Raw genomic sequence first — 54,434 nt, 5'->3', positions numbered from 1 at the left:
CCCTCATCACAATCGCAAAACGCAAAACGCGGCGCTCGATGCTAAAACATCGGCGCCGCGTTCCCATTACCGCGGGGTGGAGCAGCCCGGTAGCTCGTCAGGCTCATAACCTGAAGGTCGTCAGTTCAAATCTGGCCCCCGCAACCAAATCAAATATCAAACCCCGTCTCACATAAGAGGCGGGGTTTTCTGCGTTCTGCGCTCAATCTCGCGCCACAGCGCCGCAAAGCACCGGTGAACTGCGGCGCTAAACGGCGGCTGAGGAGTCAGCATCGTGGCTGTATCGTCGGTCGCACTCGCTTTAACGCGCTGCGGCGAGCCCTGACATGGTCTCGCGAAACCAGCGATGCGCCGGGTCGTGGTCATAGGATCGATGCCAGATCATGGCGACGTCTGATCGTTGGTGGTGTGGAGGCGGCGCCGCTTGTGGTGATTAGAGCCTTCAGTGAGAAGGCCCGCGGCACGCAGATGCAGGCGGTGCCCGTCGAGCAGCTCGAGAATGGTGAAACGGTCAATCGCGCGAACCTGAATGCGCACTCTGGGCGCGATTGACGCCAGCAGTGCCATCAGCCGCGGCAGGAGCGGCACTTCAACACTGTCGGGCATCCCCAGCAGAAAGACGCGCTCGGGCTGAAGCGGATCGAAACTCTCTCCCTGAAGCAGCGTCCCCTGGATCATCGACAGCGCTTCGCGGATCGGCCCGGCAAGCCGCAGGGCGCCTGGGGCCGGCCTGATCCCAACGGGAGCGCGGATGAACAGATCGTCCCTGAACAGCCTGCGCAATCGGTTGAGCACATGGCTCATGGAAGGTCGGCCTATGCCAATGCACTTGGCCGCGCGCGTGACACTGCCTTCAGACAGAAGCGCATCAAAAGCGGGCAGCAGATTGAGGTCGAGTCTGCTCAGATTGATGTGATCTATTGCATTGGTTGACCCTAGAGCTCTATCGCTGAAAGGCGATCGCAACCCTTGGGCACGCCACCGGCCCGCCACGCGGGACGGCTTCCCAATTTCTGGAAGGGGACAGGAAATGTCGATCGAACAGGGCATCAAGCAGCGTGGGCTGCAGCTGCCCGCCGTGAAGACCCGGGCGGCGACCTATGTGCGCGGGGGGCGAGGTCCCGACCGGAAAGGTCGGCGCAGGCGTCTCGACTGAACAGGCCGCGGAGCATGCGCGCCTCGTCGGCCTGCAGCAGCGTGCGATCCTTCTGGAAGAGCTCGGTTCGCTCGATCGGATCCGACGCGTCGTGAAGATTCTCGGCATGGTGAATGCGGTGCGTGAATTCACTGAGCATTCGAAGGTCATCAATGGCTACTCGGACCTCTTCGTCGAGATTTTTGGCGAGCGGCATGCCCGCTCCGCAATCGGCGTCGGCAGCCTCCCGTTCGGAATCACCGTCGAGATCGAAGCCATCGTCGAGGTGACATAGGTTGCCCTGATCTACGCCAAGCTCGCGTTCAGCGCGGCTCCCCGGCGGGAACCGCACTCCGATTGCCCTCTCCCGTGAGCCCAGGCCGCTCCGACCTCACCAGCGGGTCCTGGCCTCAAGCGAAAAGCGGTGGCTTGTCGCGCCGCGACGGAACTCGCCGTCATAGGAGCCTGTCACATCGACCTTGGGCGCGATCGCCCCCGAGAGGCTTGCTCCAATCACGGCTCCGTCACGTGAGGCCCGAGGGGTGCGGACTGCAAACGCGGTGCCCAGAAGGCCCGCTCGCTGGATCGCGACGTTGTCCGCCAGCTCATGAGACCAATAGGCCTTGAGGTCAAAACGCAGCCGCTCATCGGAGGTAAGGGGAGTCGCCAGCCGGCCGCCGACCAATGTGCGGGTCGAGGTCTGGCTTTCGCCGCGCAGTGTCAGCGCGAACGCGCCGGCCTGGCTTTCCGTCAGCCCGCCCTGGCGGAAATGATTCAGGCTGAGCCCGGCCTCGGGCGAGAGTTCAAGACCGGAGATGGAAGCAAGGCCATATCCGGCGATCAGATGCCCGAAGACGCCGTAGCCATCCGTCTCGCCATGGGCGACGCGCTGGACGTGACTGAGCTGGATCGTCCGGCGGTTCTCGGTCTTGCCATAGGTCCCGCCCAGCGCGCCGCGCAGGGTCAGATCGCCGAGGCGCGTGCGGCCATAGGCCGAGATGCTGTAGCTGTCGACGGTCACCCGGCCCGCGGCATCGGTCTTGGGATCGCCGTTCGAGCGCGCGTATCCGACGGCACCGCCGATCAGGCTCGTACTGAACACGGAACGTTCGACGCCGAGCAGGGCTCCGGCCACGCCGAAATCCGTGCCGGGCCCGGACCTGTCGCTGCCAGTGCGCCCGAAGCCATAGAGAGCCTGTCCCCAAACCACGCCGTCTCGTCCGGGCTGGAGCGCGGCTGCCTGTTGCCTCGGACGCGCGGCCGCGGATTTGCCCAGGCTCGCATACCCAGCCTCGCCCGGGTTCGGGGCCTGGCCGGGGAGGGCAGAGCTCCCGGCAGTCAGACGCTGGTCGAGGGCCGAATCGACCATGCGTTGCGCCGTGATCATAGCCATCCTGGCGTCGGCGTAGCTCTGTCCCGATAACGAGCCCAGCGCTGGCGCGAGCGCGCCCGGCGCGGTGGTATAGAGCGCGTCGAACACCTCCTGCCGGCCGGCATCGGGGCGTATTCCGGCAGCGGGACGCGTGCTGTCGAGGGCCTGGGCGACGGCCCAGGCGTTGCCGCCGAGACCTGAGAGAGCTGCGTAGGAGCCGGGCGTCACGATCAATGAGAGGCCGTCGGCGCGGTAGAGGGCATCGAAGCGGGCATTGCCGGGCAAGCCGCTTGCCGGCTGGTCAAGCCCGGTGAAGCTGCCGCTCAATCCGCCCGCTGCAGCGAGAATGCCGAAGGAGGAACCGACCGCAGGCGTGAACTGATTGGACGCGTTGCCGGAGATGCCGCGCAGGACCGGCACAAGACGTCCATTGGCGGCGACGCTACCGGCCGAGCTCGTCGTCACCAACCGTGAATAGTTGCCAGTGCCGTTGCCGGTTCCGGAGCCGTCGATATCAAGCACGAACCGACTGGTGCTGCCGAAGGCGACCGGCCCCTTGACGAAGAGCGTTCCCGGCGAATTGCCAGGCATGACGGTGCCGGCACTGAACAGGCCGGCCTCGATGAGGCCCGTGCCACGCAGGGTTCCACCCTGGCCGACCGATACGGCCGAGGTCACGGATCCGTTCAGGGCGAGCGTGCCGCCGATCACCGAGGTGCCGCCGGCATAGCTGTTGCGACCCGACAGTTCGAGGCGGCCATCGCCGCGTTTCACCAGCCCGCCGGCGCCGGAAATGTCATTGGCGAAGGAGCCGGAATAGCCCTTCGTGTCGACATCGAAGGTCTGCAGGAATTGCCCGGGGCCGCGAACCGCCTTGCCGGCATTGAGGAGACCCCAGCCATAGATCTCGGGGGAGCCGAGATCTGTCGCGGTGGTCAGGATCGACTGGACCACCTGCGGCGCGGTCATGAACGGAAAGGCTTCGCGGACCAGTGCTGCGGTGCCCGCGACATGCGGCGCGGCCATCGAGGTGCCGCTCGACAGATTATAGGGTTGCGTCGGACTCAGACCCTTGTCAGCCGGGACTGTCGAAAGGATGTTGACGCCGGGCGCCGCGAGGCACCAGGCTGCTGCAATCCCGCAATAGTTGCTGAAGGAGGCGATCTTGCGATCACGGTCCACGGCGACGACGGCAATCGTGTAGGGCTGGAGATCGGAATAATCGAGCTTGCTCGCATCGACCTGGTCCCCGGCATTGTCGAGGACGACATAGAGGTTCTTATTGTCGTTCCCTGGCCGGATCGCCGGATAGAATGCCGCGCCGGTGGGGTTGCGCGCGATGACCGGCTGATCCTCCCGCTCGTTGCCGGCGGCGAAGACCATGACCATGTCGGAGGCGCCGGCCTGCCGGATGGCCGCAACTTCCGCCGCCGTGCCGACCTGCTGGTAGGGCTGGATCGGGAACAGCTGATAGTCCGGGTTGGGACTGCCGTCGGGAAGCGTGGGTGAGGGATAGGACGGACCATAGCTGCCGTTGAGGACCTTCGCGCCGACTTCGCTCGCATAGCGGATCGCGGCTGGAATATCCCCTCCCGGCCCTCGCACGACGGCGCGCAGGGCAAGAATCTCGGCATTATAGGCAACACCCTGCATTCCGACCCCGTCCCTGGCCGCGGCGATGGTTCCGGCGACATGGGTGCCATGGGCGGTCGGGTCGCGGTCGACGATATCCGCGGGGTCGGGGCGGTCGAGCCCGAAGTTCCGCGACAGCGGCGAAATCCGCCCCGCAAACTCCGGATGAGTCGGATCGATGCCGCTGTCGACAACCGCGACCAGCACGCCCTTGCCGGTGAGCCCCAGCGCATAGGCGTCGGCAGCACCGATCTGGGCCAGCCCATAACTGGCATTGTACTCCGGCGTGACAAAGCTTGCGGCGGGCGGCAGCAGCGCCAGGGCGCGCGGCAGCATGCGGGCGGGCCGGCCGGCGAACGCATCTGGCAAGGCCGCGATCTCTTGCGCGGAGATCACCGTTGGCGCGAGCGCGAGGAGGAAGCCCGAAGCAGTCGTGGCGAGGAGGGAGGAGCGAAGACGGGTGGATCGCGTTGCGGCAAACGGCATGGGCAGGTCTCGAGGCAGGCATCCGCTCAGGCGGATCGATCACAGGTCCGTAACATGAGGCTGGAATGGTCGAGAGAGGTCGAAGCCGGCATGGCGTCCCAATCAACCGCGTTGCCGTGCCAAAGCCATGAACCAGGTCGAAGGCGGCTGAAATCAGTCTCTTGACGATCGGTCACTCGTTCGGTGTTTAGGAGGCATTGCATGGGGCGTGTCGTGCCACAGCCGGCCGCAGGCGCCGCGCAGCAGCGTCGAGAAAACGGGGCGTAGGGGTGAGCGAGCAGGACTGCGATTCCCAGCGGATGTTCGGCCGGTGGCGCGAGGAAATCGCACCGGTTTTCGACGTCCAGCCTCTCTCCGGCGACTGGCGCTCCACCTTCCGGGGAGACATCCGCCGCCATCATCTCGGTGTCGCCCTTGTCGGAGAGGTGATGACAAGCGCCCAGCGCTACGAGCGCTCGGAGGGGCTGATCGGCGCCGTTGGCGTCGACCACCTGCTGATCCAGCTCTACCAGTCCGGCCATACGACGCTGGATATCGACGGCAAGGAGATGCGAGCCGGCCCGTCCGACGTCCTGATCCTCGACCTGTCGCGTCCCATGCGGTCGCATGCCAGCGACATGCGGGCAATCAACCTTGTTCTCCCCCGCGCCTTGCTCGGGCTCGACGCCGACGCAATCGACAGAGCCCATGGCACGGTGCTGTCGGGCCGGGAGGCGCTGGGCAGGCTCGCGGGAGACCATCTGCAGGCCCTGCTGAGGGCAGCGCAGGAGCTCGGCCCTCGCGAGGCACCCGGCCTTCTCAAGGCCAGCGCGAATCTCCTCGCAGCCTGCCTTGCGCCTTCGTTGATGCGCGACCAGGACGCTCCATCCACGCTGACGGCCACGCTGGCGACGATGTGCCGCTTCATCGACCGCCATATCGCTGACCCGGCGCTCGATGCGGCCATGCTTTGCTGCGCCTTCGGGCTGTCACGCTCGGCGCTGTACCGCCTGTTCGCGCCACTGGGCGGGGTTTCGGACTATATCCGCCGGCGCAGGCTGGAGCGCGCGCGTCTCGCGCTGAACGGAGCGTCGCTCGAACGAGGCGGCATCGGCAAACTCGCGCGCAGGTTCGGCTTTTCCAGCGACGATGCTTTTTCGCGCGCCTTCAAGGCCCGGTTCGGGGTCGCGCCCCGCGAGGCCGCCCAGATCCGTGTCCTCGCACCGGCCGAGCCCGGCGACGACAGTCTGGAGGCCTGGCTACGACGCCTGGACTGGTAGTCACTGACGGTATTTGCGGCCCCGCCAGTGGTCGGTGCGAACGAGCTGATCTGCATCCGGAAGTCCTGAGCCGTCGCGAGGCGTGAGACCTTCGCAGGCGAGGTTGAGCCGCATTCGCCGGCTGAGCCACGAAACGATCTAGGGTCGCTCGCCCTCGACAATCCACAAAGCGGCCCGAAGGCCAATTGCCTGCCCTGAGCCCAAAGAAAATCTATCAGCTCGGCAGAGATTTGACCGTTTGTGAAGCGTCAGACGACGGCAGATGAAGAGGCGGTGAACCCTGAGATTTCGCAACCGATGAGGACACGATGCGCCGATCGCTCAATCTTGCCGCGACGCTGCTTGCGGCATTCACCATAGCCGGATCCGGGGCTCTAGGCGGCGAAATCAGGGAAGATCGGCGCATCTCCCAGCCATCGCCGGCGCAGTTGGCCGCGGTCGAGTCCCTCGTCAAAATGCCAATTGATCTATTCCAGCCGAGCGTCTTCGCCGCTCCCAACGGGCATAGCATTCCCTATCGTCTGCTTTCGCCGGCCGCTCAAAGCCAAGCGAAATTGCCGCTTGTCATCGCGCTGCATGCATCGGGCGGGGTGGGCACCGACAATGTCAGCCAGGTCGGGCCCTTCATCCGGAGCTGGGCCGCTCCCGCGATTGCCCGTGAATTTCCGGCATATGTCGTCGTGCCGCAATTTCCGACGCTCAGCGCGAACTATGCTGGCGACGGCAGTAATCGGGTTGCAAAACCGAGCGATCAGCTTGCTGACGTTCTGGCGTTGGTCGAGGATTTGAAACGGCGCCTGCCGGTTGATCCGCAGCGGGTCTACCTGGTCGGGTTCTCGATGGGGGCGTCGGCGGCGATCATTGCCGCGGCAACGAAGCCCAAGACGTTCGCGGGCGTTGTCGCATTCTCGGGAGTTCCGCCGCAGCGCAGCCTGGCGCAACAAGCGGCGAAGGTCCCGTTCCTGATCGTCCATGGAACGGCCGACCGCGAGAATCCGTATGCCGCATCGAGATCATGGGCCGATGCGTTGGCCAGGGCCGGCGGTTCGCCCATGTTCGTGACCTATGACGGGATGGACCATAAAGTCAGCCCGGACCAGTTCTTGGCGCCGGAATGGCGCACTTGGCTCTTCAGCCAGCGCGCGCCACGATAGCGTCGCGCCGCAAGTTGCTCCGGTGGAGCCTAGGGCAACTATGGGGCGGCATCCGGAAAGCCGACAGGGCCCGGCTTTATCCGTTGGCCTGCAGATAGCGCTCGACGAGACGGGCCCACAGCGCGGCGCCGACGGTCAGGCTGTCATCGGCAAAATCATACTGCGCACTGTGGAGGATCGGTGAGTTGAGGCCATTGCCGAGGCGCAGGAAACTTCCTGGCCTGTGCTCGAGGAAATAGGCGAAGTCCTCGCTGCCTGGGATGAGATGGCAGGTCGCTACCTTGTCGGCGCCGACCAGCTCCTCGGCGACCATGCGCGCGAAGGCCGTCTCGGCTTCGGCGTTGACCACGACAGGATAGCCGCGCTCGTAGTCGATCTCGATCGACGCGCCGTGGCCTTCCGCGACCGAGCGGGCGAGCCTGACGACGCGCTCCTCCAGCAGGTCGCGGATCTTCGGCTCGAAGGAGCGTACGCTGAGCGCCAGCCTGGCCTCTTCAGGGATGACGTTGACGGCCTGGCCCGCATGGATAGTGCCGACCGTGACGACAGCCGTCTGTGTCGGGTCGATATTGCGTGAGACGACAGTCTGCAGCGCGACCACGAGATGGCAGGCGACCACGACCGGGTCGATGGTCAGATGCGGGCGCGAGGCATGGCCGCCCTTGCCCCTGATCGTGATGGTGACCGTGTCGGCGGCGGCCATCATCGGGCCGGATCGCAGCAGGATCGTGCCCTCCGGCGCGCCGGGATGATTGTGCAATCCGAAGATCGCATCGAAGGGGAAGCGCTCGAACAGCCCGTCGGCAATCATCGCCTGGGCGCCGCTGATCTTGCCTGCCTCCTCGGCCGGCTGGAAGATCAGCGTCACCGTGCCGTCGAAGCGGCGCGTGCGGGCAAGGTATTCGGCCGTGCCGAGCAGGACGGCGGTGTGCCCGTCATGGCCGCAGGCATGCATCTTGCCGGGCTGGAGGCTGGCATAGGGAAGGCCGGTCTCTTCGGTGATCGGCAGCGCGTCCATGTCGGCGCGGATCGCGATGCTGCCCGCCCCGGTGCCGCTGCTGAGGCGCGCCACGACACCATGGCCGCCGACGTTGCGGGTCACCTCGTAACCCCAGGCCGTGAGCTTGTCGGCGACATAGCGCGCGGTTTCGGCCTCCTCGTGGGAGAGTTCCGGGTTGGCGTGAAGGTAACGGCGGGTCGCCCTGAGATCGGCCTCCATGGCCTCGAAATCGGAGACGCGGGCGAAGCTGTTGTCGAGCGCGGACATGATCTATCTCGGTCTTTGCGGATGCGACCCGGCACTGGCCGGACTACTGCGGCTACTGCACCGGCCCGAACAGTGGATCGGCGTCTTCGGGAATGCCGATGCGAGCACGGAAGGTCAGAGGAAGCGCGACAGGAAGGCCTGGGTGCGCGGATGGCGCGGATTGTCCATCACCTCCTCCGGCCGGCCCATTTCGACGATCTTGCCGCCATCCATGAACACGACCCGGTCGGCGGCCTCGCGCGCGAAGCCGATTTCGTGGGTCACCACGATCATGGTGAGGCCCTGCCGGGCGAGATCGCGCATCGTCGTCAGGACTTCGCCCACCAGTTCGGGGTCGAGCGCCGATGTCGGCTCGTCGAACAGCATCAATTTTGGCTTGATCGCCAGGGCGCGGGCGATGGCGACGCGCTGCTGCTGGCCGCCGGAGAGCTGGCGCGGATAGCTTGCCGCCTTGTCGGAGAGGCCGACCCGATCAAGCAGGTCGAGCGCCCCCGTCGTCGCGTCCCTGCGGTTCATGCCATGGACGCCGATCGGCGCCTCGATGACATTCTCCAGCGCCGTCATATGCGGGTAGAGATTGAACTGCTGGAAGACCATGCCGATCTTGCGGCGCTGGCGCGCGATGCCGTTGCCCGTGAGCTTCTGCAGCCGGCCGTTGCGCATCCGGTAGCCGATCTGCTCGCCATCCACCTCGATGAAGCCCCGGTTGATGGCTTCGAGATGGTTGATGCAGCGCAGGAAGGTCGACTTGCCCGAACCCGAAGGCCCGAGGATGACGACGACCTCGCCCGGCATCACGTCGAGGTCGATGCCTTTGAGCACCTCGAGATGGTCGAAGGACTTGTGGATGTCGCGCGCCCTGACGAGCGGCGTGGTCGCTGCAGCGGCGGTCAATGGCTTGCCTCCTGCACGGCTGGCAGCGGAGCAGCCGCGCCGTCGCGGCGTTCGCCGCGGCTGTAATAGGCCTCGATATAGCTCTGGCCGACATTGAGGATCGAGGTGATCAGCAGGTACCAGAGGACCGCAACCAGCAGCATCGGGATGATCTCGAAGGTGCGGTTGTAGATCGACTGAACCGAGTAGAGCAGATCGGCCATGGCGATGACGCTGACGAGCGAGGTCGCCTTGATCATGCTGATGAGCTGGTTTCCGGTCGGCGGTACGATCGAGCGCATGGCTTGGGGAATGATGATCCGCCGCAATGCCCGGCCCTTGGTCATGCCGAAGGCCTCGGCGGTCTCGGCCTGGCCGCGATCGACCGAAAGCAGGCCGCCACGGATGATCTCCGCCATATAGGCCGCTTCGTTCAGCGCGAGGCCGACGATGGCGGCGGTGACCGGGGTGATGACCGAGTTGGTTTCCCAACTCGCCAGGTTCGGCCCGAACGGGATTGCGAGCGAGATCTGGGGGAACAGCGTCGAGAGATTGTACCAGAAGATCAACTGCACGAGCAGCGGCGTGCCACGGAAGAACCAGATGAACAGCGACGCGGAGGAGCTCGCGAGAGTGTCCTTCGACAACCGCGCGATTGCGAGCACGAGCCCGAGCGCGGTGCCGATTACCATAGCGACGACCGTCAATCCGAGGCTGACCGAGAGGCCATTGAGCACGGTGCGGTCGAAGAAATAGGCGGCGACGACCGGCCAGCCGAAATTTTCGTTCCTCGCGACGATCAGGCCGAAATCGACGACGATTATGGCCGTGACCGCCCAGAGGATCAGGCGTGCGATCGGGAAGGGGGCGTGCGCATTGACCACGTCCCTCGGGTCGGCGCCGCCCGAGGGTGGCGCTGTCATCGCGGGCTCGCCGCTCATTTCGGCAGGGCCCCGCCCAGATTGAGGCCGGGCTCCTTGAGCATGTTATTCTCGAGCCCCCATTTCTTCATGATCGCGGCATAGGTGCCGTTATCGATCAGGATCTTGACGGCATCGCGCAGAACCGGGCCGAGCGGCGAGCCCTTGGGGACCACAGCGCCCTGATAGAGATCCTCAAACCCGTTGCGTGCACCGACGCCGGTGAGTTCAAGCTGGCCGTTGGCCTGCGCGACGAAATAGGTGAGGGGCGCCTGCGACGAGAAGAAGGCATCGGCGCGCTTGGAGCGGACCGACAGGATAGAGCTCGGCTGATCGGAATAGGACTGCACCTCGATGGGGCTCTTGCCGTCCGCCTTGCACTTCTCTGCCTGGACCTGGATGACGCGCTCGGCCGAGCCGCCGGCCATGACGGCGATGCGGTTGCCGCAGGCGGTGTCGAGCGAGGTGATGCCCTTGGGATTGCCCTTCTGCACCGCGAAGACGACGAATTCCTGGACCCAGTCGACGAAGTCGTTGGCTTCCTGCCGGCTCTTGAAATCACCGACCGGGCCAAAGGCGAACTGGTAGCGCCCGGCATTCACGCCGGCGAGCAGGGCAGGCAGGCCTCCCACCGTCGCATGCTCGATCGTGACGCCCAGGACCTGACCGATGGCATCGGTGAGGTCGGAGCTGGCGCCGCTCATCTCGGTGCCGGTGACGATCTCGTAGGGCGGGAAGGAGCCGTTATTGACCGAAATCATCTTGCCCTTGCTGCGCAGCGTCTCAGGCAGGCGCGCCCGCAGCTCCTCGTTGACCGTCTGCTTCGCGATCGTGCCCTGCTGGGCCAGCGCGGATCCGGCCAGCGTCAATCCGGCGAAGGCGACGGAGGCAATCAATCTGAAATACATGGTGCTACTCCCCATTCTTGTCTGAACTTGCAGGCCGGGCGGTGGCGCCGGCCTGTCGCAACGCTTCTCGGGCGTGTCAGCGGGTGCGCGCTTGCCGCGGGAAAAGCTCGGCCGGTGTCAGCAGGCGCGGCAGGATCTTCTGCTCATGGAGCTCGGTCGCGAAATCGGCGATCATGACTTCGTTCTCGGCGAAACCGCTCGCGCTCCACGAAGAGGGCAGATCGCGGGCGCAACGGCGCAGCTCGTCGAACATCCAGGGTGTCGTATCGGCATATTTCTCGCGCTTCTCGAGCCAGAGCCGCTGCGACTCGTCGATCAACGCACTGAGCTCGTCCATGATCCAGGGGTGGTCGCGGACGAATTCGGCTTTGAAGCCGATCAGGTGCATGCCCGGGATGTAGCCGACCTCGTGGAAATAGGTGGTCTCCGCCGCCCGGAAATCCTCGAGCACCTGACGGAACGGCGAGGCCGGATCGAAGAAGCCCTTGGGCATGAAGGGAGTGAAGACGGCATCGAGCCCGCCATCCCGCAGGAGATCCACCATCGGGCGCTCACCCGGAGCAGCCTCGATCCGACCGGGACGACCGAAGCCGTCGAGGCGGTCGGTGATCGGGTGAGCCTCGGTCAGGCGCCCGGCATACCACATAGCGTCCTCGACGCCGACGCCTTCGCGGCGCACGGCGGCGCGGGTCCAGGTGTTGCCGGAATCGCGCCAGCCTGTGACGCCGATCTTCTTGCCGGCAAGGTCGGCGAGCGTGCGGATCGAGCTGTCCTTGGTCGTCACGATGCAGCGATGACGAAAGCCGCGCATGATGAAGTTCGGCATGCCGACGATCGTGTCGTTGCCGTCATGGCGCAGCTGGGCATAGCGGCTGAATGACAGCTCTGCGGCATCGTAAGCTTCGTCGGTGGCCAGATCGCCGACCAGTGTGCCGACGCGATCGACCTGGATCTTCAGCCGGGGCGAGGAGACGTCGCCAAGAACGAGCGGGGTCATATAGTCCCAATCGCGGAGTGCAAGGCGCAGCGTCACAGCCATGTTGGCAACTCTGAAAAGCTCTCGACAGGCCAAGTGCTAAATGTTCAAAAATAACTGCGCAAATGTTATTATGTTATTGAACATTAAATGGCCGGCAGATGAACAGCTCGATCAGCGCCGACTGGCTCGCAAGAACGATCGTTGATCGCAGCATCCGGGGCATCGCCCTGGAGACCAGCGCGCTGATCAGGGCGGGGGCGCTGCCTGTCGGGGCGCGGCTGCCGGCGATCCGCGACATCGCCTACGAAATGAAGGTCAGTCCGGCGACGATCTCCGAGGCCTGGAGCGAATTGCGCCGCCAGAAGATCATTCGCGGCCGGGGGCGCAACGGCACCTGGGTCAGTGGGGACCGCTTCATCGCCCAGCCGGAACGGCTGGCGAGCTCCGGCGACTACGGTGCCGGCGTGCTGAACCTGTCGCTGGCAATTCCCGACACAGCCCTGCTGCCACCGCTCGCAGAGGCGCTGGCCCATGGCGCAACGGTCGACAAGCTCAACAGCTATGAACGGAGCCGGGTCGTACCGGAACTGCGCGAGGCGGCCGAAGCGCGCTGGCCCTATCGGCCGGAAGCATTCCTCGCCACCAATGGCGGCTACAATGCCGTCTACAATACCCTGCGGGCCCTTGTGGCGCCGGGCTCGGCCGTCGCGATCGAGCATCCGACGGCCATGCGGCTGCTCGACATCCTCGAGGATCTTGGCGTCAGGATCGTGCCTGTGGCCTGCGACGAGCACGGCCCCCTGCCGGCCTCGCTCCGCGCCGCGGCGCAGGAGCGGCTTGCTGCATTCGTGTTCCAGCCAAGACTGCACTCGGTTACGGGGCAGACGGTCAGTGCTGAACGGCTCGCGCTGATCGGCGACATCCTTGCTGAGAGCGATGCGCTGATCATCGAGGATGACGGCGTGGCCGACATCTCGGAGGCACCGCCCGCGTCACTCGGCGTGCGCTTTCCGGAGCGCACCATCCATATCGTCTCTTATTCGAAGACCCTCGGGCCCGATCTGCGGCTCGCGGTGCTGTCGAGTTCGGCTGCGATCGTCGAACAGGTCCAGTCCTATCGGGCCTTCAGCGCGGGCTGGACGAGCCGCCTGCTCCAGGGCGCAACCTCCTGGCTGCTGCGTGACGAGGCGAGTCGGGATATCGTGGCGAAGGCTCGCATCATCTACAAGCAGCGGCGCGACAGGCTCGCTGAAGCGCTAGCCGCGCGCGGCATCCACACCGCGCCCGGAAGCGGCCTTTGCCTGTGGGTTCCGATCATCTCGGAGCCCTTCGCCATGGTGACGCTCGCCGCGCGCAACATCGCGGTCAATCCCGGCAGCAAGTTCTCGGTCCTCCCCAGCGCCCATATCCGCGTCGCGACCGCGACCCTGACCGAGCGCTACGAGGAAGTGGCCGACGCGATCGCTCTCGCCCGGTCCCCCTGATCGCGGGAACGGGGCTGCGCGCCGGTACTGGCGGATGCCGGGGTTTGCGCTATAGCCGGAAGCATCGTCAGCCAGCCGGATTGCCGCCCATGCCTGCCCGCGCCCGTTCCCTTGGTTTGATCTGCGGCTCGCTGCCGCCCGGCCCGCTCAATGCGATTACCGATGTTGCCGGCGTCCGTGTCGGCCACAGGACCATTCGCGACGGGGATATCCAGACCGGGTTCACGGCCATCCTGCCCCATGGCGACGATCTGTTCCGCGAGAAGCTGCGCGCCGGTGTCGATGTCATCAACGGCTTTGGCAAGAGTGCCGGGCTGGTGCAGGTCTCCGAACTCGGCCAGATCGAAACCCCGCTTCTGCTGGGAAACACATTGTCGGTCGGAACTGGCTTCAATGCCCTCGTCACGCGCGCGCTCGCGGCCAATCCCGACATTGGCCGGACGACCGGAACGGTCAATCCGGTCGTGCTCGAGTGCAATGACGGTTTTCTCTCAGACATTCGGGCGCGCGTTCTGAGCGAGAGCGACGCCTTCGCGGCACTTGATGCTGCTATGGCAGGCCCGGTCGAGGAGGGCGCCGTCGGCGGCGGGACCGGCATGAGCGCCTTTGGTTTCAAGGGCGGCATCGGCACGGCCTCGCGCCTGCTCAGGCTGGACGGCAGCGATTATACGCTCGGCGTGCTGGTTCAGGCCAATTTTGGCAATGCGGGAGATCTGGTTCTGCCTGATGGCCGCCGGCCCGTTCCGCCCGCCATGCCGCACGCGGCCGCGCCCGAGCGTGGGTCCGTCATCATCGTGGTGGCGACCGATATCCCGATGGAATCGCGGCAGCTGACGCGCGTTGCCAGGCGGTGCGGTGCGGGGCTGGCGCGGCTCGGCGCATTCTGGGGCAATGGCAGCGGCGATATCGCGCTGGCCTTCAGCACGGCCGGCCGCATCAGCCATCATGAACGCGCCGATCTCGCGCCGATGGTCGTGCTCAACGAGAATCGAATCGATCTGCCGTTTCGCGCGGCCGCCGAGGCGACCCAGGAGGCCGTCCTCAACGCCATGCTCGCCGCGCCGGCGGTGGCGGGGCGAGACGGTCATGCGAGGCCTTCGCTCGCCGACGTTCTCGCCCGCTCCTGAGGGCTCGCTGTCGCCCGCCGCAATCAGGCCGGTTGGGGCGCGCCATCGGCTGGATCGCGGACGGCCTGAACCGTCAGACGCTTCACGTCGCCGCTGCGCGTCGTCCAGTTGATGGATTGGCCGACCGAGAGGCCGATCAGAGCGGTCCCGATCGGGGTCAGGATCGAGATCTTGCCCTGGGCGATGTCGGCCTCGGGCGGATAGACCAGGGTCACGGTGGTGGTCTTGCCCGTGACCTCGTCCTGGAACAGCACTTCGCTGCCCATGCGCACGGCGTCGGCGAGCTGGCGCCCCTTGGCGAGAACGCGGGCGCGCGCCACTTCGTCGGCGAGTTCCGCTGCGACATCGGGAAAGGTGTTGGTCGCGGCAATCGCGAGCTGGGTGAGCTTCTCGTGATCGATTGCGGTCAAGGTGATACGGGGCTTTGCCCCGCCGGAGGTCCGGTTGGTCATGTGAACGTCGTCCTGAATGATTGCGCCCCCGTGGGCAGCGCGTAGCAGTGGAAGATTGCGCGCAGGCGAGCTTGCACGATGCCGGACAATGGCGTCGGGGGGGCTCTCTGCCTTCGGCAGACGCTTTCGTCGCTTGCGCTGATGGTGGATGTGCGGGGCGTTGCCCGCGTCGACCTTAAGTCCGGAATGATGCCGATTCGGCGCCGGAAGGCCGACCGCCCCGAACCCGAGGCGCGCGGCGCGACGAATCCGGGGCTAGTTGCCCGCGATCAGGTTACCTGCCCGGTGCAGGCCGCGACGGAAATTGGAGAAGCGCGCCATCATGTCTCATGACTTAGGCTCGCTGCCCGAATTGTCAAATCACAAGCCTGCCGGAAGGCTGCGATCGCGGAGCGCAACGCTGGCCTGAAACGCGGGGCAAGGCTGGCGGTCCGACTTCCGTCCGGGCCCGATCATGACGCTCGATCATCAGACCGGATGGTATCCAGGCCGATGATCCAACGTGTTGTGTTTGCAGCGGCTTTCCCTAAAGCCGCGATCCACTGTTGGGACCGCTGCCTTAGGCCGCAGCGCTGTAGGGGCCGAGCTGCGCGGCGTGCCGCCGCACGAGTTCCAAACCGAATTCCGTCGGGCGCAGAGCGGGGGACCGGTCGTGAATGGCAAGACCGGCGCGCTCGCCGAAGAGGCGCTTGCCGTAGCAGAGCAGGCTCTCGATCGACTGCATGATGAAGACGATTGCAGGCGAGACGTCGCGATAGGCGGCCTCCGCGCTGGGCTCGTCTCCAGCCATGAAGTGGTTATAGGCGCGTAGCGCGTGATCGATCGTGTCGGGGGCCAGGATCATGCCCGCACAGCCGGCGCGCAGGTTGTCGACCAGTTCGAGGCCGCCGCGACCGTTGAAGACGGGAAGCCGCCCTTCCGTGGTCGTGATCAGCTGCCGAATGTCCACGGCTGGGCCTTCACCCTTGATCAGGCTGATATTCGGATGGCGCGACACCAGTTCGCGGATGTCTTCGGCCGAGAGGCCGCGCCCCATATAGGCTGGTGCATTCTGGATCGCGACGGGCAGGGAGGTCGCGTCAGCGACCCGGCCGAAGAAGCGGATATATTCAGCCGCTCCAAAACTGCCGACCATCGGCGGCTGCAGGATGACCCAGTCGGCCTTCGCAGTCTCGGCTGCCCTGACCTGCTCGATCTGTTCCGCGACGGACGAACCGTAGATCGTGAAGGCGAGCGGCACGCGTCCGGCAGTGTCCTCGGAAACCCATTCCATTAGCGCCAGGCGCTCGGACTGGGTCAGTTTGGACACTTCGGTGGCGAGGCCGAGCGCGGCAATGCCGTGCACGCCCAGCGCAAGGCAGAGCTCCGTCTGGCGGCGCATCGCTGCCCGGTCAAGCCTCTCCTGCTCGTCGAACAAGGCGTAGACCATGGCATGAATGCCGGCGAAAGGCGGCGCGAAGCCCATCTCATATCCTCACGGTAGCGTGTCGTTTCGAAGATCAGATGTTAAACATCAGATGAATGGTTGCAAGCGAAACCCGAGCGTGGCAATTTCATGAAAATGGAGGGTCGAATGTCCCAGGCTCATGGCATGCGGAAAGGCGCGAAGCCCGGAAAGATCGGCGCGATGGTCTCCGCGCTCGGCGCTGCGATCGTGCGCGGCGAGATCGCGCCGGGGGCGGTACTGCCTCCCGAGCACGAACTGGAGGCGCATTACCGGGTTGGCCGCAGCGTCGTCCGCGAGGCGATGAAGACGCTGACCGCGAAGGGGTTGGTGAGCGTCCGCCCGCGCCACGGCACGCATGTTCGTCCGGCCCAGGACTGGATGCTGCTCGACAGCGATGTCCTGGGATGGGTGCGGAACAGCGGGGGGCTCGACCGCAGCCTGTTGCTCGCATTGGAGGAAACCCGCGCGATCATCGAGCCGGCAGCGGCTGCCCTCGCGGCGCAGCGCGCAACGCCTGAGGATGTCTGGCGGATCAATGCCGCGCTTGCGGCGATGGACGACGGCCAGTTCGACCCGCAGGCAGCGATTGCGGCGGACAAGGCCTTTCACCTCGCGATTCTCGAGGCGACGCATAACCCGGTGCTGCGCAGCTTTCGCGGCGCAATCGATGCGATCCTGAGCGCCATCTTCGACATCACCGTGGGCGTCTTCACCGGCAACCTGCCGAACCATGCCGCCGTTGCGCGTGCGATCGAGGCCCGCGACGCAAAACAGGCGCGCGAAGCCATGGAAGTCCTGCTTGGTTACACCTACGGGCACCTGCTCTCGGACGGCGCAATAACGCCGCCGGATCTCAAGAAATCCACCCTTGGAGAAACGCCATGACATTCAAGAGCCTGATGCTCGCCGCAGCGATGACGGCGACGAGCCTTTCCGCGTCCGCCGCCTGGCCGGAGCGGCCAGTCACCCTGATCGTGCCCTGGGCCGCCGGCGGCGGCACCGATGCGGTTGCCCGCATCCTTGCGGCGGGGCTGGAGAAGGAGCTCGGCAAGCCGGTCAATGTCGTCAACCGCACCGGTGGCGGCGGCGTCGTCGGCCATACCGAGATCGTCAATGCCAAGCCGGACGGTTACACGATCGGTCTGGCCACCGCCGAGGTGACGACCTTCTACTGGTCGAACACCGCACCCTTCACCTATGAGAAGCTGACGCCGCTGGCGCTGGTGAACTTCGATTCCGCCGCGTTCAACGTCGCGTCCAACAGCCCCTGGGCCAATCTGCGCGCGGCGCTGGACGACATCCGCAAGCAGCCGGTCGGCCATTTCAAGATGTCGGGCATGGCGGCAGGAGCCGCCTATCACCTCGCTTTTGCCGGGCTGCTGCAGCTCGAGGGCATCGACCCGAAGAGCGTCGTCGTCGTGCCGAGCCAGGGTGCGGCGCCTGGTTTCCAGGAGCTGGCTTCCGGCGGCGTGCAGATCGTTCCGTCATCGCTGCCCGAGGGCAAGCCGATGATCGATGCCGGCCGCGTCAAGTCGCTGGCCGTGCTTTCGAAGGAGAAGATCTCGGCCTTCCCGTCGGTGCCGACGGTCAAGGACGCGATCGGCAAGGACTATGAGGGTGGTACCTGGCGCGGCCTTGCGGCTCCCGCCAATCTGCCGGCCGAAGTCACGGCACGTCTTGTCGAGGCGACCGACAAGGTGGCGAATTCCGACAGCTACAAGAGCTTCCTGGCCGAGCGCGGCTTTGGCTATGCCTTCGCCAAGGGGCCGGCCTTCGGCAGCTTCCTCGTCGAGCAGCACAAGCGCAATGGCGAGATCATGGGCGCGCTCGGCCTGCGCCTGCGCCAGTAGCGCCAGCCCAATCCAGCCCGGCCCCGCGCCGGAGCATGACGCGGCGCTGGCTTGCCCGCGCCGCGTCCACCCCATCGTGTCCTTCGCGCCGGGCAGGTCTCCATGAAATTCAACGATCTCTTCGCCGGGCTGGTGTTCCTCGGGCTGGCCGCGCTCGTCGCGACGGCGTCCTGGCATCTGCCGAACCCTTCGCAGCAACCGCTGGGCCCCTCGGCCTTCCCGCTGATCCTGTCCGGATTGCTGGCGCTTTGCGCTGCGATCCTCGGGGTCAATGGCGCTCGCGCGGTCGACCGCGGCCCGATGCTGGCCCTGGCCGACTGGGCACGCAGCCCTGCGGCGTTGATGAAGCTCGCGCTCGTGCCGGCTGTAGTGCTGTTCTACCTCTGGTTCTCGGAGGTATTGGGCTTCCTCATCACGGCACCGCTGATCCTCGTCGTGCTGTTCATGGCGGGTGGGGTCCGGCCGGGCCCGGCCCTCGCGCTCTCCCTGCTCGCGGCGCTTGCGATGCATTCGATCTTCTATCTCGGTCTCGGCGTGCAGCTGCCGTGGGGGCCCCTCGAACCGATCCGCTGGTGAGGCTGCCATGCTCGATGCCTATGTCACCGCGCTGGGGATGGTGCTCGATCCMTATGTGCTCGCTGTCATCACCGCCTCGGCCATTTACGGCCTCATTGTCGGATGCATTCCCGGCCTGTCCGCCACGATGGCGACAGCGCTTCTGGTGCCGCTGACCTTCTTCATGCCGCCCGTCCCGGCCATCGCCGCGATCGTCACGACCAGTACGATGGCAATCTTTTCCGGCGATATTCCGGGCTGCCTGCTGCGCATTCCCGGCACGCCGGCCTCGGCGGCCTATGTCGACGATTCCTACCAGATGACGCTGCGGGGCGAGCCTGAGCTGGCGCTCGGCATCGGGCTCTGGTTCTCGGTTCTCGGTGGCCTGTTCGGAACCGCGGTGATGATGGCGGCGTCCCCGGCCATCGCCGATTTCGCGCTTGGCTTCGGCTCGGTCGAGTTCTTCTGGATCGTCATGCTCGGTCTCGGCGGGGCAGTCTTCATTGGCTCTTCGACGCCGCTCAAGGCCTGCATCGCATTGCTGATCGGCCTGATGATCTCGCTTGTCGGCATGAACAATCCGGCCGGCCAGCCGCGCTTCACCTTCGACTCCACCGAGATGCTCGGCGGTGTCTCGCTGATCCCGATGATGGTCGGCATGTTCGCCTGCTCGGAGGTGATGCGCCACATGATCTCGGACGGAAGCGCGCCGCAGATCGTCATCAAGAAGATGGGGCCGATCTTCGCCAATATGTGGCGGCTGACCAAGCAGTACCCGTGGCAGCTTGTTCGCGGCAGTGCGCTCGGGACCGTCGTCGGCATCCAGCCCGGCAGCGGCGCCGACATGGCTGCCTGGATGTCCTATGCGATGAGCAAGCGCTTCTCGAAGACGCCCGAGAAATTCGGCACGGGTCACCCCGAAGGACTGATCGAGGCAGGAGCCTCCAATAACAGTTCGCTTGCCGGCGCCTGGATTCCGGCTCTCGTCTTCGGCATTCCCGGGGACTCGATCACCGCGATCGCCATCGGTGTCCTGATGATGAAGAACATGGCGCCGGGGCCGACGATCTTCGTCAACAATCCCGAGAACGTCTACGCGCTGTTCCTCGTCTTCGTCATCGCCAACCTCCTGATGCTGCCGCTCGGCTGGGCGATCATCAAGGTGGCCTCGCGGGTGCTGCAGGTGCCCCGCAAGATCCTGATGCCGATCATCCTGCTCTTCGCCATCGTCGGCTCCTATGCGATCAACAACTCGCTCTTCGATGTCGGGCTGATGCTGGCCTTCGGTGCGCTTGCCTTCGTGCTGGAGGAGAACGGCTTTCCGGTTGCGCCGGTCATTCTTGGCGTGGTGCTCGGCCCGCTGCTGGAGGAGTATTTCATCAACTCGATGATCAAGTCCGACGGCAGCCTGATCGGCCTGGTCAATCGACCGATCGCGGCGGTGCTTGCGGCGGTGACGGTCGGGATCATTGCCTGGACGATCGTCGCCTCGCTGCGGGCGCCGAAGCATCCCGCAAGGCCGATGCCGCAGGACCTGTGACGCCGCTTGAAGCCAAAAAGGAAGGCCGGCAGCGATGATTGCGCTGCCGGCCTTCTTTCCATTGTGCTCTTTCCCCTGAGCGGACTGTCGGCAAGGGGGTCATCGGCTACCTGTCCCGCTCGTCCTCCGATGAGGGGCTGCTCGCTGTGCAATGACCAGCGATGCAGACCAGTTCGATCACCTTGTGCTCGGTCCTGAGGCAGTTCGCCCGGTAGATGACGATCTTGCCCTGATCGGGCAGCCTGGTGACCTTGGCGTTGGCACAACCGGATTCGAGCAGGGCGCGTTGCAGGTCACCGTCGCTTGCGGCGCCAGGGGATGGAGCGGATATGACGAGGGCAGCGAGTGCCGCGAAGAACCGATCGCGCCCGCTGCCCGCCGAGTTGCGGGTCACCGCCGTGCTTACTTCGCCTTCTGCAGCGAGGTGACGGTGATCTGACCGTTGACGCGCTCGGCGGTGAACTTGACCTTTTCGCCGGCCTTCAACTCCTTGAGCATGGCCGGGTCGGCGGCCTTGAACACCATCGTCATGCCGTCCATGTCGAGGTTCTTGATCGGGCCGTGATCAAGCGTGATCTTGCCCTGAGCCATATCGACCTTCTTGACCGTCGCGCTCACCAGAGCTGCGTCCTGCGCCAGGGCCGCGCCAGCAAGGCTGCCGCTAACAAGCGCGATCGTGAGAAGTCTGCGCATCATGGTCTCCATCGTGATGTGAGGGTTGCCGCGGTCACTTGACGGTGATGGTGCCGGTCATTCCGGCTTCGCGGTGGCCGGGGATCAGGCACGAGAAATCGAACTGCCCGGCCTTGGTGAACTGCCAGACGATCTCCCCGGTCCTCTTGGGGGAGAGGCGCTTGGCGTTCGGATCGTCATGCTCCATGTCGGGGTTCTTCTGCATCTCGACGGCGTGCTTGAGGTTCTCCTCGAGCGTCGCCACGACCAGCTCGTGATCGAGCTCGCCATTGTTGCGCAGCTGGAAGCGGATCTGTTCACCGCGCCGGACCTCGATCCTGTCCGGGATGAACTGCATCTTGCCGTCACGCTCGGCCATGGCGATCTGGATCAGCCGGGCCGGCTTCTTGGGATCGCCCGGCTTGCCATAGGCGGTCTCGTCGCCATGGCCGTGCCCGGCTCCGCCAGGACCGGCCAGCGCTGCCGCGGCGGAGAACATGACGGCCACCGCCGCCAAGCCGAGTTTCGTGAACTGCTTTGACATGGTTCCTCTCCCGAAGGGGTGTCGATGGACGCTCAGTGGTTGGAATGGCCGCCGGCCTTGGCCGCGGGCAGCGGCTTGCCATCCGGGCCGAGTCGGGGTTTGCGCGGATCCTTCACGCGCCAGTCGGCTGATTGCCCGCCGCTGTCGGGCGCAGTCGCACGGGGTGCCTCGGTCAGCTTGGCGCCCTTGTATTCGTAGGCGACGGTACCTTCCGGGTGCTTGAACCAGCCGGGGTCCTTGTAGTCGTTCTTGGCGAGGCCCTCGCGGACCTTCACGACCGAGAACATGCCGCCCATTTCAACCGGGCCGAACTGCGCAAAACCCGTCATCATCGGCAGAGTGTTGTTCGGCAGGGGCATTTCCATCGCGCCCATCTCGCCCATGCCGTTGGAGCCCATCGGCATATAGCCCGGCGCGATCTTGGCGATCCGCTTGGCAATGTCCTTCTTGCCGACGCCGATATAGGTTTTCACCGAGTGGCCCATGGCATTCATGGTGTGGTGCGACTTGTGGCAATGGATCGCCCAGTCGCCGAGCTCGTCGGCGACGAAGTCGAAGGCGCGCATCTGGCCCACCGCGACATCGATCGAGACCTCGTCCCAGGCGGCCGCTGGATCGACCCAGCCGCCATCCGTGCAGGAGACCTTGAACTCGTAGCCGTGCATGTGGATCGGATGGTTCGTCATCGTCAGATTGCCGAAGCGGATGCGCACCTTGTCGTTCTTCGCCACGACGAAAGGATCGATCCCCGGGAAGACCCGGCTGTTCCAGCACCACAGGTTGAAGTCGAGCATCGTGTTGACCTTCGGCACATAGGAGCCGGCCTCGATGTCGAAGGCATTGAGCAGGAAGACGAAATCACGGGCGACGCGGCGGAAGGCCGGGTCCTTGGGATGAACGACGAAGAAGCCCATCATGCCCATCGCCATCTGGACCATTTCGTCCGAATGGGGGTGGTACATGTAGGTGCCGGAGCGCCGCAGCAGGAACTCGTAGACATAGGTCTTGCCGGGCGGGATATGCGGCTGGTTCAGCCCGCCGACGCCATCCATGCCGTTGGGCAGGCGCTGGCCATGCCAATGGATCGTCGTGTTCTCGGGCAGCTTGTTGGTGACGAAGATGCGGACCTTGTCGCCCTCCACCGCCTCGATGGTGGGGCCCGGCGACTGGCCGTTATAGCCCCAGAGATAGGCCTTCATGCCCGGCGCGAGCTCGCGCTCGACCGGTTCGGCGACGAGATGGAACTCCTTCCAGTCGCCGTTCATCCGCCAGGGCAGGGTCCAGCCGTTCAAAGTGGCGACCGGCTGGTAATCCGGCCCGCTGGTTGGAACCAGTGGTGCCTGGGTCGAGGCGTCCGTCATGGTCGGCGCCTCGGGGACCGAAGCGAAGGCGGTGCGGCCGGAGACGGCTGTCGCACCGGCAAGGACGAGGCCGGACGAGCCGATGAAGCCTCTGCGTGACATGGTCATGGTGTCGTTCCTTGCTCGCTAATGGCCTGCGCCGCCGCCGTCGCCACCGGTGCTCGCGGCGGCGGTCGCTCCACCGCCACCGGTGCCGCCACCGCCGATCACGACGTGCTTGAGGTCGGTATGGGCGATCCAGAAATCGCGGCGCGCATTGATCGCGGCGACATTCGACAGGATGCGCCCGCGCGCATCGGTGATGAGCTGCGTCACATCGACGAGCATGCCGTTATAGTGCAGCAGCGACTCGTCCTGGATGATCTTGCGCAGCGGCAGGACGTTGTTCTGGTATTGCCGGGCGATGTCATAGGTGGCGCGATAGCTGGTATAGGCTTCGCGCGCTTCCGAGCGGATATTGACGGCCTTCTCGGCAAGCTTGTTGGCGGCCTGCATATAGTTCTGCTCGGCCCGGACCACGCGCGACTGTCCGAAATCATAGATCGGGATCTCGATCTCGAGTTCGAGCGTGGTGCTGCGCTTCGACTCCCGCTCGACGTCACCATCGGCCAGGGCCCTGCGCCCACGGTCATAGGTGCGCCGGCCGAGCAGATCGACGTCGTTGACGAAGCGGGTTGCGTTGGTGAGGCCCAGCGACTTCGCCAGCGCGTCGAGATCGCCGCGGGCGATCTGCAGATCGATCCGCTTGCGCAAGGCCTCGGCTTCGATCGCCTTGGCACTCTGGATTTGCGGAAGGGGCGCAAGATTGGCGGGGATCTGGAACTTCAGCTCGTCGCCCCACAGGCCAAGCAGCCGCACGAGGCGTTCGCGCTCCTGGCGCTGCAGCAGGCGTGCCTGGCCGAGCTGGGCGCCGAGCTCGGCGTCGAAGGCGAATTCGCGGGCCTGATCGAGCTTGTTGATGCCGCCGGACTCGCCGAGCCGCTTGAACAGCTCGGAGGCGGCGTCGGTGGAGTTCTTGGCCTGCTCGAAGAAGCCGACCTGCGCATTGGCGGCGACGGCCCGGTAATACTGCCGGCGCGTTTCGGCTGCCAGCTTCAGCACGGATTCGGCGGCGCGCAACTGGGCGGTCTGGAATGTCTCGCGGGCGATTGCGGCGCGCGCCGGTAATGTCGCAAGCGCGAAGAGGCTGCCTGCGACCTGGCGCTCGATCTCCAGTTCAAATCGTCCTGAAAGCTTGGAGATGCCAAAGCGGGGATTGGGCGGCAGGCTCGCCGCGACCATCTGCGCCTCGGCAATGCCGAGATCATTGAAGGCGGCTTGCAGGCCGCGATTGTTAAGCAGCGCGATCTGCACCGCGGAATCGGCCGTCAGCGGTTTCCTCAGCAGCTGGTCGACGCGAGCCTTGGCGCTGATCGCCACCCCGGCATCATTGATCTTGACCACGTCCTTCTTCAGCTCGCTGAAGGCGAGATTCTGCGCCGGGCCGATGCCGCCATCGGCGGAGAAGGTCGCGCAACCGCCAAGGAGCGCGGCCATGCCGGCGACAAGGGCGAGGCGGGAAACAGACGGGAAGCGCATGATCGACCGGAAAGGGATGGACGCAGGCGTGGCCACAGTGATCGGTCCTTCGGTCATGGCTGCGGTCCAACGCGCCGATTGAGTTCACGCCAGTCCTTCGGCTCGGCCGGGCGCAGCACGGTGCTGCCGGCAGTGACGCTCTGATAGGCAGGGGCGGGGACGTTCACGTTCGGATCGGCCGGACGTGCGAGATAGTCAGGCAGCGGTTTGCCGGCGCAGGCGCCGAGCACGATCGCAAGGGTTGCGAGGAGGAGTGGTCTTGCAATCATTGCGATTCGGCGTCTCCAGCGGCGTGGTGACGTCTGACTAGCAACGGCGCTCCGGCCGCGTCCGTTACAAATTGTTGCGAAGCGATCCGCGCATTTGGCGCAAGCAGGCGTTATCTTGACCCTTGAGCCGCGTACCGATCACTCCTCGCCCGTCCAGTCGGAAGTCCGAAGTTGAACCCATTCCCTGCAAGCGTTCAGGCCGAGGATCACGGCCATGTGCTGGTGGTCGACGACGACCCGCAGATCCGCCTGCTGGTCGCGCGCTTCCTGCAGCGGCATAGCTATCAGGTCAGCGGCGCCGCCGATGGCGATGCGATGTTCGACATCCTCAAACGCAGCGAGATCGACCTCGTCATTCTCGACCTGATGCTGCCGGGCCGTTCGGGGATTGAACTCTGCCGCGATATCCGCGCGATCTCGCCGGTGCCGATCGTGATGCTGACGGCCCGCAGCGAGGAGAGCGACCGCATACAGGGGCTCGAGGTCGGCGCAGATGACTATGTGACCAAGCCGTTCAGTCCACGCGAGCTGCTGGCGCGGGTTCGGGCCGTGCTGCGGCGCACGCGCATCCGCCGGGGCGAGCCGAGTGATCGCGCCAGCGAGCAGATAGGCTTCGATGGCTGGACGATGGATCTGCGCCGCCGGGAATTGCTGTCGCCGTCGGGAACGCTGGTCGATCTTTCGACTGGCGAGTTCGACCTGCTGCTTGCCTTTGCCGAACACGCCAACAGGGTGCTCTCGCGAGAGGCGCTGATGCAGTTTGCCAAGACGCGCAGCAGTGACGACCCTTTCGACAGGACGATCGATGTCCAGATCAGCCGCCTGCGCCGCAAGCTCGAGGCGGATACGAATGGCAGCCAGCTGATCAAGACCATCCGAGGCTCGGGCTACATGTTCACGCCGACCGTGCAGGCGCGCGAGGGTGAGCCGGCATGAGCAGGTCCCTCCGTCCGCGCTGGCCCGACACGGTTGCGGGCCGCGCCATCCTGATCCTCGTCGCGGCGCTGCTCGCTTTCCATTTCGCCGGCTACTGGGCCTATCGCGTCAGTGTCGACAGCATGGCCAATGTGCAGCGCGACAAGGCGCTGGCGGAGCGCATTGTCACGATCAAGCGCGCGATCGCCGGCAACGTGCACGATGCAGAGCGCGATCGCGTCGCCCATGATCTGTCGAGCGCGAGCCTGGAGGTGCACTGGAGCAATGTCAGCCTCGTCCTCGGTACTGCGCCGAAAACCGAACGCACGCAGGCGATGGCGGCACGGCTGATGGAACTCGCGCCTGAGCTCGCATCGGAATCGTTTCGCCTGGGCTATGCCGATGGCGGGGCCCCAGGCGCCGGAGAGGGAGATGCCGATCGCCATATGATGCTGGTCTCGGTCAGGCTGGACGACGGCTCCTGGGTCAATTTCTCCTCGACGACGCTCGGGGCCGCGCAGCATGCCGACTGGAACGTGCTGGCGATCATGATCTGTTTCGGCGTGGCGATCATCGTCATCGGCGTGCTGCTGCTGCGCTGGGCGACGCGGCCGCTGCGCGACCTGGCGCTGGCAGCCGAGCGCTTCAGCCTCGACCTGGCCCCGACACCGCTCAGCGAGGTCGGCCCCGCTGAGGTGCGCCGGGCGGCGCGCGCCTTCAACACCATGGGCGAGCGCATCCAGCGCCTCGTCGCCGAGCGCATGCAGGCGCTGGCGGCGGTCTCGCATGACCTGCGCACGCCGATCACGCGTCTGCGGCTGCGCTCGGAGCTGATGGAGGACGATGCGACGCGCGATCTGGTCGATGCCGACCTCTCCGAAATGGAGGCGATGATCGATTCGACGCTCGAATTCCTGCGCGGCGGCGTCTCCAGCGAGGCGATCCGTCCACTCGATATCGTCTCGGTGATCGAAACCATCGTCGACGACCATATCGATCAGGGGCGAACGATCACGCTCAGCGGACTCGGTCATGGCCGCGTACTCGGGCGACTGCTCGCCTTGAAGCGCGCCTTCTGGAACCTGATCGGTAACGCGGTGAAATATGGCGATCAGGTCTCGATCGCCATATCGGAGACACCGACCGGCCTGAGCTTCATCATCGAGGATGACGGGCCGGGCATTCCCGAGCAGGAGGTCGAGCGTGCTTTCCAGCCATTCGTCCGGCTCGAGGAATCGCGCAGCCGGGAAACCGGCGGTACCGGACTCGGGCTGACGATCGCGCGCGCGGTCATTCATGCCCATGGCGGCGAGATCTTGCTCGCCAACCGGGCGGAAGGAGGCCTCCGGGTCACGGTGACGTTGCCGACGCTGGCTGCCAGCGAACAGCAATTCGCGGATGCGCTGAGGACGGGGCGCTTTCCCTTGCCGGCCGCGAACCCGGCCCGCTCATGATGTCTATCTGGAGAGAACGATGAAAACCCTTGCTACCGCGCTGACGCTCGCGCTCTTCGCTGCTCCGGCGGCGGCCCAGTCCATCCAGGTCCATCTCAGCCCGAGCTGCGGCTGCTGCAAGTCCTGGGTCAAGCATCTCGAACAGGCGGGGTTCTCGCCCAAGGTCGTCGAGAGCAAGGACATGGCAGCAAGCAAGCGCCTGGTCGGCGTGCCCGATAAGGTCCAGTCCTGCCATACCGCGATCATCGAGGGGTATTTCATCGAAGGCCATGTGCCGGCCCCGGACATCCGCAAGCTGCTGCAGGACAAGCCGGCTGCAATCGGCCTGGCTGTGCCCGACATGCCGATCGGATCTCCCGGCATGGAGGTCGAGGGCGTGACGCCGGACCGGTATGAGACGCTTCTGGTCGGGGCAGATGGCGAGACGACGGTCTTCGCGAAGCACTGACCTAACCACCTGTGTTTGCAGCGGCCCGAGTAGCGCAATCCACCCTTCCGGCCGCTGCTTCAGCGCTGCAGCGAACCGTCGTTCCAGAGGAGCGCTGCCTGCAATCCCGGGCCGTCTGTGCGGTTGCTCAGGACGAGCAGCGCTCCGACGCGCCTGGCGGCGATGTCGACGATGGTCAGGCCGAGCCCTGTGCCTGTCGGGCTCTTGTGGCGACCGCGGTAGAAGCGTTGCTTGACCAGGCCGAGTTCCTCCTGGGGGATGCCGGGGCCCTGGTCGAATACCGCGACGCCGCGACCATCGGCCGTCGGACGCCAGGACACGACACCACCGCCCGGCATATGCTGGATCGCGTTTTCGTGCAGGTTGCGCAGCGCCAGGGCGAGGCTCTCGCGGTCGCCTGGCACATCCAGGGCTGCGAGCCCAGGGTCGATTTCGACGTCGATGCCGGCCGCCGGAGCCGCATTGTCGATGATCTCGGCGAGGAGCCCGCTGACCCGGACACGGCCCGAGGCCGGACCTTGCTGTTCCGTTTCGAGCTTGGCGAGCGTTAGCAGCTGCCGAACGAGGCGGGCCGTCCGGTCCACTGAGATCAGGATCTGGCGTAGCGCGCCTTCCCTGATCGATGCGTCGGTTGTGGCCAGTGCGATCTGCGCCTGCGTCTTCAAACCAGCCAGCGGGGTTCGCAATTCATGGGCGGCGAAGGCCGTGATCTCGCGCTCATGGCGGCGGGCGGCCGCAACCTTGTCGAACAGACCGTTCAGCGCCTGCGCGAGCGGCCTGACCTCGATGGGGGCTTCGGCCGCCGCGAGGGGACGCATGTCCTCGGCGTCACGGGACTTGAGTTCCGCAGCCATGGTCGCGAGCGGGCGCAAGCCCCGGCCGAGGCTGAGCCAGATCAGCAGGCCGAGCAACGGGGCGATCAGCAGCGCGGGCGCGAGAAGCCCGGTGATCAGGTCGTTGACCAGCCCATGACGCAAGCCGATGCGATCGCCGACCATGACGCGGATGCCCTTCTGGGCATCTTCGACCGCGTAGACCCGCCAGCGTTCGCCATCGACCGTTCGATCGGAGAAGCCGGCGGCCTGATCGGTCAGCTGGGAGCCCGGCGCGCCGCTGGAACGGGCAACCAGCCGGCCGTCGAGAGACCAGATCTGGCAGGATAGCTGGCGCTCGTAGAATGCCGGCTCGACCGTCGCGCCGGGTAGTCCGGCGATAGCGGTGTCCGGCATCCGGCCGGCGTCGACCAGCGAATGCACCATCTTCGCCGCCTCCTGCAGGCGGGTGTCGAGCACATGCTCCAGCTTGGACCTACTGTCGAGATAGATCCAGGCGACCGCGCTGAGCCAGATCAGCCCGGTGGCGGCAATCAGGATGACGAAGAGGCGCGTGCGCAGGGAGGTCATGGCCCAGGCCTCATTTCGTCACCTGTCTCATCCGGTAGCCGAGGCCGCGCACGGTCTCGATCGCGTCGCGGCCGATCTTGGCACGCAGATTGTGGATATGGACCTCGACGGCGTTGCTCTCGATATCCTCCTGCCAGCCATAGAGCCGGTCTTCGATTTCGCCCTTCGAGCGGACCGCGCCAGGACGCTCCATGAGTGCCGACAGCACTGCGAATTCGCGCCGGGAGAGCGTGACGGGCGTGCCGGCAACGCTGGCAGCAAGCGTTGCGGGGTCGAGCATGATGGCGCCCGCAGCCATGACGGGCGCGGCTCGACCGGCATTTCGGCGCGCCACGGAGCGCACCCTGGCCGCCAGCTCGTCGAGATCGAAGGGTTTGCCGAGATAGTCGTCAGCGCCGGCATCGAGGCCGCGGATCCGGTCTGCGACCTCGTCGAGCGCGGTCAGGAGGAGTACGGGCGTGCGGTCGGACTTGCCCCGCATCTCCTTCAGCACGTCGAGCCCGGACCCATCCGGCAACATCAGGTCGAGCACCACGGCGTCAAAACAGGAGGTCGCGAGCGCGGCCAGCGCCTCGGCGCAGGTCTCGACGCGGTCCACCGTCGCGCCGGCAAGCCCGAGCCCGACCTTCAGCCCGTCCGACAGAACAGGATCATCCTCCACGACGAGGATACGCATTTCGGTTCTCTCCATTGGCCACGCCCTCCCTCGCTGGCGCGGCTTAAGGCTGGCTTAAGGTGGATTTCCGACCCCGGGGCATCCTTTGCGCAGCGCATGGCCATGCCGTCCGGCGTGCCGTGCGGTGCCAGACCTCATTCGTCCATCCGGACCCGGAAGCCTGAGCGGAACCCAGCATGAATCGCAGAAACCTCATTCGTATTGCGGCCGCGCTGGCCGCTGCGCCCTTCATCTCGCCCATGGCGATGGCCCAAACCATCGATGTCGAAGCCATCCTCAATGATCCGGAAGCGCCGGCTGGCGGGAACCCGAAGGGCGATGTCACGATCGTCGCCTTCCTCGACTACAACTGCCCCTACTGCAAGAAATCCGCCCCCGACCTCGCGCGCGTCGTCAGGGAGGATGGCAAGATCCGCCTTGTCTACAAGGAATGGCCGATCCTGGGCGAATCCTCCGTCCTTGCGTCGCAGATCGCGCTCGGTGCCGGCTATCAGGGGCGCTACGAGGCCGTTCACAAGGCTCTGATGGGGCTTCCCGGCCGGCTGAGCTCGAAGGACACCATCCTGACGGCGGTCAAGGGCGCAGGCGTCGACATGAACCGCCTGCAGGCCGATCTCGATGCGAATGCAGAGAAGATCACGGCACAGCTGCGGCGCAATCTGGCGCAAGCGGATTCGCTGGGCCTGCAGGGCACGCCAACCTATCTGGTCGGACCGTTCCGGACCTCGACGCTCGACTACAAGGGCTTCAAGCAGGTCGTCGCCGATGCACGCGGAAAGCAGGCGGCACGATGAGGTTGCAGACTCGCTCGGCGATGCTGCCATCGCGCCGCAAGGCGGTCAGGATGGTCCTCTCCGCCGTCGGCTTTCCGCTTCTGGCCGGCGCCTGCACGACGACATCGCTGCCGCCGCCGCAGATCGCGAATACCATCCCGACCGTCGACCCGCTGGCGGCTGAGCGCTATGCGGCGCTCGACAATGAACGCTTCTCCGTTCCTGCCGTTTCGCTTGAGGATCTGAAGCCGGCCTATATGCGCCAGCTCGTCGATTACCGGACCCGCGAGCAGCCCGGAACGATCGTCGTCGATCCCGAGGCACGCTTCCTCTATCTCGTGCAGGAGGGCGGCAAGGCGCTGCGCTATGGCGTCGGGGTCGGCAAGGAGGGGCTTGAATTCACCGGGACGGCGCGCGTCGAGCGCAAGGCGCAATGGCCGCGCTGGACGCCGACGCCGGACATGATCCGGCGAGAGCCCGGCCGTTATGCGAAATGGGCCGGCGGCATGGCAGGTGGCGCGAGCAATCCGCTCGGCGCCCGGGCGCTCTATCTGTTCAAGAACGGCAAGGACACGCTCTACCGCATCCACGGCACCAACGAGCCCTGGACGATCGGCGAGGCCGTCTCGTCAGGCTGCATTCGAATGATGAACCAGGACGTGATCGACCTGTATAATCGCGTTGCCGGCGGCTCCAGGGTGGTGGTGCTCTGACCGCGTGACGTGCCTCTTGCGGGTCTTCAATATACATTATATGATATTGTATATTGAAGACCCGCAAGAGGAGCGACGCCATGCCGACCGTCAGGATCAGCGACAGGCTCACCATTGGTGGCCAGCCATCGCTTGCCGAGTTTGCGCAGCTCGCAGGCGAAGGCTTCGCGACGGTCGTCAACAACCGGCCCGATGGCGAGGAGGCCGGGCAGCCCGGCACCGAGGCCGAGGCGTCCGCCGCAGCTGAAGCCGGGATTGCCTATGCGCACATACCCGTCACCGGGCCGACCATCACCGAGGCCAATGTGCGGGCATTCCAGAGAGCGGTCGCCTCGGCATCCGGACCGGTCTTCGCCCATTGCAAATCCGGAACGCGCGCGTTGACCCTGCACGCGCTGGGCGAGGTTATCGACGGGCGCCTCGAGGCGGCGGATGTCCGGGCATTCGGCGAGCGGCTCGGCTTCGATCTCAAGGGCGCGCAGGCCTGGCTCGCTGCCCGAGCGCTGCCGGCCCGGCCCGAGGTCAAGGGGTTCTACGAGCCGCGCAGCGGCAGCATCCAGTATGTCGTCTCGGATCCTGCGACGAAGAGCTGTGCGATCATCGACCCGGTGCTCGACTATGACGAGAAATCCGGGGCGACCAGCACGGCGAGCGCCGATGCGCTCCTGTCGCATGTCGCGGCGCAGGGGCTGACCGTCGCGTGGATTCTCGACACCCATCCGCATGCCGACCATTTCTCAGCCGCGCATTATCTGAAGCAGAGGACCGGGGCGCCGACCGGCATCGGTGCGCATGTGGTCGAGGTGCAGAAGCTTTGGAAGAAGCTCTATAACTGCCCGGCGCTGCTGACCGATGGTTCGCAATGGGACCGGCTGTTTTCTCATGGCGACCATTTCAGGCTTGGCTCGATCGATGCGCATGTCCTGTTTTCGCCCGGCCATACGCTGGCCTCGATCACCTATGTGATCGGCGATGCCGCCTTCATCCATGACACGCTCTTCATGCCGGATTCCGGCAGCGCCCGGGCCGATTTCCCCGGCGGCAGCGCCACAGCGCTCTGGGCCTCGATCCAGGATATTCTGGCGATGCCTGACGAGACCCGGCTCTTCACCGGTCACGACTATCGGCCGGGCGGACGCGAGCCGCGCTGGGAGAGTACGGTCGCAGAGCAGAGGCGAGCGAACCCGCATGTCGCGGGGATGGACGAGGTGGGCTACGTCGCGCTGCGCGAGGCACGCGACAAGACATTGCCGATGCCAAAGCTGATCCTGCATGCGCTGCAGGTGAATATTCGGGGCGGGCGCCTGCCGGAGCCGGAAGACAACGGCCGGCGCTATCTCAAGATCCCGCTCGATGCGCTCGAAGGTGCCGTCTGGTGACCCTGTCGAGCGAGGTGACGAAGCCAGTCGATATGGCGGCCCGCGCGGACGAGGTCGCGGGACTGCTCAAGACGATGGCCCACCCGGCGCGGCTGATGCTTGCCTGCATGCTTGCCGAGGGAGAATACGCCGTCGGCGAACTGGAAAGCCGGCTCGGCATTCACCAGCCGACGCTCTCGCAACAGCTCACGGTGCTGCGGGAGGCGGGAATTGTCGAGACGCGGCGGGAGGGCAAGCAGATCTTCTATCGCCTGACGGCGGACAAGGCGGCGCTGCTGATCCGCGCGCTCTATGACATCTTCTGCGAGCCGGAGGCCCCGCAACCATGAGTTACTGGCCCTCGCTCTTCGGCGGCATGCTGATCGGGCTCTCTGCGGCGCTGCTGCTGCTTCTCAACGGTCGCATCGCCGGCATCAGCGGCATCGTGGGCCGGCTGGCGCAGGGCGCTCAGGTGCCGGCCAACGCCGCTTTCCTGATCGGGCTCCTGGCCGGTCCGGTTCTCTTCGCCATCGCCTTCGGCCGCTGGCCGCAGGTGACGATCGCGGCCTCCTTGCCGATCATCCTGATTGCGGGGCTGCTGGTCGGCTTCGGCACGCGGATGGGCTCGGGCTGCACATCGGGCCACGGCATCCTCGGGTTTGCGCGATTCTCCCGCCGTTCGATTGCCGCGACCGTCACCTTCCTGGTAGCCGGAATCGCTGCGGCCACCCTCATGAGGCTCGTCGGATGACACAGCGCTTGCCACGCCTGTTCGTCGCGCTTGTCGCTGGCGCCATGTTCGGCTTCGGCCTTGCGCTGTCGGGCATGCTCGATCCGGCCCGGGTCATCGGCTTCCTGGATATCGGGAGCGGTCATTGGGACCCGAGCCTCGCCTTCGTGCTCGGCGGCGCTCTTGCCGTTGCGCTCGGTGCGATGGCGCTGGTGCGGCGAATGAAGCGTCCCGTCCTCGACGATCATTTCCATATCCCTGTGTCCGGCCAGGTCGACCGGCGGCTCATCCTCGGATCTGCTCTGTTCGGGCTCGGCTGGGGCATGGCCGGCTTCTGCCCGGGTCCGGCGATTGCCGCGCTTTCCATGGGGTTTCTGCCGGTCGTACTGTTCGTTGCGGCCATGCTGGCCGGCATGACGATTCATGACCGCTTCGTCGCCGCCGGGACTGCAGGCGGTTGATTCGATCCGTGTCAGTCCGGATCTGAGCCCTCAACCCAGCTTCGGATTCTTTGGCGCATGGAGTTTGTCCTGCCGCTCAAAGGGGCTGAGTGGCAGGGTCCGATCGCGGCGACTTCCTTGAGTGGCGCAGGCCCCGCGCCTGCGATCAGCGGCTCCGTCCGAATATCGCCACGCTTGTTACTCCCACTGGCCGATCTGCGGTGCCAAACTGCCTGACGATCAATGGCGAGCAATGAGCGCCAAATGGAAGCGTGTTGCGTCCTGAAGGTGCGGGAGATCGCCTAAACCAGGAGGTTTCAGAGGCCATGACACAATCAGCCGAGAGCGGACGGAAAGGCGGACAATCGGTCATGCGGACACCAGCGGTCGTACCGTCGCTGGCATGGGAGGAAGCCCGCAAGCAACTGCTCGTGAAGGAAAAAGCCCAGACCCTGGCCCGTGACGCCCTGGCCGCCGAGCGGCGGCGCATGCCGTGGACGGCCGTGACGAGTGCGTATGCGTTCGAGGGGCCTGCGGGCAAAGCCAGCCTGCTCGACCTGTTCGACGGTCGGCGGCAGTTGATCGTCTACCGCGCCTTCTTCGAGCCGGGCGTTTTTGGCTGGCCGGACCATGCCTGCCGGGGCTGCTCCATGGTGGCCGACCAGGTTGCGCATCTCGCCCACCTGAACGCCCGCGACACCACCCTCGTCTTCGTCTCGCGTGCGCCGCAGGCGGATATCGTACGGCTCAAGGAGCGGATGGGCTGGACAATGCCCTGGTTCACCCTCACGGACGGTTTCGATGCCGATTTCGGCGTGGACGAATGGCACGGCACGAACGTGTTCTACCGTGACGGTGATCGGGTGTTTCGCACCTATTTCATCAATAACCGCGGCGACGAGCAGATGGGGAACACCTGGAACTATCTCGACATCACGCCGCTGGGCCGGCAGGAGGTCTGGGAGGACTCTCCCGCAGGCTATCCGCAGACGCCAACCTATAAGTGGTGGAACTGGCACGACAGCTACGTTGCCGACGCGGCGCCCGACAAAAAATGGGTCGAGGTGTCGGATGCCGGAGAGGCTGCCTTCCGGGACCGAAAGGCAGATCCAACGGCGTGAGCCGTGCCTCACGCCGTTTCCGAGTTCTGCCGGGAGAATTTTACGCCTGCGCTGCCATTGAGCGTTCAGGCGCCTGAAACGGTGTCCTGAATGTTGCAACGCGGTTCTGGCCGACGCGAGCCCTGCGGGTCTGGCCGGTCATGACATGGAGGTCGATGGCGCATCAGCGACGCAGATCGGCGAGGTCCGCCTCGATCACTGCGACCAAACCGGTGGGCAGCCAAAGGTACTGCATCTTGGCGCCAAGCTGAGATTGCGCCGCCCTATCGACGAGAACGCTGCCGAAGCCCGGCTGTCCGGAAGGCGTGACCACGTCGGGGCCGCCGATCTCTTGCCAGGTTATGAAAAGCTGCTCCTGCCGAACCTCGGTGGAAACCGACACGGACCCGCTTTCGCTGGACAGCGCACCATACTTGACCGCATTGGTCGCCAGCTCATGAAAGATCAGCGCCAGCGCGGTCGCTGCACTCGGGCCGACCGCAGCATCCTCTCCTTGAATGGTCACGCGATCTGCGTGGCCCTCGCGATAAGGGTCGAGCAGGCGTGACAGCAGCAGCGTCAATCCTCCGTCGCCGATCTCCTTGTCGACGACGAAGGCATGGGCGCGATGCAGGGCCTGGAACCGGCTCTGCAGTTTCTCGGCGAAGCCCTTGCTCGCCGGCTCGAAGCGGGCCGCCATCCGCACCAGACTGTTCACAACGGTGAAGATGTTGGCGATTCGATGCGAAAGCTCGCGGGCGATCAGCTCACGCTGCTCTTCGGCGCGGCGCCTTGCTGTAATGTCGATATGGGCCCCGACGAGGCGAACCGCGCCGCCATGCTCGTCTCTGGTGATTTCGGCCTTAGCGAGGATCCAGCGCGTCTGGCCGTCACTTGGCCTGATGATGCGATACTCGACTTCGTACTCGGTGGCAGGGCTTTTAACGGTGGCGAGGAAATGGCCCACGACACGCGCGCGGTCATCGGGATGAATCCGGGCAACCCAGGCCTCGTGGCTTTCATGGATCGCGTCCGGCGGTAATCCGTGGACGGCCAAATACTCTGGCGAGCGGACATTCTTGAATTCACCGTGGCGCAGGTCGACCTCCAGGCCGCCGATCTGACCGATGCGTTGGATGCGTGCGAGCTCGGCTTCGCGGGCGCGAAGTTTGCTCTCGGCCGATTCACCTAGGTTGTTCAACATCTTGTCCCGGCTCAATCGGCGCAGGATCCTATATGTCGCCGTGCTTGACCACCCGCAATGTCATTGGACATGGCGTGGCAGCTTTCGCTGTGATCAGTTGGGAAAGCGGGGCTTCAGCGCGAGGGCCCGGCTCCTCCTCACAATCCCTGGCGGGCCTCGATCATGGTGCGAGCCGCCTCGCGCAAATTCGCGCGCGAGGCGTCACGCGAATAGAACATGTGCCCGCCGGGAAGGACCTGCAGCTTGACGCGGGCAGGATCGCCCAAGGCAGGCAGTTGATCGAGAAGCAGCTTGGTCTCGAAATAGGGCGTGACGAGATCGGTGAATCCGTGTGCGACGATGACCTCGAGGCGGGGATCGAGCGCGAGCACATTGCGGAGCTCGCGGATGGATTCGCGGTCGCCGCGACCCTGGCCATAACTCCAGCGGCGGTTGACCTCTTCGTTCAAAAGAAAGTAGCGCCCTTCGGGCCGCCAATTCAGATCGCTCGCATAATGACTGAGCATTGCGCTCGTCAGGGGGGCCGTGATCGCGCCCAGCACGGCGTCCGGCGCCCGGCCGCGCGCGGCTTCGGGATCGGGGTCGAGGGCCGCGACGTTTCCATCATAAGGACTGCCGACAAGCCCCTTGTTGCGGTCCAGCTCGCGCAGAAAGGTGGTTGCATCGACCTTGCCGCCCATGCGCTCCACGAGAGCTCGGTCGAGCCCTGTCAGCGCTGAGACCCTGTCGGCCAGTCGTTTGGTCGCGTCGCTGTCGCGTGGCCCCTTCAGGAGATCGGCGAGATAGTCGCCGGCAGCATAGTTTTCGGCCTCTGCGAGCGTCTGGTGGGAGAGTTTGCCTTCGCGCTCCAGCTTCACCGCGGCCATCGCCGGGAGCGACACCACCCAGCGAAGCGGCGAGCTGCCGGCGTCGCGCTGGTAGGTGAAGTCGAGTACCGGGGAGAGCATCACGATGCCGGAGACGCCGACACCGTCGCCGGTCTGCAACTCGCTGGCGATCTTGGGGGCGCGGAACCCGCCATAGCTCTCGCCGACGAGGAATTTCGGCGAAGCGAGGCGGTCGGTCAGCCGCAGCCAGTTGGTGACGAAGCGTGAGAGCGACTTGTAGTCTCCCTCGACCGACCAGAGCAGCCCGCGTGCCTCATCGGTGCCGGCGGCGAAACGGCTGAATCCCGTGCCCACCGGGTCGATGAAGACGAGATCGGTGAAGTCGAGCCAGGTATCGGCATTGTCGACGACGAGGGGCGGCATGGACGGGGCGTCGCCCTGCCGGCCGAAAGGCAGCCGCTTCGGCCCCATCAGGCCGAGATTGAGATAGGCAGAGGCGGCACCAGGTCCGCCGTTGAAGGCAAATGTGACCGGGCGCGACGAGGCGGGGACGCCCTGACCACGGTCGAGCACATAGGCGATATAGGCGATTTCGGCGAGCTTGCGGCCGGACTGATCACTGACCGGCAGCGCGCCGGCCGTGGCCGTATAGCGCAGCGTACGGCCGGGCAGGGTCAATTCGTGACGCGTGACGGAAGGCGGCGGCAGGGCTACGCCCTGGCCGGTGACAGGGCGAGACTCCTGCCGATTTGCCTGCGCATCTGCTGGGCCCTGATCCCGCCGCGCCGGCGCAGTCTCCTGCGCTCGCGCCTGGTCCAGGAAAGCCAGAGGCGCTGAAATGGACAGCCCGGCAACGGCAAGTGCGAAAAGCGCGCGAAATCTCATGGCATGTCCCGATGACGATCCCCAAGAACTTAAGCTGATCCAATGCGGAACATGCCAAACATCTCGCATCACGAAGCCGTTAGGTTCCCTGGGCGAGGTCGCTTCGGTAGCGCATCTGCGTGATGGTTGTCGGAGGTCTAATGGCTGTTGGATTGCCGACCATGCCGGCGTCCCAAGGGCGACTTGGCCACGCTGACTGGCTGAGCCGAACTGGTGCCCTGTCAAGATCTCGGGAACATGTTGGCGCTTCCGCCGTATAGGGTTTGACCTTATCGGAACCCCCGATCGATGAAGCTCACCGATCTGCACGTAATGGTCCTTATGGTGCTCGTACTCGGTGCGGCCCCTGTGTCGGCCTTGACGCCCGATCAGATCAACACGGCGACATTCGCGCGACCGATCCGTCAGGCGGCGAACGGGCCCGATCCCTTCATCGTGAAGGCTCAGGCCCTGCTCAGCCGGCGCAGCATCTCGCCCGGCGTGATCGATGGCGTCGATGGCGAGAACTTTCGCAAGGCGGTCGCGCAGTTCCGGCGCCAGGAGAACCTAGGCGAAAGCGACGAGCTGGACGAGGTCGCGTGGCTCGGTCTCGGCGGCGATACCGATCAGGATGTCGTGGTCGAATACAAGCTGTCCGAAAAGGACACGGAATACAAACTCGCCGACGCCATTCCCCGGGACTACGCCAAGCAGGCCAGGATGAAGCGGCTCTCCTACACGAGCCCGCAGGAGATGCTCAGCGAGCGCTTTCACATGAGCGAAGGGCTATTGATGGCGCTTAATCCCGAGCAGCGCTTCACCAGCGCTGGCCGCGGAATTTACGTCATCTCTTCCGAACGCTCTCTCCAGAAGGGCGCTGCCAAACGGGTCGATGTCGTTAAGAGTACGGGCATGGTCGTCGCTTATGGCGATGGGGACACCATCCTTTCCAGCTATCCGGCAACAATCGGAAGCACTGACACGCCCTCTTTGAGCGGGCAGTACAGGGTCACGCGCATCGCGAGGAACCCGAGATACACCTACAATCCCGAGAAAAACTTCCGGCAGGGCAAGAACGATGAAACCCTCGTCCTTCCGCCCGGACCCAATGGACCGGTTGGAACCGTCTGGATCGCTTTGTCGGAACCGACATACGGCATACACGGCACGCCGGAACCCTCGCGGGTCAGCAAGACGACGTCGCATGGATGCGTGAGATTGACGAACTGGGATGCGGAGGAGCTGGCCGACCTCGTGCGCCCGGGTGTGCCGGTGCGATTCCTGGATTGAGGGCGGTGTCAGGTCGCCAGAGACGGCGAGTTCTCGCAGGGATCGCGCTAGCCATTTCTCTGTTCATGTTCGGCTTCGGGGCGCTGGCGCGCGACAGCCAGGCAAAAGTGCAAGGCGTTTCGCAATCGGATCCAGCACGCGTGCTCGCGCCGCTGCCTCCGCCGCGGCCGAGCAGATTGGCCCCGCAGGCTGACTCCACTGCAAACGGGAATTTGTTGGAACAGCGTGTTCCGGCAGTTCCATCGACCTGTATCAGGGCCTTCGAGGAGAGCGGGGGTTTCGTATTGCCCTCGCAGAACGGCGCAAGCACGGGGGAATGTGCGATCGAGGATCCGGTGACGTTCCAGCGCTTGACCATGCCCGACGGTTCCAGGATCGAGTTGGACAGCGCGATCACCGTGCGGTGCTCTCTTGCGCTCGAGGTTCTCGCCTGGATCCGCGACGATCTCGCTGCGCTGGCGAGGCAGGAGAACGCCCGGCTTGCGAAGCTGACAGGGGTCGGCGGATATGCCTGCCGGTCACGAAACGCCGATACAGGTGCGCCGATCAGTGAGCATGCGAGCGGCAACGCTCTCGATGTCGGCGGGTTGCTGATGCAGGATGGCCGCGCCGTGGCATTCGCGGGTCAGGAGCCTCTGTCCCGCTCAATGCGCGACGCGGTGCAGAAGAGCGTCTGCCAACGGTTCGCCACCGTGCTCGGCCCGGGAGCCGACAGTTCCCACAAGGACCATCTTCATCTCGACATGCGCCAGCGCTCGCGAGGGTTTCGCATTTGCCAGTGGACGGTCGAATGAAGAGCAGTCCTGTTCTCCCCCCAGTCAGCATGCCAGACGCCGTCGGCGGAATGCCGATGGCGACGCGCTGGCGCCATGGCTGACGGTCAAGCCGGGTTCGCCTTCGCAGGCGGCGCGGGTGCCGCTTCACCGTCCGACCGCTCCCAGCCGAAGACGCTCCGGCCACCATACTCGGCGGAGCGCAGTCTCTCCTCCGTGACATACTCATCCAACGTCGGACCGGAGACGACGCGCTCCAGGCGCCGGCTTTCCCGGTCCAGACGTGCGATGGCAGCGAGCCTGTCGTCCTGACCGAGTTTCGCCCGATCGATGGCGGATTTCAGCACCGCGATCGTCTGGTCGTAGACCTTGGTGGGCACGGCGAACGGCTGTCTGTCCTTGCCGCCATGGGCGAGAGAGAAGCGCGCAGGATCGGCGAACCGGCACGGCGCGCCATGGATCACTTCCGCGACCATCGCAAGCGAACGGACCGTGCGGGCGCCGACGCCGGGCACGAGCAGCAATTCCGAGAAATCGGCGGGGGCGCTGTCGGCGGCTGCGGCGAGCGCACCATGGAGCCGTCGCGCAATCACGTCCTTGGGCCTGACCTCGTGATGTGCCGGCATGACGAGATGAGGTAGGGAAAGCTGCGCCGGCGACAGGACCGGCGGCGCCCGGTCGCGCTCCAGCGCCGCAAATTCCCTCACGATCCCCGACGGTCCGATGTCGCGCAGCAGATCGATCTGGCCGTTGCGGGAGAGGGCGGCGCGCCTGTCGGTCAGATTGATGATGCTGCCCTGGTTCTTGCCATCGATGGCGGCATGTGGCGCCTCGACGAAACTGCCCAGCCCTTCAGACTGCCAGTGATAGCGCCGGGCGAGGCCGCCATCGCCATTCATGCCCTGCTGCACCACGACCCAATGGCCGTCATTCCCGACGAAGAAGCCATGGAGATAGAGGTCGAAGCCGTCCTGCACGGCGGCACTGTCGACCTTGGCGACCAGCCGGCTCGCGGTGGCGAGCGCCTGTCCGTCGAACCCGACCCTCGCTCCAATCTGTTCGAGCTCGGCCGGTGTCTCGCGCGAATGGCGGCCCCGCCCGCCACAGACATGCAGGCCCAGCTCGCCCGACAGCGGAGCCAGCCCACGCTTGAGCGCGCCTATCACGCTGGTGGTGATACCCGACGAGTGCCAGTCCATTCCCATCACCGCCCCGAAGGACTGGAACCAGAATGGATGCGCCAACCGCCGCAGCAACTCGTCGCGGCCATAATGATGGATGATCGCCGCGCAGATGACCGCGCCGAGCTGCGTCATGCGCCGACCGAGCCAGGCGGGCACGCGGCCATGGTGGAGCGGAAGGTCGGCGCTGCCGGATCGCCGGGTCATGGCGAAGTCTCGCGAACGAAAGAGGAACGCCTGATATAGCCCGGCCTGTCCCCGCTTTCTACAGAAATTGATCCTCGTCGAGGCGGCTGGTCCTGTCGCTCCGTTGCGCCCGACCGCCGGTCGTCGCCGTGCACATCAAGATTCCGTTCAAATCCCGGCTATCTCGGCTGCAACCAACTTACCAATCCCCGGCAGGAAGCCGTCATCCTCTCCGATCGCTTCGCCCTGGGTGAAGACGGTCAGGATGAAGTCCTCGCCGCCAGGCAGGATGGCGCGCATCGTGTCGTGGCGGCGAAATTCGGCGCGTGCATCGCCCAGCCAGCGGGTCCGTCCGGCCTTGGACCAGATCCGCGAACCGTCCGGCAGGCCGCCGCCGAGATATCCGAGCAGTTGATAGGCGCCGCGGGCCCGGTCGGGACTTTCCTGGTCGCGAATGAGGTGGTCGCGCACCCGCTTCAGGCGAGCTTCCGGCAACAACGAGGAGCCATAAAAGATCTCTGACATCAGACGCGCCATTGCGATCGGCGTCAGGCGGTTGTGGCCGATGGGAGAGAGATCGAGCCCGATTTTCTCGCGGCCGTAGCGCAAATCATCCATCAGCTTCTGGTCGAGATTGATGCCGACCAACTCGGACCAGCCCAAGCCGGCGAAGAAGCGGTTGATCTCCCGGCGGCGCTCGCACCAGTCGGCCAGGGCCTCCCCCTGCAGCAATGTGTCGCCGGTCGTGCCGGTGAGCAGGTCGATGATGTAGTTCGTTGCCGAATTGGACGACCAGAGGATCATGTCGCGCATCGCGCGGTCGAGTTCCTCATGCTCGGTCAACCGTCCCTCCGTGAGGGCCGCCTGCGCCGCGACGAGGTGAAAGACCTTGACCAAAGAGCATGGGTAGCTCCGCCAGTCGGCATGGCGGGCAGCTCCAACCGGTTTCTCACCAGCAGGCTGAGGGCGCAGCAGGACATAGGCGAACTGGTCCAGCGGGACACCACGTCCGGAATAGATCGAAGACGCATGGGCCTCGATGGCGCGGCCGATCCGCTGCAGTTCTGTATCGTCGCGAAAGAAGCTCATGATGTCCTCATGGCGCAGGCATCGGCCGCGCAGGAAAAGGTCAGCCCTTCGGGCGCAAGGCGGTGTCGACCCCCTCGCCGATCAGGGCGAAGGTCACACCGGTATAGATGATGGCGAGACCCGGGCAGGTCGCGATCCACCAGGCGTCGAACAGGAACTCGCGGCCGTCCGAGATCATCAGCCCCCATTCCGGTGTCGGCGGCTGGATGCCGAGGCCGAGGAAGCTGAGCGAGGTCACGGCCAGGATCGTCAGGACGACATCCGCCATTGCATAGACGATTGCCGGGGTCACGGCGTTGGGCAGGACATGCCTGGCAACGATGTGCCGGTCGGTACCGCCGAAACTGCGCGCTGCCTGCACGAATTCGAGTTCGCGCAGCACCAGCACCTCGCCACGGACAATGCGGGCAAACGAGATCCAGTTCACCAGCAGGAAGGCGAGATAGAGGTTGAATTCCCCGGGACCCAGCACGCCGACGATGGCGATCACCAGGACATGGAAGGGGAAGGCCCAGAAGATGTCGGTGATACGCATGATCACGGTATCGACGCGGCCACCGACATAGCCGGAGAGCGCACCGATCGCCGCGCCCAACATGGCCGGCGCCGCGACACAGATCAGTGCCACCCTCAGATCGACGAGACCGCCCGCCATGACCCGCGAGGCGACATCGCGCCCGAGATCGTCCGTGCCGAACCAGTGGCCGAGTGAGGGCGGCTGCAACGTATTGCCGTAGTCGATGAGGAAGGGATCATGCGGTGTCCAGACTTGCCCCAGCCCGACGAACAGGCTCAGCAGGGCGAGCATCACGAGGCCGATCAGCAGCGTCGGATTGAGGCGGCGCAGTCGCGTCATGGTTCAATCCAGCCTGATGCGCGGGTCGGCCAGCGCGTAGGCGATATCCGTCGCCAGGTTGATCAGGACCACGAGCACGGCAAAGACGATGGTCAGCCCCTGGATCATCGGGTAGTCGCGGGCGAATATCGATTCAACGAAGAGCGAGCCGAGCCCGGGCAGGGCGAAGACCGTTTCGATCACGACCGTGCCACCGATGATCCAGCTCGTATGTGCGCCGAGCACCGAGATCGAGCTGATCAGGGCATTCGGCAGGACGTGCACGCGCATCGTGCGGTTGGTGCCATTACCCTTGGCCCGGGCCGTCGTGACATAATCCGAGCCGAGCACGTTCAGGATGCCGCTGCGCAGGCTGCGGATCGTCAGCGATGCCGTCGCGAGGGCAATCACCAGGGCGGGAAGCGTCAGATGATGCAGCCGCGAAAGAAAGCCGTCCCCGTACCCGGAGGTGGGGAACAGTGGCACCCAGATCGCCAGCATGACGACAAGGACCAGCCCCAGCCAGAATGAGGGGATGGCGAGCAGGATGGTGAAGACGAGTTTGATCAGGACATCCACCGGCTTGTCCCGCTCGACCGCCGAGAGCAGGGCAAGAGGAACGGTGAGGATGACGGCAATGATGGTTGAATAGGCGACGAGCCACAGCGTCGCCGGCAGGCGCTCGAGCACGAGTTCCGAGACCGCGCGGCCGTGCACCACCGAACGGCCGAGGGTCCCTGAACCGATATCGCCGAGGAACAGCCAATATTGCCGCCAGAGCGGCAGATCGAGCCCGAGGCGCTGTTTCAGCAGCGCAACTTCCTCAGGGCCGCCGCGCGCCCCKAGCAAGAGCGTTGCCGGATCCCCCGGCAGCGCGCGCAGCAGGAAGAAGCAGGCCAGCGTGATGCCAAGCAGCACCGGCACCAGCTGGAACAGCCGTTTGAAGATGTAACCGACCATGATGAGCTTCTGAAAGAAGAGGCGGCCCTGCGGGGCCGCCGGCGCTTCACTTCAGCTTGACGTCCTCCAGGCGGAAATTGGAGGTCGGAAGCACTTCGAAGCCTTCGACATTGCTGCGATAGGCGTAGGACGTGCCGGGATAGAACAGGAAGACCGACGGCGCGCCCTCATGCGCGAGCTTGATCATCTCCTTGAACATCCCACCGCGCTCCGGACCATCGGCCGTGACGCGCTCCTTTTCGTAGAGCTCGTTGACCCGCTCGCTCTTCCATTCCGTGTGGTAGGCATTGGCGCGCTCGGGATTGACGATCAGGAAGCCGGCGAGCTGATCGGGATCGATCGTGTCGCTAGACGCGTAGGAAACCGCCATCTCGTAGTCGCCCGCCTTGGTTGTCGACCAATGCGTGCCGCCTTCGACCAGCTTGATCTCGGCCGTCACCCCGACCTGCGCCAGAGCGCTTTGCATCGCCTGTCCGAGCTGGCGGTGCAGCGGACGTCCCGAGTGGATCAACAGCGAGGTCTTGAAGCCGTCCGCATAGCCGGCTTCCTTCAGCAGGGCTTTCGCCTTGGCGACATCGTGGGAATAGGGCTTCAGCGTCGAATCGGCATAGGCCATGGGCGGCATCGGCGAGTTCGCGACCTTGCCGGTTCCATAGAGCAGCGCCTTGACCAGGCCTTCCTTGTCGACGGCATAGTTCAGCGCCTGACGGACACGGACATCGTCGAAGGGCTTCTTCTTCGTGTTCATCATCACGAAGTCGCTGCGCAGGACATCGGCAACAGCAGTCTTGATCGCGCCCGAACGGCTGAGGCTCTGCAACTGGTTGAGCGGGATTTCCAAGGCGACGTCGATCTCACCAGCCTGCAGTTTCAGGACGCGGCTGTTGCCTTCGGGAATGACAAGGAGCTCGGCGCCGTCGAGGTCGGGCTTGCCGGCCTGCCAGTAGGATGCGTTCTTCTTCAGCGAAAGACCCTGGCCCTTATTCCATGCTGCAACCGTAAAGGGGCCCGAGCCGATCGGCTTTTCGAAGAAGCGGTCGGGCGCCGCCTCGAAAGCCCTTTGCGGCAGGATGGCGGAAGAGAACAAGGCCAGGTTGTTCAGAAGCGGCGTGAAGGTCTTCTTGAGCGTGAGGATCACCGTGCGCTGATCCGGCGTCTCGATCGTCTCGATGCCCGAAAAGAAGCGCTTCCAGTTGCTCGCATCGCTGCCGGCCCGCTTCAGTGAGAACGCCACATCTGCGGACGTGACCGGGGTACCGTCGGAGAATTTCGCTTCGCGCAGCTTGAATGTGTAGGTCGTGCCGTCGGCACTGACCTGCCAGCTCTCGGCAAGGCCAGGCTCGAGCTTGGTGGCATCCTTGCTCGGGCGGAGCAGTGTGTCGAAAATCAGCAGTTGCGCGAAGATCGAAGCGTTGTCGCTGGTGGCGATCGGATCGAGCGAGACGAGATCCTGCGTCTGCGCCAGTCTCAACATACCCTTGGCAAGGGCGGGGGAAGCAAGGCCGCCCATCACAGGCGTCATCACGGCGAGCGCAAGCGCGGCAGCCGAAACCATCGAACGAAATCTGGTCATCGCGATCCCCTGTGGTGCCGGTTCTATGCCGACAACGGCCGGCATCCTTTCATGGGCCTCCTAGTCTTGCTAATGAAAGATTTGGCAAGATCTTCAACCAGTTGGAATAGGGTGCGTCATGAAGCTCGCCTCACTGCAGGTCCTCGACGCCTTCGTCCGGCTCGGCGGGACCGGTGAGGCGGCGCAAGGGCTAGAGATGAGCCAGTCCGCCGTGATCAAGGCGTTGAGGCTTGCCGAGTTCGAACTCGGCTTGAACCTCGTCACGACCTTGCAGGGCCGCTTGATGCCGACGCCTGAGGCGCAGGCCCTGACCCAGCGGGCGCAGCCGGCTTTCGCGGCGCTCAGGCGGGCTCGCCATGAGGCCGACATGATGCGGGTCGGCATGGTCGACCGCCTCCGGATCGTGACGGTGCCGGGACTGGCCCACAGCATCCTGCCGCCCGCGATCACGGCAGCCCGACGCGCCATCGGCGATGCGGCACCTGTCGAGATCATGTTCGATCATGTCGCCGCCCATCTGGCGGCGGGAGATGCCGATCTCGCAATCACCTACGGGCCCCTGCCGAACGAAGGGCTGCGGAATATCACGCTGCAGGAAAGTCCGCTTGTCTGCGTGTTTTTTCAGACAGATCCATTGGCTGCGCGAGACGAAATCGGCCTCGAGGACCTCGCGGGGCGTCGACTGATCAGCTATGGGCCGGATGGTTTCAGCAGCGCCGACAGTTTCCAGCAGGCTCTGACCAAAGCGGGCCTTGCACCGCGGATCTCGATCACCGTCCGTCATACCGACTCGGCTTGCCATCTCGTGCGCGAGGGCTGCGGCGTCGCCATCGTTGATGGTTTCGTGATCAGCAGCGGATTGACCGAGGGGCTGGCCGTGCGGCCGCTGCGCGCGAGCCCGGCCGTCATCGCCTATGCGCATCATCGGGAAGGCTCCCACCTGCAGCACTCCGGGCAGGTCCTGCTCGCCTGCTTGATGGAGCGCGCCCCATGAGCGAACTCACGCCGACCCAGGCCGGCATCCTGCTTGCGGTGCATCGCTTGGGCACGACGATTGAGGCCGCACGTGCGTTCAACCTGACGCAATCGGCCATCAGCAAGATCGTGGCGAGGAGTGAAGCAAGCCTTGGTGTGCCGGTCTTCGAGCGGCGCGACGGCAGGTTGGTATTGCGCTCCGAAGCGCGGGAACTGATGGCGAGCCTCGACGCGGTCGAGAGCGAATGGTGCAATCTGCGAGAAACCGTCGCGGATTTGCGTGCCGGGCGCGCCTTGCCACTGCGCATCGCCGCGACGCCCAGCATCGGACAGGGACTGGTTGCAGGGGCCCTGCGCAAGCTGCTGGCGACGCATCCCGACGCACGTGCTGAGCTCATCATGGGCAATCCGGTCGCGGAGCTTTCGAACGGGACGGCCGATATCGGCTTCATGTTCTCGCCGCGCGTGAGCGACGACATTGCTTTGACGCCGCTAGCCGAAGGCTCGATCGTTGCCCTGGTCCGGAAGGATGATCCTCTGGCTGCGCAGGGCAGCGTCGATCTTGCCGAACTCGCGGGGCGCCGGTTGCTCTGCTTCGATCGGGAATCGTCGCCGCTCGGCTGGCTGATCGCCAAGGCGCACGAAGAGGCCGGGCTCGTCTACGCCCCTTTCATGACGGCGCCCTACAGCATCACCGTCGCGCATTTGCTGGCCCGGGATGGCGATGTCTCACTCGTCGACAGCATGCTGTTCGAGGCGCAACGTTTCGATGGCCTCGCCCAACTGCAGATCACGCCGCGCATCCCGATCACGATATGCATGATGACCGCCCGCAGCCGCCCGCTGTCTCACCTGGCAGCGCGCATGGTCGAGATCATCACAGGCGGATAATGTTCTGACCTCGCCCCGATCATTGTCCCCATCGCTGCTGCCAGGCATTGGCCGCCAGGGCGCCAACGCACTCGATCAGCGGCGTTGGCACGCCCGTCCTGCGACCGAGTTCCGCAACAGCGCCGACAATGGCGCCAAGCTCCAGCGGGCGCCCCGCCTCCATGTCCTGCAGCATCGAGGTTTTCACACCGATCAATGTCGGAGGGAGTTCGAGGCGTGCCTCAAGCTCTGGCAGATTCTCGACCCCGAGCGCGGCGGCAACCGCGACACACTCCGCCATGATCGACTTTGCGACGGCCCTGACCGCAGGATCTCCCACGATCTTGTCGACCGTCGCCCCGGTCACGGCCGAAAGCGGATTATAGGCTGCATTGCCGAGCAGCTTTTGCCAGACCTCAGTCCGGATATCTGCGCTCTGCTCGCTATCGACCCCGCCCGCTCTCAACAACGCGACGACGTCTGCCAGCCGGCTGTCATGCGGCTTCAATGGCTCGCCGACAACAAGACGCTTTCTGCCGTTCCAGGCGATGACGTTCGGCGCGGGCCGGTTTGCACCGATATAGACGACGCAGCCGAGAACCTGACCGGCTGGAATGGAGGTCTCGATCGCACCGCTCGCATCGACCGATGCCAGCCTCCGGTCGCCGAACTGCGTTCCCAGACCTTGCAGATACCACCAGGGAATGCCGTTCAGCATCGGCAGAACGATCGTCGATGGCCCGATCAGGGGCCGGATCGAATCGAGACCGCTCGCCCAGTCATGAGCCTTGAACCCGACCAGAACGAGATCCTGGACCCCTGCGGAGGCTGCATCGGCGGCGACCTGCACCGCCACGGTTTCGGTCCCTGAGGGAGACTGGAGCGTCAGGCCCTCCGTTGCGAGCAGAGCAGCGGTCTCAGCGCGCGCAATGATAACGGGCCGCTGACCCGCCTGGGTCATATGCCAGGCAACAACCCCGCCGATCGCTCCTGCTCCAACGATTGCAACGCGCATGGTTCCGCTCACTGATGGACGATCGCCACGACTATAGGGGAGCGTGCTCGGTGCGATAGCGTAGGCCTGTCCTAGCTCGAATGTCCGGCGGACATGGTCGCCAAGTTTCCTGACATTCCGATGTCGGGCACACTCGACTCCTTGGCCATGGAGGTGTCTGTGTTGCGCATCGCGTGCGTCAAGCAGGCATTGCTCATGCCGCGAAGGCTCGTTTCGACCTCGTCGGCGAGGACCGCCGTCTTGAGTTGGGCCGCCGAGCCCGCTGCTGGCGACAAGCTGCCGAGGATGATGATCGTGGATGGCAGCCTGCGGCGCAGGCGCTTGATGGCGTATTTCATATGAGCGGAGCTCGTGCCGTCGAGATAGCACAGGCAGATCAGGGCGGGTTGATCCGCTGCCAGCGCGGCGAGGTTATTCGTCGAGAGCGTGTCTGCAGGCAGTACGCGGGCCGGGAGCCCATGCTTGCTGAGGATCTGCGCCAGCATCAGGGCAGCAGCCTCATCGAGCTCCGATTGGGCGGCGACGCAAACCACCCGGTCTTCACCGCGGAAGGCCTTCCCCAGGTTTTCCGATGCCAGCATCGGCAGGTCGGCTGAACTTTCGACCTCGTCAGTTTCTGCGATTGCTGCTTCTGCCTCGGGGTCGTTGGTCGTTTCTCCGACTGCAGGATTGCGGTCATCATGGTCTGCGAGGTCATCGACGACTTCCCGCACGGTTTCCAGGATCCGTGCCTGTCGTGTCGCATCAAGGACGCCGCGCGCCGCGTCGCTGGCTGCCAGACGCAGACCTTCCAGGGCGACTTCGTCATAGTAGACGGAGAGGGAGCGCTCCTTGAGAACCTCTTCGGCCTTGTCTGCTGCCTCAGCGGGATCCCCGGCGAGCACACGCTGATAGAAGATCTCGGGAGCGGACAGTGCTGGCCGATCTCCCAAGAGGACATCGAGAAACTCAAGCCGCTCGACATGACGGCCCAGGACCACGAGGCAAACCGTCAGCGGGGTCGCAAGGACCAGCCCGATCGGCCCCCACAACCACGTCCAGAACGTGGCCGCAACGACGATCGCGACAGGCGAAAGCCCCGTCGAGCGGCCATAGACCAGCGGTTCGACAACATGACCGGCGAGCGGCTCGGCAACCAGAAACAGCGCGGCTGTCCAGGCCAGCATGGTCCAGCCGGGATCGACGGATGCAGCGATCACCATTGGGAAAATCGCGGAGAGGATGGCGCCGAGATAGGGAATGAAGCGAAGGATCGCCGAGAGAATGCCCCAGAGCAGGGCGCTCGGGACGCCGATCATCCAGAGCCCGGTGCCGATGACGAGACCGAAGCCGGCATTGAGGACAAGCTGGGTCAGGAACAGCCGGCTGAGGCGGCGAGCGGCGTCGTCGAATGCGGCTGTGGTCTTCTGAAGATCATAGGTTCCTGTCAGCCGGATGAACCTGTTCCTCAGATCCTCACGCTGCAGAAGGATAAAAACGACGAAGATCAGGACGATACCCGTCGTCGTGAGCGGATGGATGAGGGGAGTGAGAAAGGCTCGCAGTGTCTCCAGCGCACCTGGCTCTGGCTGGTGAACCTCGACCGGGATCGGCCGCGCGTCCGGGGGGCGGACCGTCGGGTCCAACGGCGAAGCGTCCTTCTTTGGCCTATCGAGCTCCTTGCCCAGATCCTGCAGTACGTCCGCCGCGCGCGAGAGGACACCGCTGCCTGGGCCGGCCCCCCGCAGCGAAGCGATCTTCTCCCGCATCGTGCTCTGATAGACCGGGAGCTCTCCGGCGAGCTGGGTTGCCTGGTTGACCATTGCCACGGTCAAGGCGCCGAGCGCCGCGAAGGCGATGAGAACGACAGTGATGACGGCGAGCGAACGGGGAACCCGAAGTTTCTGGAGCCCTTTGACGAGTGGCGCGAGAACAAAACTGAACAGGATTGCGAGAGCAATCGGAACGAAGACATCGCGCCCGAGATAGAGCGCCGTCACGATCAAAGCGCCAATGGCAACATTGCCAAGGCCACCATCGATCGCCCGAGCGGGCGCCGCCCGAGAGGGGGCGAGAGGCGCGATCGGACGCATGAATTGGTTTTCCTCGGCCACGTTTCATCCACTCAGCAGTAGAAGGTGCGCGCTGTTGGTCACTGGTGGCTGAACGGGAGATCGACCCCGATGTTCCAATAGGTCTACCGATGCACCTGCCTCTCAGTGTCCGAGAACGATCTCAGACGTGCGCAGGCCCGTCCGGGCGCGAGAACGGCGGGTGACGGACGTCCTCAGTCGCATGGCCTAGCTTCGCTAACGAGCCTCGGGAACTCTGTCCGTCGCGTGGCGGGATTTGGCTAGCCGCGTACGGTCCTTGCCGAGACCGGTTGCTTCGAGAAGCCCCTTCCGCTTGGCATCGTAATAGTACCCGTTGCGATAGTAGCGGTCGGCGCGGGTCTGGTCGCGATCGGCAACGAGCCAGGCTCCCCGGAGATATTTGAGCCCATAGGTGAGATTGAGTTCGGGATCGAGCAACCCGGCCGCCGGGCCGGCATAACCCATGGTTCGCGCCGTCGCGTGTTTGATCTGCATCAGGCCGAAATGGCCATTCTTCTGGGCGGTGGGGCGATAGTTGCTTTCGCGCTTGACGATTCGACGGACCCAATCCGCAGGGAGTTCGTAATGCGCGGAATGTCGTTCGATAAGTCGGTCGATTCCCGCGCGGACCGAGCCCGGTTGCGCGTCAACGGGCTGTTCGCTGGAGTAAGCGAGCGGTTTCGCTGCCTCCGCGGAAGCGTCGTCCGTGGTGGTGCATCCCGCAATCCCGGCAGACAGCAGGATGATACCGGCTGCAACAAGACACCTTTGCCAAGACAATCTGGCCTCCATCAGCTGATAAACCTGCTCGCGGGGACGCCAACAACTCCTGATCCTAGGCTCAACTACCCCAGGCTCCAAAATACGCGGACTTGCGGCAACTCTGCGGCGGTCGATCTGGACACGCGACGGGTGGCTTCCTGCCCAATGACGCTCGATACTTGGTTCGGGGATTTGGGGAGGCCGGTCCAGCTGGAGCGTTCGAAGTTAGCTACGCTCCCCCTGTCATCCCGCCAGCGTCGGCAGGACTGCGGAGCAGATTGATGAAGCAATCGGGCAGTCACCCATTGGCCGGGAAGAGGCAACGAAAAAGCTGGCTGGCGAACCAGGAGCGCCCATGTGCACGCGCCGTGACGGCGGCTGCGTCAGGCCCTTGTTTCTTCTAGCTTTATTCCACCAGGAAAAGCCTGGTGGAGCTGAGGGGATTCGAACCCCTGACCTCTGCAGTGCGATTGCAGCGCTCTCCCATCTGAGCTACAGCCCCAAGGCGCTGGCCTTCTAGGCCTTGCGTCGCGTGAATGTCAATCGCCTGCGCCGGGAGTTTTTCGGCGATGGCGAAATCTTTCCGCGTCACCAGCCTGAAGACGACAAGAGGAATGTCGATGCGTGCCGTTCTCGACGTGGTGATGCTCGCGCTGAACATCTACACTTGGCTCCTCATCATATCAGCGGTTTTGAGTTGGCTGATCGCCTTCAACGTCGTTAATACCCGCAATCAGTTCGTCTCCTCGGTCTGGGATTTCCTCTATCGGGTGACCGAGCCGGTGCTCAGGCCGATCCGGAACATGCTGCCCAATCTCGGCGGTATCGACATCTCGCCGATCATCCTGCTGCTGATCATCTTCTTCATCGAGCGCGTGATCGAGCGCTATCTGTACCCTGCCGTATTCTGAGATGGCCGTTCCCTGGACGGCGACGCCCGGGGGATTGCGGCTGAGCGTCAGGCTGACCCCGCGCGGTGGGCGCGACGGGGTCGACGGCATCGAGGTCCTCGCGGACGGCCGTGCCGTGCTCAAGGCACGGGTGCGGGCCGCGCCCAGCGAGGGGGAGGCCAATGCAGCGCTGATCGCCTTGCTGGCGCGCAGCCTGTCGGTCTCCCGTTCCGCCGTGACATTGGCTGCCGGAAGCACGGCGCGGCTCAAGACTCTGCTGGTTGCGGGGGAAGCCGACCTGCTCGCGGTGCGGCTGGAACAGCTTCTTGCGGCGGGCTAGGGGCTCTTCGCTCCTCCCGCGCTGCACAAATCTCTTGACGAAGGCGGCCAGTTCCTGTCCGAACAAGGGCAATGGACACACCCCAGTCTTTTCCTGAGCGGCTCACGGAAGGCTATCGCGCCTTCCTCGACGAACGTTTCTCGCGCGAGAAGAGCCGCTATGAGGAGCTCGCCGAAAGCGGCCAGACTCCCAAGATCATGCTGATCGGTTGCTGCGACTCGCGTGTCGCGCCCGAAACCATCTTCGATGCGCGCCCCGGCGAAATGTTCGTGGTGCGCAACGTCGCCAATCTGGTTCCGCCATTCTCGCCCGACGATCAGCTGCACGGCACCTCGGCCGCGCTCGAATATGGCGTTCAGGCGCTGAAGGTCGAGCATATCGTCGTGATGGGCCATGGCCGCTGTGGCGGCATCCGCGCCTTTGCCGATGATGCGCAGGGGCCGCTTTCGCCCGGCGATTTCATCGGAAAATGGATCACGCTGATCAATCCGGCAGCACAGCGCAGCGGCGGCCGCGGCCGCAACGAGGACCTGGAAACCTATGTCGAGCGCCTGGCGCTGGCCTCGATCCAGCAATCTCTCGCCAATCTGCGGACGTTTCCCTGCATCAGCATCCTCGAGGGCAAGGGCCGGCTGAAGCTGCACGGTGCCTATTTCGCCGTCGCGACCGGCGTGCTGATGGTGCTCGATGCCGCGACCGGACAGTTCGTTCCGGCCATTGGCGAGATGCCCAAAAAGGTGCAGACTATCCGCTGCAGCGAAGCCGGATGAGGGCGAAAATTTAGCTGCTCCGCCCCCCATGACGGCGGGCGCGGCTTGCGCTAGATTGTCGCTTCCCGGTCACTGATTTTTGAAGCTCGCATGTTCGATCGTCGTAAGCCCTCGGCTCCCGCTCCCTTCGTCACCCACGAAAATATCGAAGCCAAGATCAAGTGGTTCGACCCTGAGAAGGGCTTCGGATTCGCGTCTCCTGCCGACGGATCCGGCGACGTTTTTGTGCATGTCTCGTCCATCGGTCCGCTCGATCCGCAGGATCTGCAGCCGGGTGCGACGATCGTTGCCGATCTCGGCGAAGGCCGCCGCGGTCTTCAGGTCGTGGCCGTGCACGAGATCGACGCCTCGACCGCAACGCCCGCCGCCCCGCGTGGCGAGCGTGCTCCGCGCCCGTTCTCGCCGCGCCCGCCGCGTGACGATTTCGGTGGTGGCGGCTATGGCGGCGGCGGTGGTTATGGTGGCGGTGGTGGTGGCTACGGTGGCGGTGGTTACGACCGCGGCGATCGCGGCGGCTTCGGCGATCGCAACAGCGCCCCGATGGAAGGGCCCTATGACGGTGCCGTCAAGTTCTTCAACTCCGATCGCGGATTCGGCTTCATCGCGCCTGACAATGGCGGACCGGATGTGTTCCTGCATGTCAGTTCGCTGAGCCGCAGCGGCCTGCAGCCGCCGATGGACGGGCAGCGCGTGCGTTTCTCGATCCGCGCCGGCAAGAAGGGCCCGGAAGCTGCGAACGTCAGTTTCATCTGATCGTTGCTTTTGCACCGACCTGATCCAAGGCCCGCCGGTTTGGCGGGCCTTCTCTTTTGGGGCGGTAGGAGTCAAGCAAAAGCGCCCACCGCGGGGTCATAGAGCCCGCCGTCGATCGCCTCCGGCTCGCTCTCGACCTTGCTCTCCCGGATCAGCTTGCCGCCCGCATCCATGACGCAGACGCTGGTGGTGCGAACAGACACATCAAGACCGACGAACAGCTCCATGGCAGGCCTCCTGACCGGTTGGATCGATGGAGCCTGACCGGAAGACCGCTCTCCGTCATCCCGTATCAACGGGCGGCCGGAGMCCCAACAACCCGATCTTTTTG

At 64.9% G+C, this 54,434-nt stretch carries 54 protein-coding genes, 2 tRNA genes and 1 pseudogene; 28 read left to right on the top strand and 29 right to left on the bottom strand.

Going from position 1 to position 54,434, the window contains the following annotated elements; genetic code table 11:
- The first annotated feature begins 70 nt into the window (after positions 1-70).
- Positions 71-147: transfer RNA gene (locus AC1DGP_RS30275), tRNA-Met, on the top strand.
- A 234-nt stretch (positions 148-381) separates the two neighbouring features.
- Here the strand turns inward: AC1DGP_RS30275 and AC1DGP_RS30270 are convergent.
- Positions 382-1,050: a LysR family transcriptional regulator gene (locus AC1DGP_RS30270; protein ID WP_476832906.1), complete on the bottom strand. Its 669-nt coding sequence runs from the start codon at positions 1,048-1,050 to the stop codon at positions 382-384.
- A 50-nt stretch (positions 1,051-1,100) separates the two neighbouring features.
- On the opposite strand from AC1DGP_RS30270, the gene AC1DGP_RS30265 reads away from it, so the two are divergent.
- On the top strand, positions 1,101-1,430 hold the full coding sequence (locus tag AC1DGP_RS30265) for a RidA family protein (RefSeq protein ID WP_441508160.1): 330 nt from the start codon (positions 1,101-1,103) through the stop codon (positions 1,428-1,430).
- 96 nt (positions 1,431-1,526) lie between these two features.
- Here AC1DGP_RS30265 and AC1DGP_RS30260 read toward each other — a convergent pair whose 3' ends face one another.
- Positions 1,527-4,625 (bottom strand): S8 family serine peptidase, encoded by a 3,099-nt coding sequence (locus AC1DGP_RS30260; RefSeq protein ID WP_441508161.1) that lies wholly within the window; start codon positions 4,623-4,625, stop codon positions 1,527-1,529.
- Between the two features lie 269 nt (positions 4,626-4,894).
- Between AC1DGP_RS30260 and AC1DGP_RS30255 the strand changes: the two genes are divergently transcribed.
- Positions 4,895-5,884: an AraC-like ligand-binding domain-containing protein gene (locus tag AC1DGP_RS30255; protein ID WP_441508162.1), complete on the top strand. Its 990-nt coding sequence runs from the start codon at positions 4,895-4,897 to the stop codon at positions 5,882-5,884.
- A 308-nt stretch (positions 5,885-6,192) separates the two neighbouring features.
- Complete coding sequence (locus tag AC1DGP_RS30250) at positions 6,193-7,038, top strand: carboxylesterase family protein (RefSeq protein ID WP_441508163.1); 846 nt, start codon at positions 6,193-6,195, stop codon at positions 7,036-7,038.
- A 76-nt stretch (positions 7,039-7,114) separates the two neighbouring features.
- Here AC1DGP_RS30250 and AC1DGP_RS30245 read toward each other — a convergent pair whose 3' ends face one another.
- The 5 genes from AC1DGP_RS30245 to AC1DGP_RS30225 form a co-directional block, all read right to left on the bottom strand.
- Entirely contained in the window at positions 7,115-8,305 is a 1,191-nt protein-coding gene (locus AC1DGP_RS30245) for a M20 aminoacylase family protein (RefSeq protein WP_441508164.1), read from the bottom strand.
- 114 nt (positions 8,306-8,419) lie between these two features.
- Positions 8,420-9,199: an amino acid ABC transporter ATP-binding protein gene (locus tag AC1DGP_RS30240; RefSeq protein WP_441508165.1), complete on the bottom strand. Its 780-nt coding sequence runs from the start codon at positions 9,197-9,199 to the stop codon at positions 8,420-8,422.
- Positions 9,196-10,119, bottom strand: a complete 924-nt coding sequence (locus AC1DGP_RS30235; RefSeq protein WP_476768744.1) for an amino acid ABC transporter permease — start codon at positions 10,117-10,119, stop codon at positions 9,196-9,198. Before AC1DGP_RS30235 ends, AC1DGP_RS30240 begins: the two co-directional genes overlap by 4 nt.
- Positions 10,116-11,006, bottom strand: a complete 891-nt coding sequence (locus AC1DGP_RS30230; RefSeq protein WP_441508167.1) for an ABC transporter substrate-binding protein — start codon at positions 11,004-11,006, stop codon at positions 10,116-10,118. The genes AC1DGP_RS30235 and AC1DGP_RS30230 overlap by 4 nt, the downstream gene beginning before the upstream one ends.
- 76 nt (positions 11,007-11,082) lie before the next feature.
- Complete coding sequence (locus tag AC1DGP_RS30225; RefSeq protein WP_441508168.1) at positions 11,083-12,045, bottom strand: substrate-binding domain-containing protein; 963 nt, start codon at positions 12,043-12,045, stop codon at positions 11,083-11,085.
- A gap of 98 nt (positions 12,046-12,143) precedes the next feature.
- On the opposite strand from AC1DGP_RS30225, the gene AC1DGP_RS30220 reads away from it, so the two are divergent.
- Both AC1DGP_RS30220 and AC1DGP_RS30215 read left to right on the top strand, forming a co-directional pair.
- A complete protein-coding gene (locus tag AC1DGP_RS30220) occupies positions 12,144-13,469 on the top strand; it encodes an aminotransferase-like domain-containing protein (protein WP_441508169.1) in 1,326 nt (441 codons plus the stop codon).
- Positions 13,470-13,558: 89 nt separating this feature from the next.
- Entirely contained in the window at positions 13,559-14,596 is a 1,038-nt protein-coding gene (locus AC1DGP_RS30215) for a DmpA family aminopeptidase (RefSeq protein ID WP_476832905.1), read from the top strand.
- 23 nt (positions 14,597-14,619) lie between these two features.
- On the opposite strand, the gene rnk is transcribed toward AC1DGP_RS30215, so the two are convergent.
- Together rnk and AC1DGP_RS30205 are read right to left on the bottom strand one after the other, a co-directional pair.
- A complete protein-coding gene (rnk, locus tag AC1DGP_RS30210; protein ID WP_441492382.1) occupies positions 14,620-15,048 on the bottom strand; it encodes a nucleoside diphosphate kinase regulator in 429 nt (142 codons plus the stop codon).
- A 559-nt stretch (positions 15,049-15,607) separates the two neighbouring features.
- Positions 15,608-16,513 carry a dihydrodipicolinate synthase family protein gene (locus tag AC1DGP_RS30205; RefSeq protein WP_441508171.1) on the bottom strand — a complete coding sequence of 302 codons (906 nt, stop codon included), beginning with the start codon at positions 16,511-16,513 and terminating at the stop codon, positions 15,608-15,610.
- A gap of 108 nt (positions 16,514-16,621) precedes the next feature.
- Between AC1DGP_RS30205 and AC1DGP_RS30200 the strand changes: the two genes are divergently transcribed.
- From AC1DGP_RS30200 to AC1DGP_RS30185, 4 genes are all read left to right on the top strand, one after another.
- The gene (locus tag AC1DGP_RS30200) at positions 16,622-17,380 is read left to right on the top strand and encodes a FadR/GntR family transcriptional regulator (protein ID WP_441508172.1); all 759 of its coding nucleotides are present in this window, start codon (positions 16,622-16,624) and stop codon (positions 17,378-17,380) included.
- 14 nt (positions 17,381-17,394) lie between these two features.
- Positions 17,395-18,345 (top strand): Bug family tripartite tricarboxylate transporter substrate binding protein, encoded by a 951-nt coding sequence (locus AC1DGP_RS30195; protein WP_476832907.1) that lies wholly within the window; start codon positions 17,395-17,397, stop codon positions 18,343-18,345.
- Positions 18,346-18,447: 102 nt separating this feature from the next.
- Positions 18,448-18,921 carry a tripartite tricarboxylate transporter TctB family protein gene (locus tag AC1DGP_RS30190; RefSeq protein ID WP_441508174.1) on the top strand — a complete coding sequence of 158 codons (474 nt, stop codon included), beginning with the start codon at positions 18,448-18,450 and terminating at the stop codon, positions 18,919-18,921.
- Positions 18,922-18,928: 7 nt separating this feature from the next.
- Positions 18,929-20,440 (top strand): tripartite tricarboxylate transporter permease, encoded by a 1,512-nt coding sequence (locus AC1DGP_RS30185; RefSeq protein WP_441508175.1) that lies wholly within the window; start codon positions 18,929-18,931, stop codon positions 20,438-20,440.
- 106 nt (positions 20,441-20,546) lie between these two features.
- Here AC1DGP_RS30185 and AC1DGP_RS30180 read toward each other — a convergent pair whose 3' ends face one another.
- The 6 genes from AC1DGP_RS30180 to AC1DGP_RS30155 are packed head-to-tail and all read right to left on the bottom strand — an operon-like array spanning position 20,547 to position 24,864.
- A complete protein-coding gene (locus AC1DGP_RS30180; protein WP_441508176.1) occupies positions 20,547-20,834 on the bottom strand; it encodes a hypothetical protein in 288 nt (95 codons plus the stop codon).
- An 8-nt stretch (positions 20,835-20,842) separates the two neighbouring features.
- Positions 20,843-21,136, bottom strand: a complete 294-nt coding sequence (locus AC1DGP_RS30175; protein WP_441492389.1) for a copper-binding protein — start codon at positions 21,134-21,136, stop codon at positions 20,843-20,845.
- Between the two features lie 31 nt (positions 21,137-21,167).
- Positions 21,168-21,656 (bottom strand): cupredoxin domain-containing protein, encoded by a 489-nt coding sequence (locus AC1DGP_RS30170; RefSeq protein WP_441508177.1) that lies wholly within the window; start codon positions 21,654-21,656, stop codon positions 21,168-21,170.
- Between the two features lie 32 nt (positions 21,657-21,688).
- Positions 21,689-23,125: a multicopper oxidase family protein gene (locus AC1DGP_RS30165; protein WP_441508178.1), complete on the bottom strand. Its 1,437-nt coding sequence runs from the start codon at positions 23,123-23,125 to the stop codon at positions 21,689-21,691.
- An 18-nt stretch (positions 23,126-23,143) separates the two neighbouring features.
- Positions 23,144-24,652: a TolC family protein gene (locus AC1DGP_RS30160; RefSeq protein ID WP_441508179.1), complete on the bottom strand. Its 1,509-nt coding sequence runs from the start codon at positions 24,650-24,652 to the stop codon at positions 23,144-23,146.
- Complete coding sequence (locus AC1DGP_RS30155; RefSeq protein WP_441492393.1) at positions 24,649-24,864, bottom strand: hypothetical protein; 216 nt, start codon at positions 24,862-24,864, stop codon at positions 24,649-24,651. The genes AC1DGP_RS30160 and AC1DGP_RS30155 overlap by 4 nt, the downstream gene beginning before the upstream one ends.
- Positions 24,865-25,035: 171 nt before the next feature.
- Between AC1DGP_RS30155 and AC1DGP_RS30150 the strand changes: the two genes are divergently transcribed.
- From AC1DGP_RS30150 to AC1DGP_RS30140, 3 genes are read left to right on the top strand one after another with little or no spacing between them, the layout of a single operon-like run.
- A complete protein-coding gene (locus tag AC1DGP_RS30150; protein WP_441508180.1) occupies positions 25,036-25,800 on the top strand; it encodes a response regulator in 765 nt (254 codons plus the stop codon).
- Positions 25,797-27,233, top strand: coding sequence for an ATP-binding protein (locus AC1DGP_RS30145; RefSeq protein WP_476832904.1), 1,437 nt, complete (start codon positions 25,797-25,799; stop codon positions 27,231-27,233). The genes AC1DGP_RS30150 and AC1DGP_RS30145 overlap by 4 nt, the downstream gene beginning before the upstream one ends.
- Before the next feature lie 19 nt (positions 27,234-27,252).
- Positions 27,253-27,681 carry a DUF411 domain-containing protein gene (locus AC1DGP_RS30140; RefSeq protein ID WP_476832903.1) on the top strand — a complete coding sequence of 143 codons (429 nt, stop codon included), beginning with the start codon at positions 27,253-27,255 and terminating at the stop codon, positions 27,679-27,681.
- A gap of 59 nt (positions 27,682-27,740) precedes the next feature.
- Here the strand turns inward: AC1DGP_RS30140 and AC1DGP_RS30135 are convergent, their stop codons facing one another.
- The gene (locus AC1DGP_RS30135; RefSeq protein ID WP_441508183.1) at positions 27,741-29,084 is read right to left on the bottom strand and encodes an ATP-binding protein; all 1,344 of its coding nucleotides are present in this window, start codon (positions 29,082-29,084) and stop codon (positions 27,741-27,743) included.
- A gap of 10 nt (positions 29,085-29,094) precedes the next feature.
- Positions 29,095-29,760: a response regulator gene (locus AC1DGP_RS30130; RefSeq protein ID WP_441508184.1), complete on the bottom strand. Its 666-nt coding sequence runs from the start codon at positions 29,758-29,760 to the stop codon at positions 29,095-29,097.
- A 176-nt stretch (positions 29,761-29,936) separates the two neighbouring features.
- Between AC1DGP_RS30130 and AC1DGP_RS30125 the strand changes: the two genes are divergently transcribed.
- The 7 genes from AC1DGP_RS30125 to AC1DGP_RS30095 all read left to right on the top strand — a co-directional run bounded on the left by AC1DGP_RS30125 (position 29,937) and on the right by AC1DGP_RS30095 (position 34,895).
- Entirely contained in the window at positions 29,937-30,554 is a 618-nt protein-coding gene (locus AC1DGP_RS30125) for a DsbA family protein (protein ID WP_441508185.1), read from the top strand.
- Between the two features lie 50 nt (positions 30,555-30,604).
- Positions 30,605-31,246, top strand: coding sequence for a L,D-transpeptidase (locus AC1DGP_RS30120; protein WP_441508203.1), 642 nt, complete (start codon positions 30,605-30,607; stop codon positions 31,244-31,246).
- Between the two features lie 80 nt (positions 31,247-31,326).
- A complete protein-coding gene (gene blh / locus AC1DGP_RS30115; protein WP_441492400.1) occupies positions 31,327-32,625 on the top strand; it encodes a bifunctional sulfur transferase/dioxygenase Blh in 1,299 nt (432 codons plus the stop codon).
- A 32-nt stretch (positions 32,626-32,657) separates the two neighbouring features.
- A complete protein-coding gene (bigR, locus tag AC1DGP_RS30110; protein ID WP_441492529.1) occupies positions 32,658-32,954 on the top strand; it encodes a sulfite-sensing transcriptional repressor BigR in 297 nt (98 codons plus the stop codon).
- The gene (locus tag AC1DGP_RS30105) at positions 32,951-33,355 is read left to right on the top strand and encodes a YeeE/YedE family protein (protein ID WP_441508187.1); all 405 of its coding nucleotides are present in this window, start codon (positions 32,951-32,953) and stop codon (positions 33,353-33,355) included. Before bigR ends, AC1DGP_RS30105 begins: the two co-directional genes overlap by 4 nt.
- Complete coding sequence (locus AC1DGP_RS30100; RefSeq protein WP_441508188.1) at positions 33,352-33,795, top strand: DUF6691 family protein; 444 nt, start codon at positions 33,352-33,354, stop codon at positions 33,793-33,795. The genes AC1DGP_RS30105 and AC1DGP_RS30100 overlap by 4 nt, the downstream gene beginning before the upstream one ends.
- A gap of 305 nt (positions 33,796-34,100) precedes the next feature.
- Entirely contained in the window at positions 34,101-34,895 is a 795-nt protein-coding gene (locus AC1DGP_RS30095) for a DUF899 domain-containing protein (protein WP_441508204.1), read from the top strand.
- Between the two features lie 163 nt (positions 34,896-35,058).
- On the opposite strand, the gene AC1DGP_RS30090 is transcribed toward AC1DGP_RS30095, so the two are convergent.
- Both AC1DGP_RS30090 and AC1DGP_RS30085 read right to left on the bottom strand, forming a co-directional pair.
- On the bottom strand, positions 35,059-36,078 hold the full coding sequence (locus AC1DGP_RS30090) for a PAS domain-containing protein (protein WP_441492403.1): 1,020 nt from the start codon (positions 36,076-36,078) through the stop codon (positions 35,059-35,061).
- A gap of 986 nt (positions 36,079-37,064) precedes the next feature.
- Positions 37,065-37,790 (bottom strand): annotated as a pseudogene (locus AC1DGP_RS30085) (S10 family serine carboxypeptidase-like protein); the annotation flags it as partial.
- Between the two features lie 288 nt (positions 37,791-38,078).
- Here AC1DGP_RS30085 and AC1DGP_RS30080 point away from each other — a divergent pair.
- Positions 38,079-39,059 carry a L,D-transpeptidase family protein gene (locus tag AC1DGP_RS30080; RefSeq protein ID WP_441508190.1) on the top strand — a complete coding sequence of 327 codons (981 nt, stop codon included), beginning with the start codon at positions 38,079-38,081 and terminating at the stop codon, positions 39,057-39,059.
- Positions 39,060-39,064: 5 nt separating this feature from the next.
- Positions 39,065-39,853 carry an extensin-like domain-containing protein gene (locus AC1DGP_RS30075; RefSeq protein WP_476768753.1) on the top strand — a complete coding sequence of 263 codons (789 nt, stop codon included), beginning with the start codon at positions 39,065-39,067 and terminating at the stop codon, positions 39,851-39,853.
- Positions 39,854-39,939: 86 nt separating this feature from the next.
- Here the strand turns inward: AC1DGP_RS30075 and AC1DGP_RS30070 are convergent, their stop codons facing one another.
- The 5 genes from AC1DGP_RS30070 to AC1DGP_RS30050 form a co-directional block, all read right to left on the bottom strand.
- Positions 39,940-41,220 (bottom strand): DUF763 domain-containing protein, encoded by a 1,281-nt coding sequence (locus tag AC1DGP_RS30070; RefSeq protein ID WP_441492405.1) that lies wholly within the window; start codon positions 41,218-41,220, stop codon positions 39,940-39,942.
- A gap of 147 nt (positions 41,221-41,367) precedes the next feature.
- Positions 41,368-42,288: a serine hydrolase gene (locus tag AC1DGP_RS30065; protein ID WP_441508192.1), complete on the bottom strand. Its 921-nt coding sequence runs from the start codon at positions 42,286-42,288 to the stop codon at positions 41,368-41,370.
- A 40-nt stretch (positions 42,289-42,328) separates the two neighbouring features.
- A complete protein-coding gene (locus tag AC1DGP_RS30060; protein WP_441508193.1) occupies positions 42,329-43,144 on the bottom strand; it encodes an ABC transporter permease in 816 nt (271 codons plus the stop codon).
- A gap of 3 nt (positions 43,145-43,147) precedes the next feature.
- Positions 43,148-44,083, bottom strand: a complete 936-nt coding sequence (locus tag AC1DGP_RS30055; RefSeq protein WP_441492408.1) for an ABC transporter permease — start codon at positions 44,081-44,083, stop codon at positions 43,148-43,150.
- Between the two features lie 46 nt (positions 44,084-44,129).
- The gene (locus tag AC1DGP_RS30050; RefSeq protein ID WP_441508194.1) at positions 44,130-45,656 is read right to left on the bottom strand and encodes an ABC transporter substrate-binding protein; all 1,527 of its coding nucleotides are present in this window, start codon (positions 45,654-45,656) and stop codon (positions 44,130-44,132) included.
- A gap of 118 nt (positions 45,657-45,774) precedes the next feature.
- Here AC1DGP_RS30050 and AC1DGP_RS30045 point away from each other — a divergent pair, with 118 nt between their 5' ends.
- Positions 45,775-46,650, top strand: a complete 876-nt coding sequence (locus AC1DGP_RS30045) for a LysR family transcriptional regulator (RefSeq protein WP_476832902.1) — start codon at positions 45,775-45,777, stop codon at positions 46,648-46,650.
- On the top strand, positions 46,647-47,522 hold the full coding sequence (locus tag AC1DGP_RS30040) for a LysR family transcriptional regulator (protein WP_441508195.1): 876 nt from the start codon (positions 46,647-46,649) through the stop codon (positions 47,520-47,522). Before AC1DGP_RS30045 ends, AC1DGP_RS30040 begins: the two co-directional genes overlap by 4 nt.
- 19 nt (positions 47,523-47,541) lie before the next feature.
- Here AC1DGP_RS30040 and AC1DGP_RS30035 read toward each other — a convergent pair whose 3' ends face one another.
- The 4 genes from AC1DGP_RS30035 to AC1DGP_RS30020 all read right to left on the bottom strand — a co-directional run bounded on the left by AC1DGP_RS30035 (position 47,542) and on the right by AC1DGP_RS30020 (position 51,852).
- Positions 47,542-48,516, bottom strand: coding sequence for a ketopantoate reductase family protein (locus AC1DGP_RS30035; protein WP_441508196.1), 975 nt, complete (start codon positions 48,514-48,516; stop codon positions 47,542-47,544).
- 71 nt (positions 48,517-48,587) lie between these two features.
- Entirely contained in the window at positions 48,588-50,588 is a 2,001-nt protein-coding gene (locus AC1DGP_RS30030) for an AI-2E family transporter (RefSeq protein ID WP_441508197.1), read from the bottom strand.
- Positions 50,589-50,804: 216 nt separating this feature from the next.
- Entirely contained in the window at positions 50,805-51,368 is a 564-nt protein-coding gene (locus AC1DGP_RS30025; protein WP_476832901.1) for a transglycosylase SLT domain-containing protein, read from the bottom strand.
- A gap of 408 nt (positions 51,369-51,776) precedes the next feature.
- Positions 51,777-51,852 (bottom strand) — tRNA-Ala (locus AC1DGP_RS30020).
- Between the two features lie 118 nt (positions 51,853-51,970).
- On the opposite strand from AC1DGP_RS30020, the gene AC1DGP_RS30015 reads away from it, so the two are divergent.
- From AC1DGP_RS30015 to AC1DGP_RS30000, 4 genes are all read left to right on the top strand, one after another.
- A complete protein-coding gene (locus AC1DGP_RS30015) occupies positions 51,971-52,261 on the top strand; it encodes a YggT family protein (protein ID WP_441492532.1) in 291 nt (96 codons plus the stop codon).
- Between the two features lies 1 nt (position 52,262).
- On the top strand, positions 52,263-52,580 hold the full coding sequence (locus AC1DGP_RS30010; protein WP_441508199.1) for a DUF167 family protein: 318 nt from the start codon (positions 52,263-52,265) through the stop codon (positions 52,578-52,580).
- A gap of 71 nt (positions 52,581-52,651) precedes the next feature.
- Complete coding sequence (locus AC1DGP_RS30005; RefSeq protein WP_441508200.1) at positions 52,652-53,350, top strand: carbonic anhydrase; 699 nt, start codon at positions 52,652-52,654, stop codon at positions 53,348-53,350.
- Between the two features lie 90 nt (positions 53,351-53,440).
- Positions 53,441-54,103, top strand: a complete 663-nt coding sequence (locus tag AC1DGP_RS30000; RefSeq protein WP_441508201.1) for a cold-shock protein — start codon at positions 53,441-53,443, stop codon at positions 54,101-54,103.
- A gap of 71 nt (positions 54,104-54,174) precedes the next feature.
- Here the strand turns inward: AC1DGP_RS30000 and AC1DGP_RS29995 are convergent, their stop codons facing one another.
- Entirely contained in the window at positions 54,175-54,330 is a 156-nt protein-coding gene (locus AC1DGP_RS29995; RefSeq protein WP_476775541.1) for a hypothetical protein, read from the bottom strand.
- Positions 54,331-54,434 lie beyond the last annotated feature (104 nt).

The organism is Allobosea sp. 05T433 (genome assembly GCF_056396065.1).
Note: the sequence above shows the minus strand (reverse complement) of the source record. Positions and strands in the feature narration are given on the sequence as shown.

Excerpts from the sequence above, each read along its gene's own strand:
- AC1DGP_RS30135 (WP_441508183.1), bottom strand. The coding sequence starts at position 29,084 with ATGACCTCCCTGCGCACGCGCCTCTTCGTCATCCTGATTGCCGCCACC.
- AC1DGP_RS30195 (WP_476832907.1), top strand. The coding sequence starts at position 17,395 with ATGCTCGCCGCAGCGATGACGGCGACGAGCCTTTCCGCGTCCGCCGCC.
- AC1DGP_RS30220 (WP_441508169.1), top strand. The coding sequence starts at position 12,144 with ATGAACAGCTCGATCAGCGCCGACTGGCTCGCAAGAACGATCGTTGAT.
- AC1DGP_RS30095 (WP_441508204.1), top strand. The coding sequence starts at position 34,101 with ATGACACAATCAGCCGAGAGCGGACGGAAAGGCGGACAATCGGTCATG.
- AC1DGP_RS30050 (WP_441508194.1), bottom strand. The coding sequence starts at position 45,656 with ATGACCAGATTTCGTTCGATGGTTTCGGCTGCCGCGCTTGCGCTCGCC.
- AC1DGP_RS29995 (WP_476775541.1), bottom strand. The coding sequence starts at position 54,330 with ATGGAGCTGTTCGTCGGTCTTGATGTGTCTGTTCGCACCACCAGCGTC.
- AC1DGP_RS30225 (WP_441508168.1), bottom strand. The coding sequence starts at position 12,045 with ATGGCTGTGACGCTGCGCCTTGCACTCCGCGATTGGGACTATATGACC.
- AC1DGP_RS30010 (WP_441508199.1), top strand. The coding sequence starts at position 52,263 with ATGGCCGTTCCCTGGACGGCGACGCCCGGGGGATTGCGGCTGAGCGTC.
- AC1DGP_RS30160 (WP_441508179.1), bottom strand. The coding sequence starts at position 24,652 with ATGACCGAAGGACCGATCACTGTGGCCACGCCTGCGTCCATCCCTTTC.
- AC1DGP_RS30175 (WP_441492389.1), bottom strand. The coding sequence starts at position 21,136 with ATGATGCGCAGACTTCTCACGATCGCGCTTGTTAGCGGCAGCCTTGCT.
- AC1DGP_RS30230 (WP_441508167.1), bottom strand. The coding sequence starts at position 11,006 with ATGTATTTCAGATTGATTGCCTCCGTCGCCTTCGCCGGATTGACGCTG.
- AC1DGP_RS30140 (WP_476832903.1), top strand. The coding sequence starts at position 27,253 with ATGAAAACCCTTGCTACCGCGCTGACGCTCGCGCTCTTCGCTGCTCCG.
- AC1DGP_RS30005 (WP_441508200.1), top strand. The coding sequence starts at position 52,652 with ATGGACACACCCCAGTCTTTTCCTGAGCGGCTCACGGAAGGCTATCGC.
- AC1DGP_RS30265 (WP_441508160.1), top strand. The coding sequence starts at position 1,101 with ATGTGCGCGGGGGGCGAGGTCCCGACCGGAAAGGTCGGCGCAGGCGTC.
- AC1DGP_RS30000 (WP_441508201.1), top strand. The coding sequence starts at position 53,441 with ATGTTCGATCGTCGTAAGCCCTCGGCTCCCGCTCCCTTCGTCACCCAC.
- AC1DGP_RS30155 (WP_441492393.1), bottom strand. The coding sequence starts at position 24,864 with ATGATTGCAAGACCACTCCTCCTCGCAACCCTTGCGATCGTGCTCGGC.
- AC1DGP_RS30045 (WP_476832902.1), top strand. The coding sequence starts at position 45,775 with ATGAAGCTCGCCTCACTGCAGGTCCTCGACGCCTTCGTCCGGCTCGGC.
- AC1DGP_RS30065 (WP_441508192.1), bottom strand. The coding sequence starts at position 42,288 with ATGAGCTTCTTTCGCGACGATACAGAACTGCAGCGGATCGGCCGCGCC.
- AC1DGP_RS30035 (WP_441508196.1), bottom strand. The coding sequence starts at position 48,516 with ATGCGCGTTGCAATCGTTGGAGCAGGAGCGATCGGCGGGGTTGTTGCC.
- rnk (WP_441492382.1), bottom strand. The coding sequence starts at position 15,048 with ATGACCAACCGGACCTCCGGCGGGGCAAAGCCCCGTATCACCTTGACC.
- AC1DGP_RS30205 (WP_441508171.1), bottom strand. The coding sequence starts at position 16,513 with ATGGGCTTCGCGCCGCCTTTCGCCGGCATTCATGCCATGGTCTACGCC.
- AC1DGP_RS30260 (WP_441508161.1), bottom strand. The coding sequence starts at position 4,625 with ATGCCGTTTGCCGCAACGCGATCCACCCGTCTTCGCTCCTCCCTCCTC.
- AC1DGP_RS30030 (WP_441508197.1), bottom strand. The coding sequence starts at position 50,588 with ATGCGTCCGATCGCGCCTCTCGCCCCCTCTCGGGCGGCGCCCGCTCGG.
- AC1DGP_RS30105 (WP_441508187.1), top strand. The coding sequence starts at position 32,951 with ATGAGTTACTGGCCCTCGCTCTTCGGCGGCATGCTGATCGGGCTCTCT.
- AC1DGP_RS30040 (WP_441508195.1), top strand. The coding sequence starts at position 46,647 with ATGAGCGAACTCACGCCGACCCAGGCCGGCATCCTGCTTGCGGTGCAT.
- blh (WP_441492400.1), top strand. The coding sequence starts at position 31,327 with ATGCCGACCGTCAGGATCAGCGACAGGCTCACCATTGGTGGCCAGCCA.
- AC1DGP_RS30090 (WP_441492403.1), bottom strand. The coding sequence starts at position 36,078 with ATGTTGAACAACCTAGGTGAATCGGCCGAGAGCAAACTTCGCGCCCGC.
- AC1DGP_RS30125 (WP_441508185.1), top strand. The coding sequence starts at position 29,937 with ATGAATCGCAGAAACCTCATTCGTATTGCGGCCGCGCTGGCCGCTGCG.
- AC1DGP_RS30270 (WP_476832906.1), bottom strand. The coding sequence starts at position 1,050 with ATGCCCTGTTCGATCGACATTTCCTGTCCCCTTCCAGAAATTGGGAAG.
- AC1DGP_RS30060 (WP_441508193.1), bottom strand. The coding sequence starts at position 43,144 with ATGACGCGACTGCGCCGCCTCAATCCGACGCTGCTGATCGGCCTCGTG.
- AC1DGP_RS30080 (WP_441508190.1), top strand. The coding sequence starts at position 38,079 with ATGAAGCTCACCGATCTGCACGTAATGGTCCTTATGGTGCTCGTACTC.
- AC1DGP_RS30215 (WP_476832905.1), top strand. The coding sequence starts at position 13,559 with ATGCCTGCCCGCGCCCGTTCCCTTGGTTTGATCTGCGGCTCGCTGCCG.
- AC1DGP_RS30015 (WP_441492532.1), top strand. The coding sequence starts at position 51,971 with ATGCGTGCCGTTCTCGACGTGGTGATGCTCGCGCTGAACATCTACACT.
- AC1DGP_RS30165 (WP_441508178.1), bottom strand. The coding sequence starts at position 23,125 with ATGACCATGTCACGCAGAGGCTTCATCGGCTCGTCCGGCCTCGTCCTT.
- AC1DGP_RS30145 (WP_476832904.1), top strand. The coding sequence starts at position 25,797 with ATGAGCAGGTCCCTCCGTCCGCGCTGGCCCGACACGGTTGCGGGCCGC.
- AC1DGP_RS30245 (WP_441508164.1), bottom strand. The coding sequence starts at position 8,305 with ATGTCCGCGCTCGACAACAGCTTCGCCCGCGTCTCCGATTTCGAGGCC.
- AC1DGP_RS30190 (WP_441508174.1), top strand. The coding sequence starts at position 18,448 with ATGAAATTCAACGATCTCTTCGCCGGGCTGGTGTTCCTCGGGCTGGCC.
- AC1DGP_RS30070 (WP_441492405.1), bottom strand. The coding sequence starts at position 41,220 with ATGACCCGGCGATCCGGCAGCGCCGACCTTCCGCTCCACCATGGCCGC.
- AC1DGP_RS30170 (WP_441508177.1), bottom strand. The coding sequence starts at position 21,656 with ATGTCAAAGCAGTTCACGAAACTCGGCTTGGCGGCGGTGGCCGTCATG.
- AC1DGP_RS30235 (WP_476768744.1), bottom strand. The coding sequence starts at position 10,119 with ATGAGCGGCGAGCCCGCGATGACAGCGCCACCCTCGGGCGGCGCCGAC.
- AC1DGP_RS30250 (WP_441508163.1), top strand. The coding sequence starts at position 6,193 with ATGCGCCGATCGCTCAATCTTGCCGCGACGCTGCTTGCGGCATTCACC.
- AC1DGP_RS30130 (WP_441508184.1), bottom strand. The coding sequence starts at position 29,760 with ATGCGTATCCTCGTCGTGGAGGATGATCCTGTTCTGTCGGACGGGCTG.
- bigR (WP_441492529.1), top strand. The coding sequence starts at position 32,658 with ATGGCGGCCCGCGCGGACGAGGTCGCGGGACTGCTCAAGACGATGGCC.
- AC1DGP_RS30120 (WP_441508203.1), top strand. The coding sequence starts at position 30,605 with ATGGTCCTCTCCGCCGTCGGCTTTCCGCTTCTGGCCGGCGCCTGCACG.
- AC1DGP_RS30200 (WP_441508172.1), top strand. The coding sequence starts at position 16,622 with ATGTCCCAGGCTCATGGCATGCGGAAAGGCGCGAAGCCCGGAAAGATC.
- AC1DGP_RS30100 (WP_441508188.1), top strand. The coding sequence starts at position 33,352 with ATGACACAGCGCTTGCCACGCCTGTTCGTCGCGCTTGTCGCTGGCGCC.